The organism is Sinorhizobium americanum (assembly GCF_001651855.1).
Classification (GTDB): Bacteria; Pseudomonadota; Alphaproteobacteria; order Rhizobiales; family Rhizobiaceae; genus Sinorhizobium; species Sinorhizobium americanum.
Window position 1 is genome coordinate 110594 of the sequence record NZ_LNQC01000064.1, and the last position, 56517, is coordinate 167110.

A 56517-nucleotide genomic window follows, 5' to 3' on the forward strand; every position below is an offset into this window, starting at 1 on the left:
GTCGTGGTTGGATATGCCGCAGGCGGCAAGTACAAGGCTTGCGGCAGGAAGGGCGGCGATGAGGGCGTCGCGGGCGGGCATCGCATCGGATCGGCCTAGCGCCAGAACGCCCCTATGCATGTTGAAGCCGGCGATGGCGTCGAAGACCCGGGCATCGGCCATGAAGACTGGCACATCGGCGGGGAATTGTGCAAGTAGCTCTGCGACGCCGGCGAGCCGGTTTTCGAGCAGCAGGATTGCCTCGGCGGTGATGCCGCGCCCGGATCGGTGCGCCGCCGCCAGCATCCGCAGGACGACCGTGCCTTCGGCAATGAAGCGGCCCTGCCGGCCGGTGAGATCCCGCTCCTTGATCGATAGGAAGGCGGCGATGCGCGAGTCCGACGGATCCTCGATGCGGATCGGAGGCGCTGCCGAGATCATCTCGTCACTGGGTCCTGACAGTGACGTCGGCGACGATGCGCCCCGCTTTGATGTCAAAGACGATCGCGCGGGGTTCGGCGCCCGGCAGGCTGCCGTAGAACAGCAGTTGCGAACCGGACAGCGCGACATCGGACACCGAAAAGCCGGCCGGCAACGCCGCAATCGCGGTCAGCGGCGCATCACCCGGCACGCTGACTGCCGACGGCGTCGCCTCCGCGGCCTCGTCGCTCCGCGTCAGCTTGTAGACAATCGTTCCGAGGACGGCCATAAGCATGATCAGCATCACGCCCGCCGAAACCAGCTGCAGGCGCACCATCTTGCGGCGGACATTCTCCATCGCCGGGTCAAGCGGCTTGTCTTCCTGTTCGTCGGGCTCGATCGGGGTCATGGCTGGCTTTCTGTCGGAATTGAAACGGAATGAACGATCCCTTTAAACAAGCGACCGGCAATAGGAAAGTCCTGAGCGCCGACGAGAATGCCGCCGGGCGGCTGGATGCGTTTCTGACGGAGGCGCTTTCGGGCGAATTCTCCCGCAACCGCATCAAGGCGTTGATCGAACAGGGTGCCGTTTCGATCAACGGCATCACGGTGCTCGAACCCAAGCGCAAGGTGCAACCGGGCGACAGCTTCGAGATCGCCCTGCCCGCGCCCGAGGATCCCGAACCCAAGGGCGAGGACATCCCGCTCGATGTTCTCTTTGAGGACGATGATCTGATCGTGCTGGTGAAACCGGCCGGCCTCGTTGTCCATCCGGGTGCCGGCAACTGGACGGGGACGCTCGTCAACGCCCTCATTCACCATTGCGGCGACAGCCTGTCCGGCATCGGCGGCGTCAGGCGGCCCGGCATCGTCCATCGGCTGGACAAGGAAACGAGCGGCGTCATGGTCGTCGCCAAGAACGATGCCGCCCACCGGCATCTCTCCGACCAGTTTGCTGACCACGGCCGCACGGGGCCCCTGGAGCGTGCCTATCAGGCGGTTGTCTGGGGGCGTCCCCGGCAGTTGAAGGGCACGATCAATGCCGCGCTCGGCCGGGCCGGTGACCGCACGAAACGAGCCGTCAAACGCGACGAAAGCGACGACGCGCGTGAGGCGATCACCCATTACGAAGTGGTCGAGCGCTATCACGAGAAGCCCAACGGCACCTGTCTCGCTTCAACCGTCGAATGCCATCTGGAGACCGGCCGGACGCACCAGATCCGCGTCCACATGGCCCATATCGGCCATCCGCTGATCGGCGATCCCGACTATGGCGCCGCCTTCCGGACGAAGGCAAACCTGTTGCCCGAAACCGCCAAGAGCGTGGTCAACCGCTTCTCCCGGCAGGCGCTGCATGCCTTCATGCTGCAGTTCGAGCACCCTGCCAGCGGCGACACGATGCACTTCGAAGCACCGATGCCGGCAGACATGCAGGAACTGGTCGCTGCGCTTCGCGCCGGAGCATGACAGGCTCTTGAAATTGCTGCGAAGAATCCCGATCTTAAGGGCGCTTCAATAGGAAATCTTCCTTCCGCTGGTCTCACGATACCGTGAAACCGGACTCCTTGAATCATGCTTTCGCCGTACTTATCTTCTAGCCTCGTGGGGTCTGGACGAAGACCCACGCCCGGCCTGCCGTCCCGGAGGCCGGAGATGCACAAAGGGGGTGCTTCATGGCCCGCAACACGCTGCCGACCATTGCCGCCGGAGAGGGTGGCCTCAACCGCTACCTCGACGAAATCCGCAAATTTCCAATGCTCGAACCGCAGGAAGAGTACATGCTCGCCAAGCGGTATCAGGAGCATGACGACCGCAGCGCCGCCCACAAGCTGGTGACGAGCCACCTGCGCCTCGTCGCCAAGATCGCAATGGGATATCGCGGCTATGGCCTGCCGATCGGCGAAGTCGTTTCGGAAGGTAATGTCGGCCTGATGCAGGCGGTCAAGAAGTTCGAGCCCGATCGCGGCTTCCGGCTCGCCACCTATGCCATGTGGTGGATCAAGGCGGCCATTCAGGAATACATCCTGCGTTCCTGGTCGCTGGTGAAAATGGGCACGACCGCCAACCAGAAGCGCCTGTTCTTCAATCTGCGGCGGCTGAAGGGCCGCATCCAGGCGCTCGACGAAGGCGATCTCAAGCCGGAGCAGGTGAAGGAAATCGCGACGACCCTGAAGGTCAGCGAGGACGAAGTCGTTTCCATGAACCGGCGCCTCTCCGGCGACGCGTCGCTCAACGCGCCGATCAAGGCCAGCGAGGGTGACTCGGGACAGTGGCAGGACTGGCTCGTCGACGAGCACGACAACCAGGAGGAAATCCTGATCGAGCAGGACGAGCTCGAAAGTCGCCGCGCCCTGCTCGCCAACGCCATGAAGGTCCTGAACGATCGCGAGCGCCGCATCTTCGAGGCGCGTCGCTTGACCGAAGATCCGGTGACGCTGGAAGATCTTTCGACCGAATTCGACATCAGCCGTGAGCGCGTTCGCCAGATCGAGGTCCGCGCCTTCGAGAAGGTCCAGGAAGCGGTCCGCAAGGCGGCACTCGAGCGCGCCAATTCGCTGCGGGTCGTTGAGGGCGCCTGAACGGCCTCTCACATCCTTCAGAACGAAACGAAGCCCCGGCTGGACGCCATCCAGCCGGGGCTCTCTGTTTGTTTCGATCTTTTACTGGCCGCTCGCCGCGGCGGCGCTGCCGAGTGAACTCCAGGCCTGCATCGCCTTGCTGAAGGCCTCCGTGCCGCTTGCGCCTTTCTCGAGGGTCAAGAGGGCGCGGCGGCCGTTGCGGTAGGTGATCGGGATGTCGATCCAGCTACGGCTGCGCAAGAGTTCGGTGTTGCTGCCGACGGCTTCCGCGAAATCGTTGAGCGCGATCATGTGGAAGTCGTCGGTGATCTTCGCCGGGACGGCAATGAGCGGGTCACCGCGATCCTGCTCTGTGCGCTTCATCGATACGCGCTGCACGCCCTCGATGGCGCCGCCCTCGAAGTTCTCGGGCAGCGAAAAGACGAATTCGATCACGTGGCTTGCCGGCAGCGACGGATCGACATTGCGCTTGATCGTCATCAGCGCCGTCATGCCCCGGTCCGGAACGGTGATCTGGGCCTGGATCGCCGGCTCGGGCTTGGCGTCGCCGCCTGGAGACTCCTCCTTGATGGACCAGGCGACAGCGCCCGGAACCGCCGTGGGCGAAGATTGGCCAAGCCGCTCCTCATAGAGGAACATTTTCTCGCCGTCGGCGATGGAAACTTCGGTCTGCGGCGCTCCGCTGTCCTGGTTGGTGGCGGGCTGTTGGGGCTGGGCGGCGGCCTGCTCAGGCCCCGCCGCGGCGCCCTGCGGCTGGCCGGCCTCCGTCTGCGGGGCGACGGACTTGCCCTCCTGCGCTATTTCGCTGCCGTTCGCGCCGGCGGGCCCTTCGTCGCGCTCGGAGCCATCGGCAAGCAAACGCTGGGTAAACTTGCTCGATTTGTCGTCCGGCAATGCCGTACCTTCCTGGGCGCCGGACTGTTCGCCCGGCTGCACGGCAGGCTCGCCCTCACGGCCGGGCGGCGTTTGCGTCTCCGGACCGGCGGGGATGATTTTCGCGAGCATTGCGGAAAGCCAGGCATTGCCCGCTTCCCTGTTCACCCAATAGGCAAAGCCGCCACCGCCAAGGAGAAGCAGGATCACCGCAGCGATTGCCAGGCTTTTCACGTTGAAGCGGGATGGCTTGGGAGCAACGCGGTAGGAGGCAGGCCGCGGCGATACGGCCGCCGGCGCCACGTCGCCGACCTGGTCGTCTTCCTTGGCGGCAGCGTCCGAGCCGTTCGCCCTTCGGCCGGCTTCATCGAGGCCGAGCAGATCATCGATGTGATCCCATGCGGTGCCGGCGCGCTCCTCTTCGTTCGAAGCGGCCGGCGCTTTCTCCACGGGCCAGGCCCATTCAGAGACCTCCGGCTCAGCCGGCTTGTCCTTTCTGGTGTCGGCGGGCGCAGCGAAGGGATCGCTATCGTCGAATGACCAGGCCTGCGCCGTCTCGGCCTCAGCCGGCCGCTGAGGGTGAGCGCTCGTCTCGGGCTCCACCGGATGCATGCCGAGCCGTTCCGGGCCGGCCGCCTCCTCGCGCTGCGCCTTGGCCGCCGGCGGCTCTTCACCGGCGCTTGCGGCGGGCGGAACGTCCTCCCACTCCGGCAGCGCCCATTCGGAAGGTTCCTGTTTCACCGGTGCCGCCTCGGCCGGTGGAGCTTCTTCGCCGACCGGCTCTTCCGGAGCCGTCTCTTCTTCAGGGCCGACCGTTGCCACGGGCTCGGGCTCGGGCTCGCCGCGTTCGAATTCCTCCGCATGCGGCTCGCTTGCCTCGTCGACGTGCGCTTGATGCCAGCTATCGGCTTCCGCCGCCGGCGGGAATTCCTCGGCCGGCCGAGGCTCTTCCGCCGGAACGTGTTCCTCTACCGGTGCGCCCCACTGCGGCTCGGCTGGAACGGCTTCCGGCTCCTCGCTTGCGGCAGGCGGTTCCCGATGGTGCTCGTCCGGGCCGGCCGCAGGGGTGGGCTCCGCTTCCCGCTGCTCCGGTAACTCTTGCTCGGCAGCCGGTACGTCGGCCGGAGCCGGTTCTTCGAAGGCTTGCGTGGCTTCCGGCGCCGCCTCCTCGATGCGTTCCTCGGCGGCCGCCTGCTCAACTTCTGGTGCCTCGTCCGGAACCGGTTCCGGCTCCGGCGAGACCGGAGCGGCAGCCTCCTGTTCGGCTTGCGCTTCGGCTGCATCCGGCTCGAGCAGTTCGGGCTGTTCGAGCGCTTCGGTTTCTTCGATTGCCGGCAGGGCCTCGGCGTGTTCGTTTTCGACCTCGGAGATTGCCAGTTCCAGCTTGTTCAACTGGCGATTGATCATGTCGTCCGATGGCCGCGGAGTCATGTTTTCGAGCTGGCGACGCACCGCACTGCGCGCCTTCTCGTAGACCCTGCCCCGCATTTCGGGATTGTTTTCCGACAGGCCGTCAACGGTCCTGCGAATAACTGCAACAAAATCCGCCATCAGATGCTTTCTCAAATCCTAGTCATGCAGCCGCAGTGCGACGCCACTTCCTTGAGCCGACACTAGTCCTCAAAAGGATCGGTCACAAGTATCGTGTCGTCGCGTTCCGGGCTCGTCGAAAGAAGCGCGACCGGTGCACCGATCAGTTCCTCGACCTGGCGAACATATTTGATCGCCTGTGCCGGAAGATCGGCCCAGCTGCGGGCGCCGACTGTCGATTCCTTCCAGCCTTCGAGCGTAATATAGACTGGCTTTACCGAAGCTTGCTGCGCCTGACTTGCGGGAAGGTGATCGATCTCTTGTCCGTCCAGAGTATAGCCGACGCAGATCTTCAGTTCGTCGAGACCATCGAGCACATCGAGCTTGGTGAGCGCGATGCCGGTGATGCCGTTGGCGGCGACCGACTGGCGCACCAGAGCGGCATCGAACCAGCCGCATCGGCGCTTGCGACCGGTGACCGTTCCGAATTCGTGGCCGCGCTCGCCGAGGAACTGTCCGACCTCGTCATTGAGTTCCGTCGGAAACGGCCCTTCGCCGACGCGCGTCGTATAGGCCTTGGTGATCCCGAGGATATAGCCGAGCGCGCCCGGTCCCATCCCCGAACCGGCGGCCGCCTGGCCGGCGACCGTGTTCGAGGAGGTGACGAAGGGATAGGTGCCGTGGTCGATGTCGAGCAGCGTCCCCTGTGCGCCCTCAAACAGGATGCGCGCGCCCTTGCGGCGCTGCTTGTCGAGCAGCAGCCAGACCGTATCCATGAAGGGAAGCACCCGCGCGGCGACGGAAGAGAGTTCGTCCATGATCGCCTGGTGGCTGACTTCCGCTTCGCCGAGGCCGCGGCGCAGCGCGTTGTGGTGCGTCAGCAGCCGGTCGACCTTGGCCGGCAGCGTATCGAGGTCGGCGAGATCCATGACACGAATGGCGCGGCGGCCGACCTTGTCCTCATAGGCCGGGCCGATGCCGCGGCGCGTTGTGCCGATCTTGGTGCCGCTGTTCGAGGCGGCGTCCTCGCGGAAACCGTCGAGCTCGCGATGCAGCGACAGGATGAGCGTGGCATTGTCGGCAACGCGCAGGTTGTCCGGCGTGATCTTGACGCCCTGGTTGCCGAGCTTGTCGATTTCCGCGATCAGCGCATGCGGATCGATAACCACACCATTGCCGATGACGGCAAGCTTGCCGGGGCGGACGACGCCGGAGGGAAGCAGCGACAGCTTATAGCTGACGCCGTCGATCACCAGGGTATGGCCGGCATTGTGGCCACCCTGGAAGCGGACGACGATGTCGGCGCGCTCCGAGAGCCAATCCACGATCTTGCCTTTGCCTTCGTCACCCCACTGGGATCCGACCACCACGACGTTCGTCATAATTCTCTTCCTGTTTCACGCGCGCATCAGGACGTTGCGCTGTTCTCAAACCCGCGCATCTATACTGTGTTGTCTTTCGGAAAGCGACCCCGTTATGCCCCGTGGCCGGCCCTTTTTGCATGACAAGCGATGGCCTTAGCGCCTATATCTGCGATCTCTCCGCCGCTTCGGCAATCCATTCCCACTGCCCATCAATCCGGATCGCAGCGCCGTGAATTCCAAAGCCTATTTCTATCTCGCCATCACCGCGCTTTTCTGGGGCGGCAATTCTGTTGCCGGCAAGATGGCCGTCGGACACATCAGCCCGATGATGCTGACAACGCTGCGCTGGCTCGTCGCGGTCTCGGTCATTCTTGCTCTGATGACGCCGCAAATCCGCCGGGACTGGGACAAGATCCGCACCCATTGGCTGCAGTTGCTGGCCTATGGTGCCGTCGGCTTCACGATGTTCAACGCCTTCCTCTATTCGGCGGTGAAGTATACCAGCGCCATCAATGCGGTGATCCTGCAGGCTGGCATCCCGATGCTGATCTTCCTCTTCAACTTCGTCTTCTTCCGCACGAAAGCGTCGATCGCGCAGATCGTCGGCTTCACCGTGACGCTGATCGGCGTGCTCACCACTGCCGCCCACGGAGACTTTACGAGCCTGATGCGGCTCAAGTTCAATTTCGGCGACGGGCTGATGATCCTGGCCTGCATCGTCTATGCCGTCTATACGGTCACCTTGCGCTGGAAACCGGCGATGCACTGGCAGAGCTTCATCGCCGCGCCCGCTTTCGGGGCTCTCCTCAGCTCCATTCCGCTGCTCATCTGGGAGGCCGGAAGCGGCGGCGCGATCGTGCCGGACGCGACCGGCTGGGCCATCGTTCTTTATGCGGCGATCTTTCCGTCGCTGATGTCACAGGTTCTCTATGTCCGCGGCGTCGAAATGATCGGCGCCAATCGTGCCGGCCTCTTCATCAACGCCATTCCGGTGTATGGAACGCTGCTTTCCGTCCTGCTCGTCGGCGAGACGTTTCACGCCTATCATCTGGTGGCATTGCTGCTCGTCCTCGGTGGCATCGCGATCGCCGAGCACGGCCGGCCGAGGCCGCCGAAGTGACGCGGCACATCGTGAGCGCTCAAAGAGAAACGCGCCGGGGTCTCCGGCGCGTTTGCGCTGCATCTCCAAGCTCGGAACAGCGTGGCTGTTCAATCGACGTTGAACACCAGGGGCTTTGCCTGGCGGATCGCCGCGTTGGCGCGCAGCTTATCGAGCACCGTCTCGGATACCGGGCCGTCGACATAAAGCAGCGCGATCGCATCACCGCCCTGCTTCTCGCGGCCGAGCTGGAAGTTGGCGATGTTGACGCCGGCATCGCCGAGGGTCGTGCCGATGAAGCCGATCATGCCGGGAACGTCGGTGTTGGTGATATAGACCATGTGATTTCCGACGTCGGCATCGAGGTTGATGCCCTTGATCTGGATGAAGCGCGGCTTGCCGTCGGAGAAGACAGTGCCGGCGACCGAACGGGTCTGGTTCGCCGTCTTCACCGTCAGCTTGATGTAGCCGTCGAAGACACCCGTCTTGTCGCGCTTGACCTCGGAAAGGATGATGCCCTTTTCCTTGATCATGATCGGTGCCGAAACCATGTTGACGTCGGCCACCTGAGGACGGATCAGGCCGGCGAGAACGGCGCTCGTCAGCGCCTTGGTGTTCATCGCTGCGGTCGACCCGTCATAGAGGATCTCGATCTCCTTGATGGCGCTTTCCGTCGCCTGCCCGACAAAGGCTCCAAGCACGTCGGCGAGCCGGATGAAGGGTTTCAGGATCGGCGCTTCCTCGGCGGTGATCGACGGCATGTTGATGGCGTTGGTGACGGCGCCCTTGACGAGATAGTCCGCCATCTGCTCGGCCACCTGCAGTGCCACGTTCTCCTGCGCCTCGGTGGTCGAGGCCCCGAGATGCGGCGTGCAGACGACGTTCGGCAGGCCGAAGAGCGGGCTTTCGGTGGCCGGCTCGACCTCGAAGACGTCGAAGCCCGCGCCGTGAACGTGGCCGGACTTCAGCGCATCGGCGAGCGCCTTCTCGTCGACGAGGCCGCCGCGGGCGCAGTTGATGATGCGGACGCCCGGCTTGGTCTTGGCAATCGCTTCGCCACTCAGGATATTGCGCGTCTTGTCGGTCAGCGGCACGTGCAGGGTGATGAAGTCGGCCTGCGCGAGAAGCTCGTCCAGCTCGACCTTGACGACGCCCATTTCCTCCGCCCGCTCTTTCGACAGGAACGGATCATAGGCAAGCACGTGCATCTTGAGGCCGATCGCACGGGCACAGACGATAGACCCGATATTGCCGGCGCCGATGACGCCGAGCACCTTGCCGGTGATCTCGACGCCCATGAACTTCGATTTTTCCCACTTGCCGGCCTGGGTGGAATTGTCGGCGGCGGGAAGCTGACGGGCGACCGCGAACATCAGCGCGACCGCGTGCTCGGCCGTGGTGATCGAGTTGCCGAAGGGCGTGTTCATGACGATGATGCCGCGGCGCGAGGCGGCCGGAATATCGACATTGTCGACGCCGATGCCGGCGCGGCCGACGACCTTGAGATTGGTCGCCGCGGCGATCAGCTTTTCCGTCACCTTGGTGGCGGAGCGGATGGCGAGACCGTCGTAATTGCCGATGATCTCGGCAAGCTTCTCCTTGTCCTTGCCGAGCTTCGGCTGGAAATCCACTTCGACGCCGCGGTCACGGAAGATCTGGACGGCGGTTTCCGACAGTTCATCGGATACGAGAACGCGAGGTGCCATGAAAGGCCTCCTTGAAACAGGGTCTGAACGGTATTGGAGTGGCTTCGCCCTCAGGGAGAGCGAAGCAAAACGCGTCGGATCAGGCGGCGGCCTGCGAAAGGGTCGCTTTCTGGGTCTCGAATGCCCAGTTCAGCCACGGCATCAGCGCTTCCATATCGGCTGTCTCGATCGTCGCGCCCGCCCAGATACGGAGGCCGGAAGGGGCATCCCGATAGTGACCGATATCGAAGGCGACGCCTTCCTTTTCGAGCAAAGCGACGACGCCCTTCGCGAACGCAGCCTGGCCGGCGGCATCGAGGGCCAACACATCCTTGTCGACGATCTTCAGGCAGACCGAGGTGTTGGAGCGGGTTTCCGCCTTGGTCGCCAGGTTGGCAATCCACGCATTTGCGTCGACGAACCGATGGATCGCGTCGGCATTGGAGTCTGCCCGGGCAATCAAGCCCTTGAGACCGCCGCCCGACTTCGCCCAGAGAAGCGCGTCGATATAATCCTCGACGCAGAGCATCGACGGCGTGTTGATCGTCTCACCGGAAAAGATGCCCTCGATCAGCTTGCCGCCGCTGGTCAGGCGGAAGATCTTCGGCAGCGGCCACGCAGGTGCATAGGTGAGCAGCCGTTCGACTGCACGCGGCGACAGAATGAGGACGCCGTGGGCTCCCTCGCCGCCCAGAACCTTCTGCCAGGAGAAAGTGACGACGTCGAGCTTGGCGAAGTCGAGTTCCTGCGCGAAAGCGGCCGAGGTCGCGTCGCAGATCGTCAGGCCCTTGCGGTTCGCCGGGATGAAATCGGCGTTCGGGACGCGGACGCCAGAGGTCGTGCCATTCCAGGTAAAGACCACGTCGCGGTCAAAATCGATCTTGGAGAGATCCGGCAATTCGCCATAGTCGGCCTCGAAGCGGCGGACATCGGCGAGCTTCAGCTGCTTGACCACATCGGTGACCCAGCCGGCGCCGAAACTTTCCCAGGCCAGCATGTCGACGCCACGGGCGCCAAGCAGCGACCACAGCGCCATCTCAACGGCACCGGTGTCGGAAGCGGGCACGATACCGATGCGGTAGTCAGCCGGCACTCCAAGAATTTCGCGGGTAAGATCGATCGCTTGCTTGAGCTTCGTCTTGCCGATCTTGGCGCGGTGCGAACGACCGAGCGGTGCATCGGAGAGAGCTTCGAGCGTCCATCCGGGACGCTTGGCGCAAGGACCAGAAGAAAAATGGGTATTTGCCGGGCGCACGGCCGGCTTGGCAGGCTTCGTCATATGCTATCCTCTCAGATAGAAGCCCCTCGTTGGGGAGGGGTGTCCCGCCATCCGAAATATTGTGGCTAGGAGAGGATGTCAAGCGGCTTGTGTCGCGTATGACACGATTTTTGGCGCTTCGAGCACATCGTGCGGTGTTGCAGACAGAGCCCTACCAGAGCGCGAACCGCAAGCCTGCGCGGATTTCATGACGGGAAACGCCGTCATCGTGGCCCTTGCTGCCGCTCGCACCGGCAAGCGCCTCGGCGCCAAAGCCGAACATGTCGCCGCCGGCGATGCGGGAATAACGATAGCCGATGTCGAACTTCAACCGGTCGGTAACGTCGTAGGAGACGCCCGCTATCACCGCATAGGTGAAACGCCAGCTGTCGCGACCCTCATAGGAACCTCCGGCCGCCGCCCCGGAACAGGCACCCCCGCCGGCGATGCAGGTCGAGGTTTCCCGAACGGTCTTCCAATCGATATGCGTCGCGCCGACGCCGGCGCCGACATAGGGGGTGAAACCGGCGAGCGTCGCCAGATCGACATAGCCGTTCGCCATCAGCCCGAGAGCGGAGAAATTGCCCCTGTGGGAAAGCGCGCAGGACGTTCCGGCCCCCTCGCCCGCACAAGGGCCTGCGGTAAGCGACGAGCCGTCGAAACGGCCTTCGAAATAGTCGGCTGTCAGATCGGCGCGGAAGACATCGGTGATCCGATAGCCCACGCCGATCGTGCCGGAGACCGGCTCATCGAAACGGGCGTTGTCGAACGGAACATTGCTGTAGCTGCCTGTGCCACCATCGAAATCGCGATAGAATGGATCACCTTCGCCGGTCCAGCCCGCGTAGCCGATGTCGCCGCGCAGATAGAGGCGGCCGCCAGCTTCCTTTTCGGTCGAGATCGTGATCTCCGGCGCGTCGAGCAGATCCTCGTCGTTCGCCGCAGAAACGCCGGGCAAGAGGAGGCCAGCGCTCAGAGCGATACCGAGAATCCCGTTTCGCCAGTCCATGTCGCATGCCCTCGCCAGTCGTCGACGCCACCCGAAAAGCCTCGTGGCGGTTCTCGTTAACTGTTGGCAGGCACAGGTTAACCGGCGGTTAAGCATGTTTGTTAACCGCTTGCATTTCCCTACACAAAGGAAAGGGCCGCAAACGCGGCCCTCAGGAAATGCGCTCCGTCAAATTCCATCATTGCAGCGCGTAGCGCATGCCGAGCTTGAAGTCGTGCGACGTGATGTCCTTGAAGTGCATCGGGCCGTTGACCACAGTCCCGTCGTAGCTGCGGATATTGCCGGTCTTGGCGTCGCCGAGATCGACATAGCTATAGCCGAAATCGATCGCCAGCCGCTCGGTTGCCTGATAGGCGACGCCGGCATGCAGCGCCCAGGCGAAGTTCCAGGTCGGGTCTTCGTCGGCATAGGCGACGCCGGCCATCGGCACGTTGATGTCGCGGAAACCCGAGATCGTGTTGCGCGACGCGCCGATACCGGCGCCGACATAGGGCTTGACGCCGTACCAGTCGCCGATGTCGACATAGGCGTTGGCCATCAACAGCCACTCCGACTTGGCGCCGTCATAATCGTTGGTGTTGTCGAAAACACCGTCACCGTCGCCGTCATAGCGGTCGAGAGCGGAGAAATCGGCCTTGCCGCGGTATTCGACGATACCGTCCATGCGCAGCCAGTCATTGAACTGGTAGCCGATACCGACGCCTGCCAGCGGCGCGCTGTCGAAGCTGCCCTCATCGACGAATTCATGAAGCGCGACTTGGTCGAACAGCTCGTGATCCATGCTGCCGAGCCGCTGGTTGCTCATGCCGAGATGCCCGCGCAGATACAGGCCGCCGACGACGATTGGTGCGGGGTCCACCGGATCTTCAACGTAGAGGTCGGCCGCCAACGCAGGAGTGCCGCCCAACCATGCAGCGACAACCGCAATCAAGGTCTTCTTCATAACATGCTCCGCGAATAGTCTTTCTGCGGCGGTACAGTTCCACCCGGCAGGCCTACAACTTCTGTTGCAACCAAAACTCGCACGGCCCGGTTAATATTGGATTAAGTATAGAAATTTACTTCGTTTATTAAGATTCGAGGCCGTTTAGGTACGCCATGCGGCAAAAGGGCCGGCAATGATGCCGGCCCCTGAAATGCATTGTAGCTGCCCGAAGATTCTACAGCGCCGCGCGTCTTTTCAGACGCGCAAAGGACGCTGCAACACTTTAAATCTACGCATCGTGCTTTCCGAAAATCGATTCTGATTTTCGGGCCGATTCGCTAGGCGGCGTTGCGCACGCTGCCGATCACGTTGACCAGTTCGTCGACGATGCGCTCGACCTTGCCGCGGTCGTCGCCTTCCGCCATCACGCGGATCAGCGGCTCGGTGCCGGAAGGGCGGATCAGAAGCCGGCCGCCCTTCGCGAGCTCCGCTTCGGCGTCGGCGATCGCCTGGCGCACCGCCTCATGCTCGAGCGGCTTGCCCGCCGAAACGCGCACATTCTTCAAGACCTGGGGCACCGGCTCGAAGCGTCGGCAAACCTCGCTCACAGCCCTGCCCTGCCGCTTGACGACGGCGAGGATCTGCAGCGCCGCGACGAGCCCATCTCCCGTCGTGCCGAAGTCGGACAGCACGATGTGGCCGGACTGCTCGCCGCCGACGTTCAGGCCGTCCTGGCGCATCTGCTCGACGACATAGCGGTCGCCGACCTTGGTGCGGTGGAGCTTCAGCCGGCGCGCCTGGAGGTAGCGCTCGAGGCCGAGGTTCGACATGACCGTGGCCGCGATGCCGCCGCCCTGCAACATGCCATCGGCCGCCCAGCTGTCGGCAATGACCGCCATCAGTTGGTCGCCATCGATCACCGTGCCCTTCTCGTCCACGATCAGCACCCGGTCGGCGTCGCCGTCGAGTGCGATGCCGATGTCCGCCCGCACCTCGTGAACCTTTTTCTGCAATGCCTCCGGATGCGTCGAGCCGCATTCGAGATTGATGTTGACGCCGTTCGGCTCGGTGCCGATCGTTACCACTTCGGCGCCGAGTTCCCAAAGCGCCAGGGGAGCGACCTTGTAGGCGGCGCCGTTCGCGCAATCGATGGCGATCCTCAGTCCCTTCAGCGTGACGTCGCGCGGCAGCGTCCGCTTCGCCTGCTCGATATAGCGGTAGATGTCGCCGTCGACGCGCTTGGCGCGGCCGATGTCCTCGGGCTTGGCAAGCTGCCCCGACATGTCCTGGTCGATGAGTTCCTCGATCTTTTCCTCGATGTCGTCGGAGAGCTTGTAGCCGTCCGGCCCGAACAGCTTGATGCCGTTGTCGCGGAACTGATTGTGCGAGGCGGAGATCATCACGCCGATATCGGCCCTCAGCGACCGCGTCAGCATGGCGACGCCGGGAGTCGGGATCGGTCCGAGCAGGAAGACGTCGAGACCGGCGGCGGTGAAGCCCGCCACCATTGCGTTTTCGAGCATATAGCCCGAAAGTCGCGTGTCCTTGCCGATCACCACGCGGTGACGGTGCGCGCCGTTGCGGAAAATGGTTCCGACGGCGACGCCGACGCGCATGGCGAGATCGGCGGTCATCGGGAAAATATTGGATTGGCCGCGAATACCGTCGGTGCCAAAATACTTGCGCTTCATAAGAACTCCATCGTCCTGCTTCGGCAGGATCTCTTTTGCCGGCCGCGTCTGGTTGCGTGTTCCACGACTGGTTTTCATGTCCCCGGGACCTCGACTGCAGGCCATTTCAAGAGGGACTGGAAACGCGGCCGCGCGTCGCCCCTCGCTTCAACTATAGTAAGCCCCTTCCCGTCAAAACGGTAAATGGGGCGGCTTTGGGCCATCTTTGGCACAAATGCACAACAAACGGCAGCAACTCTACCATCAGAAATCATTACAGCCCGTTACCAAGCGCACTTGCTTCACGCCACAAAAAACCGCCGCTCCCTTCGGAAGCGGCGGCTTTGTCTTCAAGCCTGTTGCCACCGGCTGAACTATTGCGGCTGCGGCTCGAAGCCGCCTTCGGGTTCTTCGCCCTTGTTGCCGACTTCCTTCTTCGTGCCGGCCGACGGCACTGCCGAACCGCGATGCGGCGGCGTGTCGTCGCCAAGGTCGCGCGCGGGCTTCTCGCCGCGGATCAGCGCCTTGATCTCGTCGCCGGTCAGCGTCTCGTATTCGAGCAGCCCCTCGGCGAGCGCCACGAACTCGTGGTGCTTTTCCGTCAGGATGCTGCGTGCCGTTTCATAAGCCTCGTCGATCAGGCGGCGGATTTCGTTGTCGATCTTCTGGGCGGTCGCCTCCGAGACGTTCTTCTGCTGCGCCACGGAATGGCCGAGGAAGATCTCCTGCTGGTTCTCGCCATAGGCCACCTGGCCGAGCTGATCGGAGAAGCCCCATTGCGTCACCATCGCCCGGGCGAGTTTCGTCGCCTGCTCGATATCGGAAGAAGCGCCGGAGGTGATGTTCTCCTTGCCGAAGGTCAGTTCTTCGGCAACGCGTCCGCCCATCATGATGGCGAGGCGCGAGATCATCCACTTGTAGCTCATCGAGTAGCGGTCGCCCTCGGGCAACTGCATCACCATGCCGAGCGCGCGTCCGCGCGGGATGATGGTCGCCTTGTGCAGCGGATCGGCGGAAGGAACGCTGAGCGCCAGAATCGCGTGACCGGCCTCGTGATAGGCCGTGAGCTTTTTCTCGGCCTCGGTCATGGCGGAGGAGCGGCGCTCCGCACCCATCATGATCTTGTCCTTGGCGTCCTCGAACTCCTGCATGGTGACGAGGCGCTTGTTGCGCCGCGCCGCCATCAGCGCCGCCTCGTTGACGAGGTTCATCAGGTCGGCGCCGGAGAAGCCCGGCGTACCGCGCGCCAGAACCTTGAGGTCGACATTCGGCGCCAGCGGCACATTGCGGACATGCACCTTGAGGATGCGCTCGCGGCCGTTGATGTCGGGGTTCGGCACGACGACCTGACGGTCGAAGCGGCCCGGGCGCAACAGCGCCGGGTCCAGCACGTCGGGGCGGTTCGTCGCGGCGATCAGGATGATGCCTTCATTGGCCTCGAAGCCGTCCATCTCGACCAGCAACTGGTTCAGCGTCTGCTCACGCTCGTCATTGCCGCCGCCCAGGCCGGCGCCGCGATGGCGGCCGACGGCGTCGATCTCGTCGATGAAGATGATGCAGGGCGCGTTCTTCTTCGCCTGCTCGAACATGTCGCGGACGCGCGATGCACCGACACCGACGAACATTTCGACGAAGTCGGAACCCGAAATGGTGAAGAACGGCACGTTCGCTTCGCCGGCAACCGAGCGGGCAAGCAGCGTCTTGCCGGTACCGGGCGGGCCGACCAGCAGCACGCCGCGCGGGATGCGACCGCCGAGCCGCTGGAACTTCTGCGGATCGCGGAGGAATTCGACGATTTCCTCGAGGTCCTGCTTGGCCTCGTCGACGCCGGCAACGTCGTCAAAGGTCACGCGGCCATGCGCCTCCGTCAGCAGCTTGGCCTTGGACTTGCCAAAGCCCATGGCGCCGCGCGAGCCGCCTTGCATCTGGCGCATGAAAAACAGCCAGACGCCGAGGATCAGAAGCATTGGCAACAGGGTGCCGATGTAGCTCAGGAAACCAGAAGAACCATCGGTTTCCGGACGCACCGTCACCGTTACATCCTTCGCCTCAAGCCGCTCGGTCAAGGCGGTGTCGACGGCGGGGGCATAGGTCTGGAACGTCGCACCGCTTTCGGTGTAGCTGCCGATCACCTTGGAGCCGGTGATCACAACTTCCTTGACGCGGCTGGCATCGACGTCCTTCAGGAATTGCGAGAAGGGAATTTCACGCGAGCCCGTGCGCTCTGTCGGCTGCTGGAACATGCTGAACAGCGCGATCAGGAGAAGCGCTATGATTGCCCAGAGGGCAAAATTTCGAAAATTAGGGTTCATCGAACTCCCCGGAACCTGTGACAGCCCGCGCTTTCGCCGGGCTGCTCTATGCCCTTAACATAGGGTTCCGGCATCGCCTTGCCAAGGAAAACCGCCGGTCACCCTTCCATTTCTGTCAAAACGTCTTCAACCGGCGGCGGGGCGTATCTGTCGCGCCCGAACAACAGCGCGATCGCATCCGCCATGCTCCTGTCGAAACCCGGCAAAAAGGTGTCGTAGGGGCCGATCCGGCATTCAAGCCTCGCCGCTGCGGTCTCGGCGCCGGAGCTGGCGCTGTCCGCTGGCTCGGCGCGAGGTGCCACCAGCGATGCCCGATTGGCAATCCCCTCCGGCAGGCCTGCGGCAATAAGCCTCTGCCGCCACACGCGGGCCCCACGTTCTGCGCTGACCGTCAGGGCCGGGCCGAGGCTCGTGATGTTGAACCGGCCGTCCCAGGTGCCGCTCTCCCTTGCGCCTAACCTCAGGAGCGGCAGACCGCGTTCCTCGCGATAGAGATAAAGGCCGTTGCGCCGCCGGTCGAAGACGACGCGGCCCGCGGTCATCCGTCCCGCCTCGCCCGATCGCAGAAAGCCTGACAGCCGCTCCACCGTTGCGCGGCCCGGCAGATGCTCACGACCGCCGATCACCGCCGCGACGGTTATCAAGGCGCGGCGCCAGTCGGGATCGTCCATCCGTCCGGCCTGCGCCGGCGCGATCTCGGCGACGAGGCCCTCGTGAACGCGCAGATGCTCCAGCAGCAAAGCAGCCGCTCTTGCCGATGAAGCGGCACGCAGCTGGCCGTCCCGTTCAAGGCCCGGCGCATGCTCCTCGGCCGTGAGGCTGGCGCGCAGCCGGGCGCGCTCGAACAGCGGATTTTCATTGCTCGGATCGTCAAGCCAGCCAATGCCGCGGACCTCGAGGAAGGCGCGTATGTCGGCCCGACGTACCCCAAGGAAGGGTCGCAGCACCCAGACGCGGCGCCGGTAAAGCATGGCTGCCGCCATTCCGGCGCTGCCCGGGCCCCGCCCCTCACCGCGCGCGGCGCGCATGGCGATCGTCTCGCCCTGATCATCGCGCGTGTGACCGGTGACGATACAGTCTGCACCGAAAGCGGCCGCTGCTTCGGCCAGCAAGTCGTAGCGCTTCCGACGGGCTGCCGCCTGAATGCCCAAATGTGGCTTGTCGCCCTGCCAATGACCGATCCGGTGGGGAATGCCCAAGGCGGCGCAAAATGCCCCGACGGCCGCGGCCTCGTCGGCGGACTCCGGCCTCAAGGCGTGGTCGACCGTGCAGGCGACGAGCGAGAATCCTTTGAATTTCTGAGTTTCGAGCGCTTTGTGAAGCGCTATGAGCAGCCCCTTGGAATCGCTGCCCCCGGAAATGGCGACGAGAATCCGCCCCGGCTTGATAAAGGATTTGAGAAAACGTCTTGCCGCAGCGATGACGGCCTCTGGCATAGGGATGGCCTCAGCAGCCGAAGCGGCTCTGCTCGCTCGTCACCTTCGCCTTAACCGCAGCCGATGCCTTGGGATAACGCTTGTTCACCTCGCGCAAGGTGGCGCAGGCGGTTTCCTTGTTGTCAAGCGCCCCGAGCGACATGCCGAGCTTGAGCAGCATTTCGGGCGCCTTCGGCGACTTGCCATAGGTCTGATGGGCGTTCAGGAACGTCTTCGCCGACTCGTTGTACTTGCCCTGGGAATATTGTGCTTCGCCCATCCAGAAGCTTGCGTCGGCCGCTTTGTCGCCCTCCGGGAAAGCCGCGAGATAGTCGCGGAACTCCTGCTCCGCCATTCCATAATCGCCGGAGAGAACATGGCCGTAGGCGGATTGATAGAGATCGCCCGGATTGCCGAGGGCAGCAGTCTGCTGCTCGCTTCCGGGATTGGCGTTGAGGCCGCCATTGCCTTGAGTGGCAATCCCGGTGTCTACACCGGGAAGCGTGGCATTGGCGCCGGGCTGGGTGTCCGTCGTCGTCGAGACCGGATTGCCGTTTTCGTCGAAGATGATTGTGCCGAGTGTGCTTGGCGGCGGCGCCGCGTCTGCCGCATTCGGATCGGCGTTCGCCATACCGGTGCCGTCTGCTGGCCCGGTTGCTGGCGGGCTATCCGTCACCTCGGGGGTGACGGACGCCTGATCGCTGGACTTCGGCGTTTCAAGTGCGCCGCTTTTCTTGGAGGAAGACTTGCCGCTTTCCAGATCCTGGAAGCGGAACTCGTTGTCCTCCTGGAACTTCCGGATCTGCTCCTGCATCTGCAGAAGCTGGAAGCTCATTTCCTCGATACGCCCGTTGAGCGAGCGGATCTGTTCCTCGAGTTGGCCGATCCGGCCGACGTCGGTCGATTGCACCTTCACCACCGGCAGGTCGCCCTTGCTGGCGGCATCGGCATGGGTCGCACGGGGCAAGAGCCCCGAGAGCGGCATGGCATTTGCCGTTTGGCCGAGACCCGTAAGGGCCGCAAGACCAATCAGCCCTGCCACGACAAATTTCTTCATCTCATTTGTCCTGTTCGATAGATTGTTCTCACCCGGACCGCGCGCTCCGCAGTACATTCGACGATTCCATAGGGCGAGTGCCGCACAGTTTTCCAATTGCCGTGAAAAAGCAACGGAGTTCGGCCAAAGTGTGGTAAAAAAGAAAGGGCGGCCCGCGGCCGCCCCTTCAAAATCCATTTCAATCGCCCGGCTATCAGCTTCCGGCGCCGCCGAGAACAGTGACGGCGCGGCGGTTCTGCGACCAGCAGGAAATATCGTCGCAGACGGCAACCGGCTTTTCCTTGCCGTAGGAGATCGTCCGCATGCGGTTCGCGGGAACGCCCTGGCCTGCGAGATACTCGCGGGTTGCGGCAGCACGGCGAGCGCCGAGCGCCAGGTTGTATTCGCGCGTGCCGCGCTCGTCGGCATGGCCCTCGATGGTGATGGCATAGTTCGGATACTTCGCCAGCCACTGGGCCTGACGGGCGAGCGTCGCCTGCGCATCGGCGCGGATCGAGCTCGAGTCGGTATCAAAGAAGATGCGGTCGCCGACATTGACGGTGAAGTCCTGCTGCGAGCCCGGCGTCGCAGCGCCAGCACCAAGGCCGAGGCCGGCGGCATCGTTCGGCAGGTTCTTCTTGGAAGCGCAGCCGGCAACGGCAAGTGTCATGACGAGAGCGAGCATGACGGGATTGCGGGCAATGGTCTGCATGCGGCTTGCTGCCGGGGTGTCAATTCGGCTCATGGGCCGGGTCTCCTTGAGAAGTGGCTGAATTCACGGTTGCCAGACTGTAACCGGAAGCGGTTAATTGCTTTTCAACAGGTATGGTTAACAAATCGACAATCTGCGGCGGAGGGCCTGCTACAACAGCACTTTGCGGCGAGAAAGCGGCACGTCGGCCACAATTGCCGCCGCACCTGTGGACGACAGCGCCGCGCGTCCTATCAGACGCGCAAGGGTCGCTGTAGCACTTTGATGTGCGGCAGTCGTTTGAAGGTGCGCGATGCGGGCGGAAAGCCGCCCACATCTCCTTTTGCGCTATTCCATTAGCGGCGACCAGGCCGGATCCGAAGCGAAGCCCTGGGTCTGGATCTGCTGTTCGTTGTAGCCCGTCAAGTCGATGGAGTAGAGCTGCGGCCCGCCGGCGCCGGCATTCTGGCGGAAGAACATCAGCACCCGGCCGTTCGGTGCCCAGGTCGGCCCCTCATTGTGGAAACCGGTGGTGAGAATGCGCTCGCCCGAGCCATCCGGCTTCATCACGCCGATCGAGAACTTGCCTCCCGACTGCTTGGTGAAGGCGATCAGGTCGCCGCGCGGAGACCAGACCGGCGTCGAATAGGAGCCGTCGCCGAAGGAAATGCGCGTCTGGCCGGAGCCGTCCGCACCCATGACATAGAGCTGCTGCTTGCCGCCACGGTCACTTTCGAAAACGACCCGGGCACCATCGGGCGAGTAGGAAGGCGAGGTGTCGATCGCAGCAGTGTTGGTCAGCCGCGTCGTCGTGCGCGAACGCAGGTCCATCGTATAGATGTTGGCGTTGCCTTCCTGCTGCAGGCTCATGATCACCCGCTGCCCGTCCGGTGAGAAGCGCGGCGCAAAGGTCATGCCCGGGAAATTTCCGACCACTTCGCGCTGCCCGGTTTCGAGCTGTAGCAGATAGACGCGCGGCTGCTGGTTCTCGAAGGACATGTAGGTGATTTCCTGACGGTTCGGCGAGAAGCGCGGCGTCAGCACGATGTCGTTCGAATTGGTGAGCGCGCGGGCGTTGAAGCCGTCCTGGTCCATGATCGCGAGCTGCCGCTTGCGGGCATTCTTCGGGCCGCTTTCGGCGACATAGACGATGCGCGTGTCGAAATAACCCTTTTCGCCGGTGATCCGCTCATAGATCGCGTCAGCGATGATATGGGCGACGCGACGCCAGTTTTCCGGCTGGGTATAGAATTGCTGGCCGAGCATCTGCTGACCGGCGAAGGTGTCCCAAAGACGGAATTCCGCCTTCAGCCTGCCGTCACCTTCTTGGGTTACCCGGCCGATGACCAGCGCCTGCGCATTGATGACCTTCCAATCCTCGAAGCGCGGAGCGGCATCGGGGTTGGCGATTTTCTCAATGAAGGCACCCTTGTCGACCGGTGCGAAAAGCCCGGAGCGCTTGAGATCGGCGGCGACCACGTCGGAAATCTTCTGGGCGAGCTCGCCCTGGAGGAAGTCGGTCACCGCGATCGGCAACGGCTCGACATTGCCCTTGTTGATGTCGATCTCCACGACCGCGTTTGCCGGCGCAGCAAAAAGCGCGCCTGCGAACATCAACGTGAAAAGACGGAGAAGATTGCGTCTCAGCATTTCCATAAAGCCTTTCAGCCTTTCATCCTTCTGGGCGGGCGAGGAAAACTGTGCGCGGCCTTCCGCTCACATCACGCCCAACCTGTCTAGAGCATTGAGCTTGGGTCGAAGTTGACGACCACCTCGCTCCACGAATCGTACTTGTCTGGGGGCAGCCCCGTGAAAGGAGCTGATTTAAGAACGGCACGTCGCGCACCGCTGGCAAGCGCCCGGCGTGCCGCTTCCGAGCCGCCGGTGGCTTCGACTTCCGGCTCGCCGATCAACTCACCGTTCTGATCGAGCTGGAAGGTCACCTTGATGCGCACGTCCGCCGCATCGGCCATGCCGGGAATGATCGACCAGTTGTTCTGGATCTGGCCGCGCAGCGCGTCCATTTCGCTCTGCGAAAGCGTGTTGCCGCTCGTCGTCTTCTTGCCGCCGAGCGCCGCTTCCTCCGTCGAGCGCTTGGCGCCGCCGCCGGAGGAGTCCTGCTTGTTGAGCAGCGCCGCAATTTCGTCGGCGTTGAAGTCGCTCTCCTTCTGGGAGGATGCCTTCTTCTGCTCCTTCTTGGTCTCTTCCTTCTTGCGCTCCGGGGTCTTCGCCGTCTGGGCCGGCTTTTCGACCTTCGGCTTGACTTGCGGGGTGGGGACCTTGTCAGGCAACGCCTCGGCCTCCGGATTTTCGGCCGGCTGTTCCTCGGCGGGCGCCGGCTCCGGTTTGGTCTCCGGCTTCACTTCCTGTTTCGGTTCCGGGAGTGCGGCAACTTCGGTCGCCGGCTCCGAAGCCGGCTTGGGCTCCTCGACCTTCTGGATTTCCTCCTTCACCGGATCGGGTGTCGGCGGCGCCTTCTCGGTCTTTTCGGGGGCGGCGGCAGATTCGTTCTCGACGGGCTTGCTTTCAGGTTTCGGCGGCGTCTTCAGGTCGACGTCGTTGTCGCCGATATTCTCGGCGTTCTCGACCGGTGTCGGCTTCTTGGTTGGGACGGGCGAAGCCTTTTCCTTGGCGGGTGCCTTCTTGTCGCCCTGCTGGATCTGGGTCATGTCGGTGATCGGCACGATGTCGACCGGCAGCGCCTCGACATCCGCGACCTCGAATTCGGCCGGGCTGCCAAGCGACACCAGCGCCCAGGTCAGAACCAGAGCGTGGAGGACAGCAGATGTAGCAAGACCGCCCTTCATCTCCGGGGATCACTTTTCCTGTTCTTGAAGCGTTACGAGCCCGAGATTCTTGAAGCCGGCCGCCGAGATGCGCGCCATGACCTTCATCACCGTGCCGTAGTCGGCATTGGTGTCGCCGCGCACATAGATGCGCTCGTTGTAGCCGGTCGTGGCGATCGCCTCGAGCTTCGGAACGACTTCGTCGATGCCGATCGGCGTCTCCTGCAGGAAGATCTCGCCGGCCGGATTGACCGAGACGGTGATCGGCTGGGTGTCGGCGTTCATCGCCTTCGCCTGCGTTTCCGGCAGGTCGATCGGCACGCCCACCGTCATCATCGGTGCCGCCACCATGAAGATGATCAACAGCACGAGCATGACGTCGACGAGCGGCGTCACGTTGATTTCGCTGATCGTGCCGCCCTTGCCTCTGCGCCGGCGGCGTCCGCCGCCCGAGCCCTTGGCTCCGCCTACTGCCATACCCATCAGCGTCGTCTCCGTGCTCGAAGGTCGTTATTGCGCGGCCTGGCGCGAAGGCTGCAGCTTCTCGTCGATCTGCCGCGACAGGATGGCGGAGAACTCGTCGGCGAAGGCTTCCATGCGGGCGCTGAGCTTGCCGGCGTCGGCGGTGAACTTGTTATAGGCGATGACGGCAGGGATAGCGGCGAGCAGGCCGATGGCGGTCGCCAGCAGCGCCTCGGCGATACCCGGTGCAACGACGGCGAGATTGGTCGACTTCGAGCCGGCGATCGCCTGGAACGAGGTCATGATACCGACGACCGTGCCGAAAAGGCCGATGAAGGGCGCCGCCGAACCGATCGTCGCGAGCGAGCCTAGCCGCGCCTCCAGCGATTCGGATTCGCGGGCGAGCGTCACATCCATGGCGCGGTCGATGCGCATCTGCAGGCCGATCGGCGAGCGCGCGCCGCGTTCGAAGCTCTTCTTCCACTCGCGCATCGCCGAGACGAAGATCGCGCCCATACCGGTCGTCTGCCGATCGGAGAGCGTGCGGTAGAGCTCCTCGAGCGACTGGCCGGACCAGAAGACCTGCTCGAAATTGTCGAGCTGCCGGCGCACGCGCCCGTAGTTCAGCGACTTGTCGACGACGATCGCCCAGGTCCAGACCGAAGCTGCGATCAGCCCCAGCATGACCAGCTTGACCACCAAGCCTGCTTGCATGAACAGCGACCAGAGGGTCACATCGCTCGTCGCGGCCAATCCAACCTGTTCCATCGATCTCAGTCCCCGAATCCAAACACCCGGCAAGAGCAACGCATGCTCGTGACCGGGTCGCCCAAACGTCCTGCTGCAAAATGCCCCGGCATCGCCGCCATTCGCGGCAATTGCGATATACTCGCTTCAGCCTGCCTTCTTGCCGTCAATTTTGGTCAAAGGATGACGTGCACTGCACAAATCCTGATACACAGATAAAGACACTATTATCGTTAAGGGAGTGTTACCGAAGCGATGCTTGCCGATGGCACGGCAAGGAACTTCGCCGGCTCTTGCACGTTTCCGACCCGAACCGGAATCGGTTTGGGATCATCCATGGCTGCTCGAAACGAACCGCTCTCCGAGTACAACCGGCGCCGCGACTTCACGAAGACACGCGAGCCCAAGGGCAAGGTCGCGCCCACGAGCGGGGACCGGAAGCGGTTCCTTGTCCAGAAGCACGACGCAACGCGCCTGCACTACGATTTTCGTCTCGAATGGGAGGGCGTACTGAAGAGTTGGGCGGTCACCCGCGGCCCCAGTCTCAACCCGGGAGACAAGCGTCTTGCCGTGCGCACCGAGGACCACCCCCTCGCCTATGGTGACTTCGAGGGCACGATACCGGAAGGCGAATATGGCGGCGGCACGGTGATGCTCTGGGACACAGGCTGGTGGGAGCCGGAAGACGGCCCGGCGATAGCCCTGAGGAAGGGCAAGCTTTCCTTCAAATTGCATGGCAGTCGGATGAAAGGTGGCTGGGCGCTCGTGCGCATCCGGAAGCGCGACGGTGACAAGCGCGAGAACTGGCTGCTCGTCAAAGAGACTGACGAGATCGCGTCCGAGGATGGCGAGAGCCTGATCAAGGAGAACGTCACCAGCGTGGTAACCGGCCGCACGATGGACGAGATCGCTCGAGGCGAGGGTGAAAAACGGGCGCGCGTCTGGCATTCCAACAGGAGCACCGCCGCCAATCTAAAGGCAGGCGCGATTGCCGATAAGGACGAAGCTCTCAAGCGCTGAAGCCGGCTGGTGGCGGAGGTGGATTTCGCCGCATTTGTTCGATGGAGTCTGCGAGGGACACGGAGGTCGAGGCCATGAAACTGGAAGCAGTGAGACCGACAGACGCCGCGCCGAAAACGGGGAAGGGCAAACCCGCTGCCACGAAAAGCAAGGCGTCGTCCAGCAATGGCGACGCCGACGTCCTCGGCGTCCGGATCTCGCACCCCGAGCGCATCCTCTTCGAAGGCCAGGGCATCACCAAGATCGACCTTGCCCGCTACTATGCCGTGATCGCGGAGCGGATGCTGCCCTTCGCAGCCGATCATCCCCTTTCGCTGGTGCGCTGCCCGCAGGGCGGTGAGCGGCACTGCTTCTACCAGAAGCACGCCAGCGACGGTTTCCCGGAGACGATCCGCGAGGTGCCGATCGAAGAATCGTCCGGCGACACCGAGAACTACATGTATGTCCACGACGCCAAGGGCCTTGTCGCGGCCGTGCAGATGGGCACGCTCGAGTTTCACATCTGGGGGGCGACGATCGGCCGCCTGGAAACACCCGATCGCCTGGTCTTCGACCTCGACCCCGATCCGAGCGTCGACTTCGCCACGGTAAAGGCGGCCGCCGCCACGCTGCGCGACGAACTTGCCGGTATCGGCCTCCAGACCGTCGCCATGGTGACCGGCGGCAAGGGCGTCCATGTCATCGTGCCGCTTCGACCGCAAGCAGAATGGGAAGAGGCAAAAGCCTTCGCCAAGCGGGTTGCGCAATCTTTCGCCGAGCGCGACCCGGAGCATTTCGTCGCCACCATGTCGAAGGCGAAGCGCAAGGGTCGGATCTTCATCGACTGGCTGAGGAACGACCGCGGCGCCACCGCGATCGCCCCCTATTCCACGCGTGCCCGCGCCGGTGGGCCCGTCGCTACGCCGGTCGGCTGGGACGAGCTCGAGAGGCTTGACGCCGCCAACGGCTTTCACATTGCCGACATCCTGGAGCGCATCGAGACGGGCACCGATCCCTGGCCGGAGATCGCCAAGACAAAGCAGTCGCTGACGAAGAAGGTACTGGAATCGGCGGTCGGCTAGCCTGGTTGCGCGGGCGCTCTTTGCGCCGCCAGGAACTTCGTCGCCAGCGCCTCCGGCAGACGCCTTGCCCGGCCCTGTCCATTGATCACCGCGATGATCACCTTGGCGGCGATCAACAGCACGCCGGCGCGGCGAATCTCCTGCTGCAGGACCATTTTGGCGCCGCCGGCTTTCTCGGTGCTGGTCTCGATCGTCAGGATGTCGTCCATCCGGGCCGGCGACTTGAAGTCGATCTCCATGCGGTGAACGACGAAAACGAGACCTTCCGCATCGCCTTCGATGGCGAGCGAAGCCTGTTCCACGCCCAGCAGCCGCAGATAGTCGGTTCGCGCGCGCTCCATGAAATGCAGGTAGCGGGCATGGTAGACGACGCCGGAGAAATCGGTGTCCTCGTAATAGACGCGCTGGATCAAACTGTGGCCGGTCTCGGTCAACTCGCCGGCAAGCGAAATCAGTGACATGGCATTCTCCGGGAGGATCTTTCGCTTTTCCTGTGCAGGAACAAAAAGACATTTGCAAGCATTGCAGCTTTGTCACAATCCTATCCTAACAGGTCACCGTGTCCCTTCCCGATCAGGAGAATCGTGCATGAAGATCGCAATCCTCGGCGGCGACGGTTTTGTCGGCTGGCCCACCGCATTGCATTTGTCCGATGCGGGCCACGACATCCACATTCTCGACAACCTCTCCCGCCGCTGGATCGATACCGAGCTCGGTGTGCAATCACTGACTCCGATGGACTCCATCCAGGAGCGCACCCGCATATGGCACGCGGAGACCGGCCGGCGCATCCATTTCAACCTGATCGACCTCGCCCGCGACTACGAGCTCCTGAAGAAGTGGCTTGCCGAACATCGCCCCGACGCGATCGTGCATTTCGCCGAGCAGCGCGCCGCGCCTTATTCGATGAAGACCGACCGCCATAAGAACTACACCGTCAACAACAACGTCAACGCCACCCATAACCTTCTGAATGCGCTGGTCGAGCTCGACCTCGACGCCCATCTCGTGCATCTCGGCACCATGGGCGTCTACGGCTATTCGACGATCGGCGCGGCGATCCCCGAAGGCTATCTGCCGGTCGGGATCGACACCATGGGCGGCGAGACGGTCAGCCAGGAGATCCTCTACCCGTCCAATCCGGGCTCGATCTACCATATGACCAAGTGCCTCGATCAGTTGCTCTTCCAGTTCTATGCGAAGAATGACGGGCTCAGGATCACCGACCTTCACCAGGGCATTGTCTGGGGGACCCATACGGAACAGACGCGTCGGCATCCGCAGCTCATCAACCGCTTCGACTATGACGGCGACTACGGGACGGTGCTCAACCGCTTCCTGATCCAGGCGGCGATCGGTTATCCGCTGACGGTTCACGGCACGGGGGGACAGACCCGCGCCTTCATCCATATCCAGGACTCGGTGCGCTGCATCGAGCTTGCGCTCAACAGCCCGCCAGCGCGCGGCAGCCGAGTGGAAATCTTCAACCAGATGACCGAAACTCACCGGGTCCGCGATCTCGCCGAGATGATTGCCAGGATGACCGGCTCGGAGATCGCCTGGCTGCCCAATCCGCGCAAGGAAGCGGCCGAAAACGATCTCGTCGTGCACAACGAGAAGTTCCTGGCCCTCGGGCTCGACCCGATCCGCCTCCAGGACGGGCTGCTTTCGGAGATCGTCGATGTGGCGAAGAAATTCGCCTATCGCGTCGACCGTACGCGCGTGCCGGCCGTCTCCGCCTGGACGAAAGACATCGCCCCGTTGATCAACCATGATCCCGAAGGCAAGCGGCTGAAATCCGTCTCATGAACCCCGCGACGCCTCATCCGGAGGGAGGCCTCCCCTGTTCCCCGGCCGCCGCCCAGGATGCTTTCGTGACGCTGGTCACCAATGCCGATTATGCGCTCGGCGCGCGGGCCTTGTTGCGGTCGATCCGGCTGACGCGAACGCCGGCGGATATCGTCGTGCTCTATACCGGCGGGGTGGAGCCCGCCGCACTCGAGCCGTTGACGGAATTCGACTGCCGCCTGATCGAAACGGAGCTGCTGCCCCTCTCGGACGAATTCAACGCCCGGCATCAGCGCCGCAACGTCCACGAGCTTGCCCCCTTCACCAAGGGGCGCAAGCCCGACTTCCACTCACCGCTCGACAACTTCTGTAAGCTTCGCCTCTGGCAGCTGGTCGAATATCAGCGCTGCGTCTTCATCGATGCCGACGCGCTCGTGCTGCGCAATATCGACAAGCTCTTCCTCTATCCGGAGTTTTCCGCCGCGCCGAACGTCTATGAGAGCCTTGCCGATTTTCACCGGTTGAATTCAGGCGTTTTCGTCGCAAAGCCGTCGCTCGAGACCTTCGAGAACATGCTGGCGGCACTCGACGCGCCGGGTGCTTTCTGGCCGCGCACCGACCAGACCTTCCTGCAGAGCTTCTTTCCCGACTGGCACGGCCTGCCGGTGACGATGAACATGCTGCAATATCTCTGGTTCAACCTGCCGGACCTGTGGGACTGGCGCTCGATCGGCGTGCTGCACTACCAGTACGAAAAGCCGTGGGAGAAGGACCATCCGCGTGCGGACGCGCTGCGGCCGCTGATCGCGCTCTGGAATGCCTACCTGACGGGCGAGGACATTCCAGACGCGGCGACTCTCGCGAATCCGGCAAGAACTGATACCGCCTCGTCATGACCCGTGTCCTCGTCTCCGGCGGCACAGGCTTCGTCGGCCGTTTCATCGTCGAGCACCTGCTTTTACGCGGCTACAGGGTCTCGGTCGGCGGACGCACGCAACCGGCGGACGGCTTCTTCTCGCGTCCGGTGCCCCATGTGCCGCTTCGGCTCGATCCGGATGCCGACCAGATCGCCGCTTTCGACAGTATCTACTATTTCGTCCACGCCGCCTTCGAGCATGTCGAGGGCAAGTATCGCGGCGGTGAAGGCAATGATCCGGAGGGCTTCCGCCGAGCCAACCTCGACGGCACGGTCCGGCTATTCGAAGAGGCGCGCGCCGCCGGCGTCCGCCGCTGCGTCTTCCTGTCGAGCCGCGCAGTTTATGGGGAGAGAGCGCCGGCCATCGTCCACGAGAGCACGCCGGCCGAACCCGACACGCTCTACGGCTCCATCAAGCTAGCCGCCGAGAACGCGCTCAAATCGATGACCGGCCACGGTTTCGTTACGGCGAGCTTGCGCGTCACCGGCGTCTATGGACGGGCCGGCCTCGGCCGAAAGCACAAGTGGAGCGGGCTTTTCGCCGACTATCTCGCCGGCCGCCCCGTGCCGCCGCGCATCGCCACGGAGGTGCATGGCGATGACGTCGCCGCCGCGGTACGCCTTATCCTGGAAACCGATCCGGCGAAAGTTTCCGGTCAGGTCTTCAACGTCTCGGACGTGCTCACCGGCAACCGCGAGATACTCTCCGTTCTTGAGGCAGAAACCGGCTGCCCGCATCCGTTGCCGCCGGCGGGCGAGTCCGATTTCAAGGTGATGTCGACCGACAAGCTCCGTGCGCTCGGGTGGGCGCCCGGCGGCGCCGACCGGCTGGCGGCGACGATCCGGGACTTGGCAGGATTAGCTAAACATGCTGGCGATAGCCCCTCAGCCTAGCTCTCTCCCCGATTCGGGCAAACCTCACCGCGACTATCCGAGATCCACCACGACAATCTCCGGCGGCACCCCGAAGCGGATCGGCCCAATCGAGCAGCCGAGGCCGCCGGAGATGATCAGGGTGCGATCGTCTTCGATCACGTGGCCATAGGCATAGCGGTCGCCGAAACGCGAGGGGACCATCGGCGAGTGTCCGAGAAACCGCACTTGGCCGCCATGGGTGTGGCCCGAAAGGGTCAGTGCGACGCGAGTCGGTACACGCGGAAAGATATCCGGCTCGTGCGCCAGCAGGATGACCGGGTCGCTGTCGCCGACTTGCGCAAGCGTCCCGTCGAGATCATCGAGCCCCTGGATGTGTTTGCGCTTCCACTTCTTGCCGGCGATCAAGGCACGCTGGTCCTCAAGGCCGGCGAGCCAGAAGCCCCGGCCGTCCTTCTCCAGCCGGATCGCCCGGTTGCTGTAAACATTGATGCCGACGTCGGAAAGCGCCCTGTGGGCGAAGGTTGTACCGCCGCCGTTTCGCTGCGCGGTCTTGTCCTCCCACCAGTCGTGATTACCCATGACAGCGTGGACGCCAAGCGGCGCTTGAAGTATCGCGAGCGCCTTCGACCATTCGCTCGAATGGATATAGCGGGTCACGAAGTTCATGCCGGTCGCATAATCGCCGAGGAGCACGGTGATGTCGCCGCCAAGGTCGTTGGCCTGTCGGCAGATCGACGCGATGCGGCTTGCGGACACCCAGGGCTCGCAGGCATGGATATCGGCGAGCGCAACAACACGCAGCTTCAAGCCCGGCGTCCAGCCCGGCGGCGTCAGCGCATAGCGGGTCACGTTCAGCCGCGCCAGCGGCTCGAAGGCAAAGGCATAGCCGCCAAGCGCCATGGCGCTTGCAAAACCGCCGCCGACGAATTTCATGAAGTCGCGGCGGGTGATCATCTCAATCCTCCTCGAGTGTCAGACGAAATTGGGCCGCCTCGACATCCTTCGGCGGATTGAGCCCCAAATGCTTCCAGGCGTTCGCCGTCAGCACGCGGCCGCGCGGCGTGCGCTGGATGAAACCCTGCTGGATCAGATAGGGTTCGATTATATCCTCGATCGCATCACGCGGCTCCGATAGGCCGGCGCCGATCGTATCGATGCCGACGGGGCCGCCGCCGAAATTATGGGCGATCATAGTCAGGTAGCGGCGGTCGAGCTGATCAAGTCCCATATTGTCGACCAGCAAACGCGTCAGCGCCTCGTCGGCAAGCTCCCGCGTCACGGCCTCGACCCGCGCCACCTCGGCAAAATCGCGCACCCGGCGCAGCAGCCGGCCGGCGATGCGCGGCGTGCCGCGCGCCCGGCGGGCGATTTCGCGCGCGCCCTCATCGGTCATGCCGAGGCCCATCAGCCGCGCGCCGCGACGGACGATCAGTTCCAGTTCCTCGACCGTGTAGAAGTTGAGCCGCACCGGGATGCCGAAGCGGTCGCGCAACGGCGTTGTCAAGAGACCGAGGCGCGTCGTCGCCGCCACCAGCGTGAACTTGGCAAGATCGATCTTCACCGAGCGCGCCGCCGGCCCTTCGCCGATGATCAGGTCGAGCTGGAAATCCTCCATGGCCGGATAGAGGATTTCCTCGACCGCCGGGTTCAGGCGATGGATCTCGTCGATGAACAGCACGTCGCGCTCTTCGAGATTGGTGAGCAGCGCCGCGAGATCGCCGGCCTTGGCGATGACCGGTCCTGACGTCGAGCGAAAATTGACGCCGAGCTCCTTCGCCATGATCTGCGCCAACGTCGTCTTGCCGAGGCCGGGCGGCCCGACGAAGAGCACGTGGTCGAGCGCCTCGCCGCGGTTGCGGGCCGCCTCGATGAAGATCTTGAGGTTGGCGCGTGCCTCTTTCTGGCCGGTGAACTCGTCGAGCGACTGTGGGCGCAGCGTCGCATCGAGGTCCTCGCCCCGCTTTTCCGGCGCAATCAGGCGTGCGGCTTCAGTCATCTCAAACTTCCGTTGCGGGATGGATCGCGCGGCCGCTCGATATCGCGCCCGCGCGTCTCGACCTTAGTGCGCGGGCGTCGGTCAATCCAGTGCGATCGCTCACACCTCACTCCTATTCCATTGTGGCTGCAGAAAGGCTTTCCGCCTCAGCGCGCCAGCTCCTTCAATCCCAGGCGGATCAGCTTGGCGCTGTCACCCCCCTCGCCGCCATTCTTCAAGGCCGCGGCGACCGCGTTCGCCGCCTGGTCGCGTGAATAGCCGAGATTGGTGAGCGCCGACACCGCATCGGCGACCGGAGCAGAGGCAACTCCCTCGCCCAGTTCCTGCTTGAGGCCGATCGTCGGGGCCATGTCGCCGGCAAAGGCCGGAGCCTTGTTCTTCAGCTCGGTGACGATGCGCACCGCCACCTTCGGTCCGACGCCTGGCGCGCGCGCCACCGACGTTTTGTCCTGCAGCGCGATGGCGTTGGCGAGTTCGCCGGGTGTCAGCGTCGAAAGCAGCGCCAGCGCCACCTTCGAGCCCACTCCCTGGACGGTCTGCAGCAGGCGGAACCATTCGCGCTCGAGGACCGACAGAAAGCCGAAAAGCTTCAACTGGTCTTCGCGCACATAGGTCTCGATGAAAAGCACCGCAGCCTCACCGGCCGAGCCGAGCCTGGCGAGCGTGCGGGCCGAACAATAGGCCACATATCCGACCCCCTGAACGTCGAGGACGACATAGTCCTCGCCGATTTCGTCGATGGTGCCTTTGAGCTTGCCTATCATCTGGCTTCCGTCTTTCTGGGTCTCAAAACTCGACCCGTCCTCCATCTTTGGGCCTCGCCGGGCATTTCAACGCAAGCGGCAAGAACCCCTCCCCAACCCCTCCCCACAAGGGGGAGGGGCTACGTTGCCGCGACCTCCTGGCCCCACCTCACCCTTCTAGTTAAGGTGTGGAAGTTGTGAAGATCGCCGCGGGCGCCAAGCCCCTCCCCCTTGTGGGGAGGGGTTGGGGAGGGGTTCTTGTCCTTTGCCGTCACCATTCCGCCCTTCACGATCCATGACTACCCCGCAAGCGCTGCAAGGCGGCTCGTAACCGCCTGCCTGTTGTGCGCATGGCAGATGGCGATCGCAAGCGCGTCGGCGGCGTCGTTGCCCTTGAACTCGGCCTTGGGCATCAGCACCTTCAGCATCATGTGGATCTGCTGCTTCTCCCCATGGCCGACGCCGATCACCGCCTTCTTCACGGCATTCGGCGCATATTCGGCGACCCGCAGGCCGGCGCGCGCCGGAACGAGCATGGCAATGCCGCGCGCCTGGCCGAGCTTCAGCGTCGCCGTCGCGTCCTTGTTGACGAAGGTCTGCTCCACGGCCGCCTCGAGCGGCTGATAGCTATGCACCACCTCAGCAAGCCCGTCGTGCAATTGGCAGAGGCGCGAGGCAAGGTCCATCTCGCCATCCGAGGTCACCGTGCCGGACGCGACGAAGCGCAGCGAATTGCCGAGCGTCTCGATAATTCCCCAGCCGGTGCGCCTCAGGCCCGGATCGATGCCGATGATGCGAATCGTGGTCTGCATGGCTCACCCTATGTCGGTCAACGGGACGCTGCCAGCAAAAAGTGAACAAAACAAAAACATTACACAGAAACGATACTTGCCGGCAGAAAAATACAGGGGCGGTCTTGGCGCAAAGAAACTTAAACCTACATGGAGATCGATCAATTTCTCTTAATTGAAGGCGTTCGCCATGGTGCCCTTTTCCGTTCTCGACCTATCCCCGATTACCGAAGGCGGCAGCGTCGCCCAGTCGCTGGAAAACTCGCGCCGGCTGGCGATCGCAGCGGAGGAGAATGGCTACAGCCGCTTCTGGCTGGCCGAGCATCACGGCATGAAGGGAATTGCCAGCGCCGCGACCTCGATCGTCATCTCGCATGTGGCTTCGGCGACGCAGAGCATCCGCGTCGGCTCCGGCGGCATCATGCTCCCCAACCATTCGCCGCTCGTCATTGCCGAGCAGTTCGGCACGCTTGCGGCTCTTTATCCCGGCCGTATCGATCTCGGCCTCGGCCGTGCTCCTGGCACCGACATGCGGACGGCGCAGGCTCTCCGGCGCAATATGGAAGCCAGTTCCAACAATTTCCCGAACGATGTCGTGGAGCTTCAGGCGTTGCTCGGGCCTGTCGGCGAAGACCAGAAGATCATCGCCGTGCCGGGGGCCGATGCGAACGTGCCGATCTGGCTGCTCGGCTCCAGTCACTTCAGCGCCCATCTTGCCGGCATGCTCGGCCTTCCCTTCGCCTTCGCATCGCATTTCGCGCCGGACATGCTGGTCTCGGCGCTCGAGATCTACCGCGAGCGCTTCGCGCCGTCTCCGCAGCTCGACAGGCCGCAGGTGATGGTCGGAGTCATGGGCGTCGCGGCCGACACGGACGAGGAGGCGAACTATCTCTTCACCTCGATGCAGCAATCCTTCGTGGCGCTTCGCCGCAATGCCCGCGGCCGCTTCCCGCCGCCGGTCCGGTCGATGCAGGGGCTGTGGAGCCCGGACGAAAAAATCTTCGTCGACCATGCGATGCGCTATGCGGTCGTCGGCGGTCCCGAAACCATCCGCCGGAAGATCGAGGAATTCGTCGATCTCACCAGGGCCGACGAGCTGATCGTCTCCATGCCGATCTTCGACATGGAGAAGCGGCTGCACTCGCTGAAGCTGTTCGCACAGGCGCAAGCGGATTTGGCGCGGGCTGCTTGACCGCAAAGGGTGGCACCCCCTCTACCCTGCCGGGCATCTCCCCCACAAGGGGGGGTTCACGGTTCGCGTGACGAGCAATTGATTGAGCGGAACATCGCCGCTTGCCGATCTCTCCCCTTGCGGGGGAGATGCCCGGCAGGGCAGCGGGGGTATTACGCCCGCTTGCCCAGCGCCGAACAGACTTCAGGCGGAAAGCTTCGCCAGCACTTCCTCGGACACCTCGAAGTTCGAATAGACGTTCTGGACGTCGTCGTCGTCTTCGAGGTTGTCGATGAGCTTCATCAGCGACTGCGCCTTTTCCTCATCGACCGGCACAGTGTTCTGCGGCTTCCAGATCGCCTTGACGGTCTCGGCTTCGCCGAACGCGCCTTCGAGCGCCTTCGAGACATCGCCGATATCTTCGAAACCGCAGATGATCGTATGGCCATCCTCGTCCGTCGCCACGTCGTCGGCGCCCGATTCAATCGCCGCTTCCATCACCTTGTCGGCGTCGCCGGCGGAAAGCGGGTAGGTGATTTCGCCGACTCGGTCGAAGGAGAAGGACACCGAACCGGTTTCACCGAGTGCGCCGCCGGCCTTGGTGAAGATCGAGCGGACATTGGAGGCGGTGCGGTTGCGGTTGTCGGTCAGCGCCTCGACGATGACGGCAACGCCGCCCGGGCCATAGCCTTCGTAACGGACTTCCTCGTAGTTCTCCGCGTCGCCGCCGGCCGCCTTCTTGATGGCGCGCTCGATATTGTCCTTCGGCATCGACTGCGCCTTGGCGTTCTGGATGGCGAGCCTGAGGCGCGGGTTCATGCCCGGGTCGGGCAGGCCGGTCTTCGCAGCGACGGTGATTTCGCGTGCGAGCTTGGAAAACATTTTCGAGCGCACCGCATCCTGACGGCCCTTGCGGTGCATGATGTTCTTGAACTGTGAATGGCCAGCCATGACGCCCTCTGCATGCATGAATTTGTTGGGATCGGGCGCCTTATAGTTTCATTGCCGCTTTTCGTCCAGCAGGGCCATCGTTCGGCGCGCGCAATTCGGCGCACCACAAGCGCAACGTCGCCCGGACACGGCAGCATCACACGCCCTGGAGCACATGGATCAGCGGTTTGCTCGGCAAAGTGCGCAGGGAAACCGTGATGCTCGGACCGGTGGCGAAGCTCTTGTCGTACTCGTCGCCGAACATCGCCAGGAAATCGCCGATCGGCGGCCCGCGCCGGTGCATCGGCAGGATCAGCGCGGCGCGCAGCCGCGACGTGACGCGGCTCATGCTTTCCGCCCCCATCGTCAGGCCGCCGTCGACCGGCACCATCAAGACGTCGAGCCGGCCGATCTGCCGGTAATGGCTGTCGTCGAGCTCGTGGTGCAGATGGCCGAGATGGCCGATGCAGAGACCCGCCACCTCGAAGATGAAGATCGAATTGCCGTCCGGCTCCATGCCCTCGAAGCCGGAGCGGATGTCGGTCGTCACGTTGCGGATATAGGTATCGCCGACGACGAGATCGTGGTCGGCCGGCTCGCCGTCCTCGCCCCAACCATGCAGCACGTGACGGATCGCTGGGTCCGGCGCCAGCGTATAGTGGCTCGAATGGGCCTTGTTCATGGTTACGACATCCGGCGGCGTCGCGGTCCGAAACCAACCATTGTAGTCGGTGGCGATCGAAATGCCGCCCGGCGTTTCGATCAGGAAGGTCGAGTGACCGACATAGGTGATGGTGACTTCGCCATCGGCCGCTGCCGCGACGGGTGCAACCTCGGGCTCGGCGAAGGCGACAAAAGTCGCCGCCGGCGTGGCTGCGGCGATTGCCTGGCACTGGCTGATCGGGGCGGAGGTATCCTGCGCATGGGCCGGCCACAGCGTATGGACAAACCAGATGAAGAGCAGGGCGTAGGCAAGATATCGCAGCATCCTCCACCTCTCACGCTGAGTTTCAGCGCCGAGCAGGATCATTCAAGCCCGCGGCATCGTCCACTTACAAAGCCAGCCCTCCGCTCACATTCGCGTCATCGCGGGGCCAACATCACTCCGCCGGCGCCCCTGCCGCCTCCGGCACCGGCGCCCGCTTGCGGCGGAGCGAACGCAGCGTCACGTAGAAGACCGGGGTCAGGAACAGGCCGAGGAAGGTGACGCCGAGCATGCCGGAAAAGACCGCGGTGCCGAGCGACTGGCGCATTTCGGCGCCGGGACCGGTCGCGATCACCAGCGGAACGACGCCGAGGATGAAGGCAAAGGCGGTCATCAGGATCGGCCGCAGCCGGAGCCGGCTTGCCTCGATCGCCGCCTCGATCGGCGATCTGCCCTCCTCCTCGCCCTGGCGCGCGAATTCGACGATCAGGATCGCGTTCTTCGCGGAAAGGCCGATCAGCACGATGAGGCCGATCTGCGTCAGGACGTTGTTGTCCATGCCCCTGAGCGAGACGCCGATGAGGGCGGCGAGAACGGCAAGCGGCACGATCAGGATGATCGCCAGCGGCAGCACCCAGCTCTCATATTGCGCGGCCAGCGCCAGGAACACGAAGATTACCGACAGCGCGAAGATGAATGCGGCGGTGTTGCCGGTCTGGCGCTCCTGCAAGGCAAGTTCGGTCCACTCGAAGGTCGTCCCCTGTGGCAAGATCTGGCCGGCAAGCGCCTCCATCTTGTCGAGCGCCGTGCCGGTCGAAACACCCGGCGCCGGATTGCCCTGGACCGGCACCGAGACATACATGTTGTAGCGCTGCACGAGCGCAGGGCCGCTGGTGTCGCGGATCTCGACGAGCGTGCCGAGCGGCACCAGCGCGCCGGAAGCCGATCTGACTTTGAGTGCAAGGATGTCGTCGCGCTCCACCCGATATTGCTGGTCGGCCTGGGCGCGGACCTGGTAGACACGGCCGAAAGCGTTGAAGTCGTTGACGTAGGACGTGCCCAGATTGATCGATAGGGTCTCGAAAATGTTGGGGATTGGCACGTTCAACGCCCGCGCCTTGTCGCGGTCGATTGCGAGGAAGAATTGCGGGCTCGAGGCCGAGAAAGTGGTGAACACGCCCACCAGTCCTTCGGTCTGATTGGCCGCACCCATCATCTGGAAGGCAAGACCCAGAACACGACGCATGTCAGCGCTCTGGCGGTCCATGATCTGCATCTTGAAGCCGCCCGAATTGCCGATGCCGCGCACCGAGGGCGGCGGCACGGCGATGATGAAGGCCTCCTGAATGCTCTGCATCGCGCCGAAGATCTGGCCAATGATCTGGGTGGCACTCTGGCCGTGTTCGAGCCGCTCCTCGAAACTGTCGAAGGGCGTGAAGATCACCCCCGAGTTCGAGGCGTTGGTGAAGGTCGCGCCGTTGAAGCCGGCAAAGGCGACGGCGTCCCTCACCCCCGGGACTTCCCGGATCATCGCCGACGCACGCTGGACGACGGCATCGGTCCGTTCGAGCGAGGCACCATCGGGGAGCTGGATGACGACGATCGCGTAGCCCTGGTCCATTGTCGGGATAAAGCCGCGCGGCACAACCTGTGCCATGTACCAGGTGGCCCCGAGCAGCGCGACAAAGACAAGCAACGCGGCGGCCAGCGCAATCCGCGTCTGCACGAGACGACGCACAACCCAGCCATAGCCGTCCGCCATCCGGTCGAAACCGGTGTTGAAGCCGTTGGCCAGGGCACGCCCGAAACGGGTCACCGGATTGCGGCTTTCATGTTCGTGATCGTCATGCGGGCGCAGCAGGATCGCCGCAAGCGCCGGCGACAGGGTCAGCGAGTTGATGGCGGAGATCACCGTCGCTACCGCGATCGTCACGGCGAACTGCAGGTAGAACTGCCCTGCAATGCCCGGAATGAAGGCCGTCGGCACGAAGACGGCGGTCAAGACCAACGAGATCGCGATCACCGCCGCGCCGACCTCGTCCATGGTCACATGCGCCGCTTCTCTCGGCGTCATCCCTTGCGCCAGATTGCGCTCGACATTCTCGACGACGACGATCGCATCATCGACGACGATGCCGATCGCCAGCACCAGGCCGAAAAGGGTCAGCATGTTGAGGGAGAAACCGAAGGCGAAGAGCAGCGCGAAGGTGCCGATCAGCGATACCGGAATGGCGACGATCGGGATAATCGCCGTGCGCCAGGACTGGAGGAAGACGATCACCACCAGCGCGACGAGGATCACCGCCTCACCGATCGTCAGGTAGACCTCGTCGATGGACTCCGAAATGAATTCGGTGGGATTGTAGATGATCCGATGTTCGAGCCCCTCTGGAAAGTCCTTGGCAAGATCGGTCATCGTCGCCTGGATGGCGTCCGCCGCCGCGAGCGCGTTGGTGCCGGGACGCGAAAAGATGCCGAGCGCCACGGCCGGGCTGCCGTTCAGGTAGCTGTTCGTGACATATTCGCGCGCTCCGAGCTCGACGCGGGCGACGTCCTGCAGCTGCACGAGCCTGCCATCCTCGGTCGCCTTGACGATCACATAGCGAAACTGTCGCGCGTCGCTGAAGCGGCCGTCGGTGGTGACGGTATATTGAAAGGCACTGTCGCCCGACATTGGCGGACCGCCGATCGAGCCGCCGGAGACCTGGACGTTTTGCTGGCGCAGCGCCTCGACGACGTCGCCGGACGTCATGCCGTAAGCGGAGAGCTTCTGCGGGTCGAGCCAGACACGGAGCGCATATTCGCGCTCGCCGAACAGGATGACGTCGCCGACGCCGTCGAGCCGGACGAGAAGGTCGCGGATGCGCGAGCGAGCATAGTTGGAGACGTAGAGCTGGTCGTAGCGGTCGTTCGGCGAGAGCAGGTGAACGACCATCATCAGGTCCGGCGAGCTCTTGGTGGTGGTGACCCCAATGCGCCGCACGTCCTCGGGCAGGCGCGGCTCGGCGATCGAGACCCGGTTCTGCACCAGCACCTGCGCCTCGTCGAGATCGGTGCCGAGCTTGAAGGTAATGGTCAGCGACATGGAGCCGTCGGCGGTCGAATAGGAGGACATGTAGAGCATGTTCTCGACGCCGTTGATTTCCTGCTCGAGCGGCGTGGCGACCGTATTGGCGACGGTCTCCGCATCCGCGCCCGGATAGGAAGCTCTGACGACGATGGTGGGCGGCGCGATCTCCGGATATTGCGCCACCGGCAGCTGGAAATAAGCGATGCCGCCGATGATCAGCAGAACGATCGACAGCACCGAGGCGAAGATCGGCCGGTCGACAAAGAAATGCGCAAATCTCATTGGGCATTCTCCGCCGCTTGCGCTGCCTCCTGCGGCAGCACGACGAGTTCAGGCTTCACCTTGACGCCTGGCCGCGCACGCATGATCCCGTTGACGATGATCGTCTGATCGCCAGTCAGGCCGCTGCGGATCACCCGGTAGCCATGCAACCGCGGCCCGAGGCGCACCGGTTTGGTCGCAACGCTGCCATCCTCGCCGACCACATAGACGACGCGTTCGTTCTGGTCGGCGGCGATCGCCTCATCGGGAATGAGGATCGCCTGGTAGGTGTTGGAGCCTTCGACCTCGACACGCCCGAAAAGGCCCGGCTGCAGAATGAAGTTGGGGTTCTCGAAGCGTGCGCGCAGGCGCATCGTACCTGTTTGGGTGTCGACCCTGTTCTCGGAGAAATCGAGCTTTCCCTCGAACGGCGGTTCCGTGGCATCGGCGATTGTCACGTGCACGGAGAGCGCGCCCGCGCCCTCCTGCAGCGCGCTGCCGCGGTCGCGGGCGGTGCGCGCATAGGAAAGCAGCCGCCGCTCGTCGACGTCGAAATAGAAATCGATCGGATCGAGGGAGACGATCGTCGTCAACACGGTCTCGTCCGCCTGGACAAGGTTGCCGGGCGATATCCAGCGCCGGTCGACGCGGCCGCTGAGCGGCGCGGTGATCGTCGTGTATTCGAGATCGAGCTTGGCCCGATCGACGGCCGCCTCGGCGCCCCGAATATTCGCCTGTGCGGCAAGCAGCGCGCGGCGGTCGTCGTCGAGCTTGGAAATCGAAAGCGTGCCGGTTCCGGTCAGGGACTCGGTTCGCTTGAACTGCGCCTCGGCGAAGGAGAGCGTCGACTGCGCCGAGGCAAGCGACGCCTCCGCCTGGGAGAGAGCCAGGCGGAAAGGCCGTTGGTCGATGACGAAGAGCTTGTCGCCCTTCTTCACCAGCGCGCCGTCCGTAAAGAACACTTGGTCCAGGTAGCCGCCAACACGCGAACGGACCGAGACCTCGTCCACCGCCTGAAAGCGTCCGATGAACTCATCGGCGTCGATGACGTCCCGTACCACCGGCTTGGCGACGGTCACCGCCGGCAGTTGCGGGTCCTGCGCCGCTGCTGGTGTCGACATGAGAAGGGAGATGGAAACGCCGGCGATCGCCGGCAGACGCCACTTTCGCAACATGCACGTTCTCCAGGCACTTGAATATCAAGATCGCCCGGCGCGGCTTGGGTCCAGTTGCCGTGGCGACAGTCTCGAGCCCCGGGGCATTGCCTCGGGGTAGCGCCAGAGCGGGAAGAGGAAAGAGTGCCCGCGGTTTTCCCGCACGCATTTCGCTCTGGCTTTCTAGATCGACATGGGAACTTGCGATAGCGGCCGCTCAAAACGGCTCTGATTTGCGCGCTAACCTGCCACCATTTTCAAAGCCTGTCACTTGAAAAAAAGCGTTCTCGCGCGGCGTCGAAGGCGGTCGTCGAATCGCACGCCGGCGGACACATCGGCCGAAGCCGCCCGATGCTCAGGACCAGAATTCCGGTATCGTTTCGCCAAGCCGCGGGCCGAGCCGGAGCGGCCCGATCCTTTCGGCAAGTCCCGTGCGGTCGGAAATTTCGACGCCGACGCCGCAGATCGTGGCGGGACCGGAGGCCGCTTCGAAGCGGCCCTTGGGCATCTTGGAGATGAACCGGTTGAGCGGTTCTTCCTTGTCCATGCCGAGCGAGGAATCGTAATCGCCACACATGCCGGCGTCGCTGATATAGCCGGTGCCGCCGTTCAGGATCTGGTGATCGGCCGTCGGCACATGAGTATGCGTGCCGACCACCAGACTTGCGCGCCCGTCGACGAAGTGGCCGAAGCATTGCTTCTCGCTCGTCGCCTCGGCGTGGAAGTCGAAGACGACGGCATCGGCCTGTTCGCCGAGCGGGCAGGCTTCGAGGATCGCCTCGGCGCATTTGAAGGGGTCGTCGAGTTCCGGATGCATAAAGACCCGGCCCATGACATTGGCGACCAGCACGCGGGCACCGTTGCGGGCAAAGAACAGGTTGGAACCGCGACCCGGCGTGCCCGCCGGATAGTTGGCCGGGCGGAGGAACTGGTCGTGCCGCTCGCAGAAGACCACGGCCTCCTTCTGGTCCCATACATGGTTGCCGGTCGTCACCACGTCGGCACCGGCGGCGATCGTCTCCAGGAAAATGTCCTCGGTGATGCCGAAGCCGCCGGCGGCGTTCTCGCCATTGACGACGACGAAGTCGAGCTTGAGATCGCTCACCAGTCCCGGGAGGCGCTCCCAGACCGCCGTGCGGCCCGTCTTGCCAACCATATCTCCCAGAAACAGAAGTCGCATGCCGTTCAATCCCGCTCAAAAATGTCGAAAGCCGCTTTCCGTCAGCACGGCATCCAGTGGCACGTCGTGCGGCTCTGCCGGCACTGATGCCACTTCCTGACAGTCGAATGCAATCCCGATCAGGCGCGGCGCGTGGCCTTTGAGGCGCAGCCGGTCGATCGCCCGGTCATAATAACCGGCACCGTAGCCGATGCGATGGCCGACAGCATCGAAGGCGGACAGCGGCACCAGCATGATATCCGGATCGAGCTCAGGCGCGTCCGGCCCCGGACCTGTCGTGCCGAACCCGGTCTCGACGACCGCCACGCCATCGGCGAGCTCGCGAAACACGATGGTCCGCTTGTCGAGGATCACCGGCAGGCAGAGGCGCGCACCGCGGTCCTTGAGGCGCACCATCAGCGGCCGGATGTCCGCCTCCGAACGGATCGGCCAGAAACCGGAAACGACGTGCCCGGGATCGAGCGCGATGATGTCGCCGGCATGATCCGCCATCGCAAGGCTCGCCTCGATGCGAGCTTCGGCCGGCATGGCGTCACGCATCGCCAGACGCTCCGTCCGCAGCGCGGCTTTCAAGTCCTTCGGCGACATCAAGCATCCTTTCCGACAAACCGTTCGAACCTGCAACGAGGTAGTGCAGTGACAGGCGAACTGAACCCGTATCTCCGTCGCTTGTGCAACATTTCGCGACAGTCCTCCACCCCTCCCATAACGAAACAGCATTAACCGGATCTTCACCCTTTGCCGCGGTTCGGCTTCGCGCGAGGCTTCGCTCGTGCAATTACCTTCACGATTTCAATTGATTGGAAGAGGTGCGACCCGGCGTCTGCCGGTAGCTCTCAAAGAATAGGCCATGTCCATGACGGACAGGATCGACCGGCTCGGCGCTTTGGAACTGCGCTGCCTCTCGCTGGCAGCCCGCGGTCGGACACGGTTGGAGATGATGCGCGAAACCGATATTCCGGTGGAACGGATCGACCGGGCCCTCGAAGAGGCGATGCGCAAGCTCAACGCGAACAATCTCGCCGAAGCCGTCATCCGCGCCGCAAGGCTCGAGCTAATTTCATAGCATCCAGTGTGAATGCCGGACCGGATCCGGCCACCACCCGGCCGGCGAAAATTCAATGTCGGCGAGGCCGCCGTCGCGGATGAGATGCGGGTCGCCACGGTCCAGGACCAGTTTCCAATGGGCCTCGATCGCCCACCGCAGCCGCAAACGCTCGACCGCGGCGGCGAACAGCGACGATTGCCGGGAAATCGGAGAAGCGGGCGCAACCAGTACAGGCATGACAGGGCCTCGCAAAAGAAGAAACAATCCGATCTTCCGGCATTCGTTGACATGAGACAAACGAATTGCGAACATAGCTGGCATCAGAATTTCTTATGGCGCCGCCATGTCCCTTCCGCTCGACAGCGACTTGCTTAGAACCTTTCTCGCGGTTGCCGATACGGGCAATCTGACACGGGCCGCCGATGCCGTCCGACGCACGCAATCGGCCGTCAGCATGCAGATCAAGAAGCTCGAGGACCTGCTCGGCTTCCCACTTTTCGAGCGGCATTCCCGCGGCGTCGTGCTGACGGCTGAGGGCCGGCGCCTCGTCGACAATGCCCGGCGGATCGTTGCGCTGCTCGACGACACAGCGGCAGCGCTTCGCCAGCCGGCCCTCGACGGCTCGGTCCGCATCGGCATATCGGAGGAATACATCAACTCCACCCTGCCGAAAGCGCTCGGCGCCTTCGCCGCCAGTCACCCGAATGTCGAGGTGACGGTGCAGCAGGGGCATTCGATGTCCAATCTGAAATCGCTCGACGCCGGCGAGATCGACATCGCCGTCGTGTTCGAGCCGGGCGGCCGAACGAGGAACGAAGTCCTGATGGTGGATCCGACCGTCTGGGCCGTCTCGGACCAACACGGCACGCATGAGCGGCGACCGGTGCCCATTGCCACCTACACCTATTATGAAGGCGGGTGGTGCGATGATCTGGCCATGCGCAGTCTGAAGAAGCGCGGCATAGACAGCCGCGTCGCCTATGTCAGCCGCACCAGCAGTGGACTGATCGCCGCGGTCGTTTCAGGTCTCGCCATCGCCGCACTGTCGCGCAGCGCCATACCGGAAGGCTGCCGCGAGCTGACCGAAGACGACGGCTTCGGCATCATCGACATGTCGAACGTCGTCTTGCGCACGAGACCGGACCATCGCTCCCCGACGATCGACGCGATGGCCGACGCCATCCGTCGCGCCTTTCGGGGTACCGATTGAAAGGAAGGAGTGCGATCCACGACGACCGGTGGAGAGTTTACGATCCCGGGTGCCTACTAAGTAGGTGGGCGCCGTGTGTCCAGACCCACGGGTCCAAACAGGGACAGCTCCCTTGAGATCGTGTATGGCCCCGGGGATTGTGGTTCCTGTCGGGAAGCGCAGACCGCGTCGCAGATATAGAACGTCTTGACCGTTTTCGCCAGAGCCGCTCCAACGGAAAACGCACCCGCATTGGCAATTGGGAGTTCCGAGCCGGGCGACCTAATTCGCCGGAGCGGCCGGCCGACCGTTGAGCTTGGCGGTGATGTCCTGGATCTGCGCCGTCACTTCCGCCAATGCCGAGGCGAGCGCCTCCTCGCTTCTCGCCTGGTCGGAAAGGTTCGCGTCGCGGCTGTTCTTCAGGTTACCGACCTCCGCCTCGAGGTTCTTCAGCCGCCGGTTGACCTCGCTCAGCTCGTCCATGACCATGATGCCCGCCATCACGGTTAGCCTGAGGTCGCCGATTTCGCCGAACTGCCCCTTGAGATGGCCGACATATTGATCGAACCGGGTGGCGAGGTCGCTCAGGTGATCCTCCTGCCCTTCCTCGCAGGCCATGCGGTAGGCCTTGCCGTCGATCGTCACCGTCACCTGTGCCATGAAGAACCTCAGCGATCCAGCACTGCCCGAATGGTTTCCATCGCCGTCACCAGACGGCGGGACACTTCGCGATTGACCTCTTCCAGTCGATTGGCCCGGAACTGCGACTGATCGAGCTCCTGCGCCAGCCGCGACCGGTCCGTATTGACCCGGCGCACCTCGCCCTCGAACTCGCTCACGTCCTTTTCCTTGTCAAAGCGGCCGTCGATCGCGATTTCAAGGGACTGAATCGCGTTTCGCAATTCCTCGATCGCCACATTGACCGTCTTTGCAGGCATCTCTTTCGAAACCTCCAGAGGGGATGAGCAAGGCCGAACGCTTTCTCATTGCCCGAAACAAGGGGCAGAGCCGATCCCGCGCCTATCGCCTGAACCTCTCTCGCTCCGCGCTCCGAATCGTCCAGCGTTCCAGCCGTTCGGATCACCCTTTTTAAACCCATTCCGTAAGGCTCAACAATGGCGGCTTCGCCAATTGCACAATGCAAGCTGTGGATCGCCGATTTTATCCGCTGATGCTACGCTTGCGACGCCATCCTGCGGCCCAGGCAGGGTCGCAAAAAAGCAAGCCGCCACCGGCGGCGGAAGGCCTGTATTTGTTGACTCGGGCGGCGCACCTGCTATGTGTTCGGCCGCTTCTCATACGGTCTTTGGAGGATAGAGACCGTCCCCTGACCACCGAACGCAAACGGAACAGTCATGATCTCTCGCGAAAAACACGACCGGATGGCGAATGCAATCCGTTTCCTCTCCATGGACGCCGTCGAGAAGGCAAATTCCGGCCACCCGGGTCTCCCGATGGGGGCGGCCGACATAGCAACGGTCCTCTTCACCCGGTACCTGAGCTTCGACCCGAAGAACCCCGCCTGGCCGAACCGCGACCGCTTCGTGCTGTCGGCCGGCCACGGCTCGATGCTGCTTTATTCGCTGCTCTATCTGACGGGCTACGAAGACATCACCATCGACGAGATCAGGAATTTCCGCCAGCTCGGCTCGCGGACCGCCGGCCATCCGGAATACGGCCATGCCGCCGGCATCGAGACGACGACCGGTCCGCTCGGCCAGGGCATTGCCAATGCCGTCGGCATGGCGCTCGCCGAACGCAAGCTGCGCGACGAGTTCGGCAGCGACCTCATCGAGCATTTTACCTATGTGATCGCCGGCGACGGCTGCCTGATGGAAGGCATCAGCCAGGAGGCGATCGCGCTTGCCGGTCATCTGAAGCTCAACAAGCTCATCGTCTTCTGGGACGACAACAACATCTCCATCGACGGCCCGATCTCGATCGCCGATTCGACCGATCAGCACGCCCGCTTCCGTGCCTCCAAGTGGCACACGATCGCCGTCGACGGCCATGATCCGGAAGCGATCGCCGCGGCGATCGAGGAGGCCCAGAAGTCCGACAAGCCGACGATGATCGCTTGCAAGACCGTGATCGGCTTCGGCGCCCCGAACAAGGCCGGCACCCACAAGGTGCACGGCTCGCCGCTCGGCGCCGAGGAAATTGCCGCGACCCGCAAGGCGCTCGGCTGGGAAGCCGAAGCCTTCACTGTCCCCGCCGACGTGCTCGACGCCTGGCGTAGCGCCGGCAAGCGTTCGGCAGAGACCCGCAAGGCATGGGAAGCAAAGCTTGAGGCCGCCGAGAAGAAGGCCGAGTTCGTGCGCCGCTTCTCCGGCGAACTCGAAGCGAGCCTCGCCCCGGCGATTAGCGCCTACAAGCAGAAGCTCGCAGAGACCAAGCCGTCGCCGGCCACCCGCAAGGCCTCCGAGGATGCGCTCGAAGTCATCAACGGCGTGCTCAACGAGACGATCAGCGGTTCGGCCGACCTTACCGGCTCCAACAATACCAAGACGAGCCAGACCCATTCGATCACGCCGGACAATTTCTCCGGCCGCTACGTCCACTACGGCGTGCGCGAGCACGGCATGGCCGCCGCCATGAACGGTATGGCGCTGCATGGCGGCTTGATCCCCTATTCCGGCGGCTTCCTGATCTTCTCGGACTATTGCCGTCCGTCGATCCGTCTTGCCGCGCTGATGGGCATCCGCGTCATCCACGTGCTGACGCACGATTCCATCGGTCTCGGCGAGGACGGCCCGACGCACCAGCCGGTCGAGCATCTGGCCTCGCTGCGCGCCATACCCAACCTTCTGGTATTCCGCCCGGCCGACGCGACCGAAACTGCCGAATGCTGGCAGCTCGCGCTCGAAAGCCGCAAGCGCCCCTCCGCCATCGCGCTGACGCGCCAGAACCTGATGGCGGTGCGCACCGAATACAAGGAAGAAAACCTCTGCGCCCGCGGCGCCTATGACCTGGTCCCCGCGAAGGATGCGAAGGTGACGATCTTCGCCACCGGTTCGGAGGTGGAGATCGCCGTCAAGGCCAGCCAGGCGCTGCAGGAGAAGGGCATTTCGACCCGTGTCGTATCCGTGCCCTGCATCGAGCTTTTCGCCGAGCAGAGCGACGACTATCGGCAGGCGATCATCGGCAATTCGCCGGTCAAGATCGCCATCGAAGCCGGCGTCCGCCAGGGCTGGGATCATATCATCGGCAGCGACGGTATCTTCGTCGGCATGTCGAGCTTCGGCGCCTCCGGCCCCTACAAGGAGCTCTACAAGCACTTCGGCATCACGCCGGAAGCAGTCGTCGCGGCCGCCGAAGCCAAGCTGTCCTGATCAAGCCGGAGGGCGCCCTGGTGGCGCCCTCCATTCGTTTACCCACGCCATCCTGATAGGGAGAGACCCGACATGACAGTCAAAGTCGCCATCAATGGTTTCGGCCGCATCGGCCGCAACGTGCTTCGCGCCATCGTCGAATCCGGCCGCACGGATATCGAAGTCGTCGCGATCAACGACCTCGGCCCTGTCGAGACCAACGCCCACCTGCTGCGCTTCGACTCAATTCACGGCCGCTTCCCGGCCGACGTGAAGGTCGACGGTGACGCGATCATCATCAACAACGGCAAGCCGATCAAGGTCACCGCCATCCGCAATCCGGCCGAACTGCCGCACAAGGACCTCGGCGTCGACATCGCGATGGAATGCACCGGCATCTTCACCGCGCGCGACAAGGCAGCCGCTCATCTCGAAGCCGGCGCCAAGCGCGTCATCGTCTCGGCACCGGCCGACGGCGCCGATCTCACCGTGGTCTATGGCGTCAACCACGACAAGCTGACCAAGGACCACCTAGTCATCTCCAACGCATCCTGCACGACCAACTGCCTCGCACCGGTCGCCAAGGTGCTGAACGACGCCATCGGCATCGACCACGGCATGATGACGACGATCCACTCCTACACGAACGACCAGCCGTCGCTCGACCAGATGCACAAGGACCTCTATCGCGCCCGTGCCGCGGCGCTGTCGATGATCCCGACCTCGACCGGTGCGGCCAAGGCCGTCGGTCTCGTCCTGCCGGAGCTCAAGGGCAAGCTCGACGGCTTCGCCATGCGCGTGCCGACCCCGAACGTCTCGGTCGTCGACCTGAAGTTCGTCGCCAAGCGCGACACGACCAAGGAAGAGATCAACGCGGCGATCAAGGCTGCCGCCGACGGTCCGCTCAAGGGCATTCTCGGCTACACGCTCGCTCCGAACGTCTCGATCGACTTCAACCATGACCCGCATTCCTCGGTCTTCCACATGGACCAGACCAAGGTGATGGAAGGCAAGTTCGTGTCGATCCTCACCTGGTACGACAATGAATGGGGCTTCTCGAACCGCATGTCGGATACGGCGGTCGCCCTGAGCAAGCTCATCTAAGACCATGTTCCGGGCCCTTTCCTCAACGACGGTGCGCTGGCGTCCGCTCGAGGGGGAAGGGCTTGAACATCTGACGTTGTCGCAAACCGAAACAGCTGACGGCGCGGTTATCCGCGCCGTCAGCGTTCTGATCGGCAACCGCGGCGGTGCGTCCTATGGCGTGCGCTACCGGATCGATTGCGATGAGACATGGCTGGTTCGGAAGTTGATGGTCGACACGACAGACGGCCGAAGCTTGCATCTGCGCTCGGATCACCCGGGCCAATGGGCGACGGCGCGAGGCGCTGCCCTCCCCGAGTTCGACGGCTGCATCGACATCGACCTCGCCGGCACGCCCTTCACCAACACGCTTCCGATCCGCCGTCTGAACCTCACGCGGGCGTCCGGCACCGTAAAGCTCAAGATGCTTTACGTGCCATTCGACAGCTTCGAGCCCACAGTCGACGGCCAGCACTACACCTGCATCGAGGACGGCAAGCTCCATCGCTACCAGGCGGAAGACCGCAGCTTCACCGCCGACCTGCCGGTCGACGAGGACGGCCTCGTCATCGACTATCCCACCCTCTTTCAGAGACTATCACTGGAGACGAACTGATGACTTTCAAGACCCTTGACGATCTGACCGACATCGCCGGCAAACGCGTGCTGGTGCGCGTCGATCTCAATGTGCCAGTCAAGGACGGCCAGGTGACCGACACCACCCGCATCGAGCGCGTCGCGCCGACCATTCTCGAACTCTCGGAAAAGGGCGCGAAGGTCATCCTGCTTGCCCATTTCGGCCGGCCAAAGGGCGAGCCGGTCGCCGACATGTCGCTGAAGGCGATTGCCCCTGCCGTGGAGGAAATCCTCGACCAGCGCGTCCACTTCGCCGCCGACTGCATCGGCGACAAGGCCGCCAATGCGATTGCCGACATGAATGACGGCGACGTGCTGCTCCTCGAAAACACCCGCTTCCACGAGGGCGAGGAAAAGAACGATCCGGCCTTGGTCACCGCCCTCGCCGCCAACGGCGACATCTATGTCAACGACGCCTTCTCCGCAGCGCACCGCGCCCATGCCTCGACCGAGGGTCTGGCGCAGCACCTTCCCGCCTATGCCGGCCGCACCATGCAGGCCGAACTCGAGGCACTCGAAAAAGGCCTCGGCAATCCGAAGCGTCCGGTCGTCGCGATCGTCGGCGGCGCCAAGGTCTCGACCAAGATCGACCTGCTGCAGAACCTCGTGAAGAAGGTCGACGCGCTCGTCATCGGCGGCGGTATGGCCAACACCTTCCTCGCCGCTCAAGGCATCGATGTCGGCAAGTCGCTCTGCGAGCACGATCTTGCCGAGACGGCAAAGTCGATCATCGCCGCGGCGGAAGTCGCCGGATGCGCCATCGTGCTGCCGGAGGACGGCGTGATCGCCCGCGAATTCAAGGCCGGTGCCGACAACGAGGTCGTCGACATCAAGGCGATACCTGCCGATGCAATGGTCCTCGACGTCGGGCCGAAATCCGTCGCCGCCATCAATGACTGGATCTCGCGTGCCGAAACGCTCGTCTGGAACGGTCCGCTCGGCGCCTTCGAAATCGCTCCCTTCGACAGGGCGACGGTGGCTGCCGCTAAGCATGCGGCCGCGCGTACGAGGACCGGATCGCTTGTCTCGGTCGCCGGCGGCGGCGATACGGTCGCTGCCCTCAACCACGCCGAAGTCGCCGACGATTTCACCTATGTTTCCACCGCCGGCGGCGCCTTCCTCGAATGGATGGAGGGTAAGCCGCTGCCGGGTGTCGACATCCTCCGCCAGCAGAAGTAGCCGGACGCGCCGACCCGGGCAAATCTCTAAGCCTCGGGTCGGCGCCTCAAAATAATTATGTTTTTTCAAACGATTAAATTTTTTTAAATCGTTTTAGTCGATTTTACTGCCATTTTCCCGCACAGTATCTTCTGTTATCGCGCCCCCCGTGTTCGGCGGCGCGAAAGATGTATTTCGCGCCCTCAGACCGAAACGGTTTCTTGCGCCGCTCCGCTGGGTCCGGCGCTCTGTGTAGGAGAAAAAGATGAGCGAAAGACTGGAAGATATCGCGGTTGCCATGGTCGCCAACGGCCGGGGCCTGCTCGCTGCCGACGAGTCGACCGCAACGATCAAGAAGCGCTTCGACAGCATTGACCTCGAGTCCACCGAGACCTCGCGCCGCGACTATCGCGAGATGCTGCTGCGCTCGGATGAAGCGATGCGCAACTATATCTCCGGCGTCATTCTCTATGAGGAAACCCTGTTCCAGAAGGCCGCCGACGGCACCCCGCTCGTCGACGTCATCAAGAGCGCCGGCTCGATCCCCGGCATCAAGGTCGACACCGGCGCCAAGCCCTTGCCGCATTTCCCCAATGAGACGGTCACCGAGGGCCTAGACGGCCTCGCCGCCCGCCTCGCCAAGTACTACGAAGCCGGTGCCCGCTTCGCGAAATGGCGCGGCGTCATCGCCATCTCCGGCGCCCTGCCGAGCTTCGGCGCCATCAAGGCCAACGCCCATGCGCTGGCCCGTTACGCCACCCTTTGCCAGGAAGCGAAAATCGTCCCGATCGTCGAGCCGGAAGTGCTGATGGACGGCGCCCCCGGAGACCACTCGATCGAACGGTCCGAGGAAGTAACCGAATGGGTACTGCGCACGGTGTTCGAGGAACTTGGCGCCCTGCGGGTTAACCTCGAAGGCATGATCCTGAAGCCGAGCATGGTGATCGACGGCAAGAAGGCCCGCAAGGCTTCGGTCGAAGAGGTGGCCGAGCGCACCGTCAAGGTCTTGAAGCGCACCGTGCCGGCCGCGGTCCCCGGCATCGCTTTCCTGTCCGGCGGCCAATCGACGGAAGAAGCGACCGCGCATCTCTCCGCCATCAACACGGCCCACGACCTGCCCTGGAAGCTGACCTTCTCCTATGGCCGCGCCCTGCAGCAGGAAGCGCTCAACGCCTGGAACGGCAAGCCGGAGAACGTCGCCGCTGGCCAGCGCGCCTTCTCGCATCGCGCCAAGATGTGCAGCCTCGCCGCCAAGGGCAGCTGGAAGAAGGACCTTGAGCAGGCTGCCTGATGGGTGAGCCAGCGCGAACCAAGAGCTAAGAGGGAGAGAGCAGAAGGCCCGGCGGCAGCGATGTCGCCGGGCCTTTGATTTCGAATGTCAATTGTCAGGGAGACAAGTTTGCTGTTTCGGCCGGGCCGATGACGATTTTACATCGGCGCCATTGCCGATTGCCGGGAACTGCAATGAAAACCGTCTCCTACGTCACTGTCGACGTCTTCACCGCTGAACGCTTCACCGGAAACCAGCTTGCCGTCATCCCCGATGCGCGGGGCTTGAGCGGCGAGCAGATGCAGGCGATTGCCGCCGAATTCGGCTATTCCGAAGTCACCTTCGTACTGCCGCCCGACGATCCTGCGAACACCGCCCGTGTGCGCATCTTTACGCCGACTGCCGAAATTCCCTTCGCCGGACATCCGAACGTCGGCACCGCCTTCGTGCTCGGCCGGCAGGGGGAGATCTTCGGCCGGAGGCCCGGCGACAAACTGCGTTTCGAAGAGAGGGCCGGGCTGGTCGACGTCGCCCTTCTCAGAGAAGGCGACAAGATCACCGCCGCGCGCATCGTCGCTCCCCGGCCGCTCAGCGTCGGACCCGTCATCGATCCTGCGACAGTCGCCGCCTGCGCCTCGCTGCAGCCGGAGGATGTGAGCGAACGCACTCATCCGCCCGTGCGCGTCTCGGTCGGTCTTGCTTTTGCCGTCGCCGAGCTTAGCGATATCGGCATCCTGTCGAATGCGCGGCACAATGTCAGCGCCTTCCATGAAGCGAATGCCCGTTACCCATTCGCCGACGACAGCTTCAGCCTGTTTCTCTATGCGCGCACGCCCGAGCGCCCCTGGCAGATCAGGGCGCGCATGTTCGCACCGCTCGACAATGTCATCGAGGATCCGGCGACCGGCAGTGCCTCGGCGGCGCTCGGTGCCTATCTCGTTTCGCTTCTGCCGCAGACGGATGCGGAAATCGAGATTGCCATCGAACAGGGCGTGGAAATGGGCCGCCGTAGCATCATCACAGTCCGCGTCAGCAAGAAGAACGGCACGGTTTGCGAGGTCAGCGTTTCGGGCAATTGCGTGGCGGTGATGCGGGGATCGATCGAGGTCTGAGCGTCTACAGCGCCGCGCGTCTTATCAGACGCGCAAGGGTCGCTGTAGCACTTTGAATTGCTGCATGTCTTTGTCCTTAAACCGAGGTCGATTTTAAGGACACATGCAATTGGCCTGCCGGATCAGCGCGCCCTAGGCGTGCAATCCCTCATCGACTCGAGCAGCGCCCGAAATCGGGGATGGTCGCGAATTGGATCCAGGTCGGAGTCCTGCTTGAACCAAAGGAGGTGATAGCTGGAGCTCTGCGGGACGACGGCTTCCAGCAGATCGAGCGCGCGCTCGCTCTCTCCCAACAAGGAATGGACACAAGCCGCGTTATATTGCGCGACGATATCGTCCGGATCGACCGCCAGCGCTCGCGCCGCCCATTCCTTGGCGCGCTCCCCTTCGCCCAGATGCGCGAGCGCCAAAGCTCCGCGGTGGGCCGGGCTGGCATTTTCCGGATGCCGCTCCAGCGCGGCCTTCGCCCGCTCGATGCCGATCCGCGCCCAGCGCTGGCGCTCGGTTTCCATTCCGAGCGACAGATAGCAGTTCATCAAATGAATCGGTGAAAAATAGTCGTCGCTGCGGATCTCCGCCGCCCGCTTGAAGAACTGCACCGCCTCCTGAAACCGACCCTGCGCAAACAGGAAGCGGCCATAGTAGAGATTGGCCTCGTAGAGCGAAGGGCTCAGCGCCAGAGCCTGGCGGAACTCGCGGCCGGCCTCCTCCGTTTGCCCGTCATGGGTCAATGCCAGCCCGCGTGAGGCATGCGCTTCCGCCAGATTTGGATCCAGCGCCAGCGCCTTGGAACTCATCTCAAAGATACTCTCAAGCGGAAACTCCTTTTCGTGCCAGTCCCTGATCGCACACTCGCATTCGGCGATGCCCGCATAGGCGCGCGCATAATTCGGATCGAGTTCGACGGCCTTCAGAAACATCCGGCGGGCAAGCAGCAGGTAGGACCGGGTCCAGGTATGCGAGAACTGCCGGCCGCGCAAATAATAGGTATAGGCCTCTACGGAGGTGGTCGGATCGCTCTCGATCGCCTTCTTCTCCTCCGGCAAGAGCTTGATCTTCAGCTGGTCGACGATCGCATGGGTGATCTCGTCCTGGATGGCGAAGATATCGGTCAGATCGCGATCATAGCGATCGGCCCACAGATGTCCGCCCGTATGCGCATCGATGAGCTGTCCGGTGATACGGACGCGTTCGCCGACCTTGCGGACGCTACCCTCCAGAATGAAGCGAACGCCGAGCTCCTGAGCGATCTGCTTTACCTTCACCGCCTTGCCCTTGTAGGTGAAGACGGTGTTGCGGGCGACGACGTGCAGGCGCGAGATCTTCGAGAGATCGGTAATGATGTCCTCGGTGATGCCGTCGGAGAAATATTCCTGCTCCGGATCGTGGCTCATATTGGTGAAGGGCAGGACGCCGATCGACAATTCGTAGCCGGCATCAAGGGTCGCGTCGGGGGCCTCGTTTTCCTGCCGGACGGCCGCCTCGCCGAGCGCGACCGTATAGACGCGGATATTCGGCGCGATGTTCTTAAGGCTGTATTCGCCCTTATCGACGAAGCCGAGGTCCAATCGCGAGCCGACCTGGTCGCGCACCGACGACGATACCGCAATGCCGGAGGGATCGGCGAGCCCCTCCAGCCGCGCCGCGACGTTGACGCCGTCGCCGAAGATGTCGCCCTCCTCGACGATCACGTCGCCGAGGTGGATGCCGATCCTGAGCTCGATGCGCCGGCTCCTCGGCAGGCCTTCGTTGCGAACGAGCATGCCGCGCTGGATCTCTGCCGCGCAGGCAACCGCATTCACGACGCTCGAAAATTCGATCAGCATGCCGTCGCCGGACAGCTTGACGATGCGCCCCTTGTGCTCGGCGATCTTCGGCTCCAGGCACTCGCGGCGATGCCGCTTCAGCGCGGCCAGCGTCCCCGCCTCGTCGGTTCCCATCAGGCGGCTGTAGCCCACGACATCGGCAGCGAGAATGGCGGTCAGGCGGCGTTCCAACAGTGCCTCGATTTTCATCTGGTGGCCGAGCACGGTAATTTAACCTTTTCTTGACTACATGTCGTGCGCAGACTTCGGGCATTTCAGGTACCAAGTGTAGCCCTATCGCGGAATGTTAGCTGTTTCTAAGGGAACGTCGGGCGGTCGCGCATTCCCTGGCATGTGCTATCCGCGGCAGGTGAGTGCGACGGCGGCTACGGCCGGACGAACACCGTGACCATCATCACGGCGATGGCGAAGACGGCGATCTTCCAGAAATCCCGGCGGTGCCTGAGACCGGGATATCCGAGCGGCTTGATGATCTGCACACACATGGCGATGAAGAGGAGAAGCGTCAGTGCCTTCGGCATTCATTTATTCCGGAGAATTCCGCGGCCACGGTTGCAACGTCATACGGCCGTCACTTTTCGACGCATAGAGGGCTATTGTTTTCGCCGCCGATTTGCAATGACCGGCGGCAGCGATTCCAGTTGGGCCGGCACGACATGCCGCCACGACTTGCCGGTTGCAGAACGATTTCGGATGGAACGATGAGAAACAACCTGCTCCCCGTCGCCGCGCTGTTGCTCGGCACTCTGTTCCTCTTTCTCGGAAATGGTCTGCTCGGTCTGCTCCTGCCGGTGCGCGGCACGGCGGAAGGATACCCGACGACGATCCTCGGCCTCATCGGCACGTCCTGGGCTTCCGGCTTCGTGCTCGGCTGCTTCTTCGCCCCCAATGTCGTCAAGCGCATTGGCCACGTGCGGGCCTTCAGTGTCTTTACGGCGCTGATTGCGATCGTTTCTCTCTTGACCGGCATGATGATCGACCCCACCTGGTGGCTAGTCCTGCGCGCGCTGACGGGCTTCTCAACGGCCGGCACGTCGATGATCATCGAAAGCTGGCTGAACGAGCGCGCCACCAATGAAAGCCGCGGCGTAATCTTCTCCCTCTATATCGCCATCACCCTCTTTGGCGTCGTCGGCGGGCAGATGATGATTCCCTTCGGCGAGACGACGACCACATTCTTCTTCATGATCTGCGGCATCCTCTACTGTGTTGCGATGTTGCCGACGCTTTTGTCCAAGGCCGCCTCGCCGACGCCGCTCAAGCAGGTGCGGCTCGACCTTCGCGGCCTTTACCGCAATTCGCCGGTTTCCTTTCTCGGCATCCTCTTGATCGGCATCGCCAACGGGGCCTTCGGCACACTCGGCGCCGTCTTCGGCCGCCAGGCGGGTCTTTCCGACAGCACCGTCGCGGCGATGATGAGCGTCGCGATCTTCTCCGGGGCGGTCATGCAATTGCCGGCCGGCCGCATTTCCGACCGCATCGACCGCCGCTATGTGCTCGCGGTGCTTGCCGGCGTCGGTGCCCTGGCGGGTCTTCTCCTCTTCCTCGTGGAGCCGGGGCAGGTCTGGATCGTGCTGACACTGATCGCCGTCTACGGCGCCGCGGCAAACGCGCTCTATCCGATCGCCGTCTCGCACGCCAACGACTTCGCCATGCCCGAGGATTTCGTCAAGGTCTCCGGCGGCCTGCTGCTGCTCTACGGCATCGGCACGATCATCGGGCCGACGATCGGAGGACCGGTGATGACGGCGACAGGCCCCTATGGCCTCTTCATGATCACCGCCTGTGCGCATATGCTGATCACGGCCTATGCGATCGTCCGCAGCCGCCGGCGCGCGCCGGTGCCCGTTGCCGAGCGAGAGACCTTCTCGCCGGTCAATGCAGGTGCGCCGACGACGCCGGAAAGCCTGCAGCTCTCGCCGCGTGCGGCACCATTTGAAGAGACGCGGGGAGACACCGTCGACGATCCCGAAGCGGAGGAAAGAACCGATGAGCCTGTTTGACGACGATCAACCGAAGAAAAAGACCGCGCATGAGATCGGCAGCGACCTCTCGCAGCTCTCCGTCGACGAACTCACCGCGCGCATTGCGCTGCTGTCGGAGGAAATCGACCGGCTGGAGGCGGAGCGCACCCGAAAATCGGCGAGCCGGTCGGCGGCGGA

General features: G+C 63.4%; 50 protein-coding genes, 1 other RNA gene and 1 pseudogene (2 of these 52 only partly in view). 18 read left to right on the forward strand and 34 right to left on the reverse strand.

All coding sequences use genetic code 11. From position 1 onward, the window contains the following. Together ATC00_RS19435 and ATC00_RS19440 are read right to left on the reverse strand one after the other, a co-directional pair. On the reverse strand, positions 1 to 420 hold the 5' portion of the coding sequence (locus ATC00_RS19435) for a TrmH family RNA methyltransferase (RefSeq protein ID WP_064254011.1). The gene continues 414 nt to the left of window position 1, outside the view; the window shows 420 of its 834 coding nt (coding positions 1-420); its start codon is at positions 418 to 420; its stop codon lies off the left edge, out of view. A gap of 4 nt (positions 421 to 424) precedes the next feature. Further along, positions 425 to 808: a hypothetical protein gene (locus ATC00_RS19440; RefSeq protein ID WP_064254012.1), complete on the reverse strand. Its 384-nt coding sequence runs from the start codon at positions 806 to 808 to the stop codon at positions 425 to 427. A gap of 29 nt (positions 809 to 837) precedes the next feature. Here ATC00_RS19440 and ATC00_RS19445 point away from each other — a divergent pair, with 29 nt between their 5' ends. Together ATC00_RS19445 and rpoH are read left to right on the forward strand one after the other, a co-directional pair. Continuing rightward, positions 838 to 1866: an RluA family pseudouridine synthase gene (locus ATC00_RS19445; RefSeq protein WP_064254013.1), complete on the forward strand. Its 1029-nt coding sequence runs from the start codon at positions 838 to 840 to the stop codon at positions 1864 to 1866. Positions 1867 to 2072: 206 nt separating this feature from the next. After that, entirely contained in the window at positions 2073 to 2978 is a 906-nt protein-coding gene (rpoH, locus tag ATC00_RS19450; RefSeq protein ID WP_037388791.1) for an RNA polymerase sigma factor RpoH, read from the forward strand. A gap of 81 nt (positions 2979 to 3059) precedes the next feature. Here rpoH and ATC00_RS19455 read toward each other — a convergent pair whose 3' ends face one another. After that, positions 3060 to 5402 (reverse strand): hypothetical protein, encoded by a 2343-nt coding sequence (locus ATC00_RS19455; RefSeq protein WP_064254014.1) that lies wholly within the window; start codon positions 5400 to 5402, stop codon positions 3060 to 3062. 62 nt (positions 5403 to 5464) lie between these two features. Then, a complete protein-coding gene (locus ATC00_RS19460; protein WP_037388799.1) occupies positions 5465 to 6763 on the reverse strand; it encodes an adenylosuccinate synthase in 1299 nt (432 codons plus the stop codon). A gap of 211 nt (positions 6764 to 6974) precedes the next feature. Between ATC00_RS19460 and ATC00_RS19465 the strand changes: the two genes are divergently transcribed. Beyond that, entirely contained in the window at positions 6975 to 7865 is an 891-nt protein-coding gene (locus tag ATC00_RS19465) for a DMT family transporter (RefSeq protein WP_064254015.1), read from the forward strand. A gap of 89 nt (positions 7866 to 7954) precedes the next feature. Here the strand turns inward: ATC00_RS19465 and serA are convergent, their stop codons facing one another. The 13 genes from serA to tolQ all read right to left on the reverse strand — a co-directional run bounded on the left by serA (position 7955) and on the right by tolQ (position 23861). Beyond that, positions 7955 to 9550, reverse strand: coding sequence for a phosphoglycerate dehydrogenase (gene serA / locus ATC00_RS19470; protein WP_064254016.1), 1596 nt, complete (start codon positions 9548 to 9550; stop codon positions 7955 to 7957). A gap of 79 nt (positions 9551 to 9629) precedes the next feature. After that, a complete protein-coding gene (locus ATC00_RS19475) occupies positions 9630 to 10808 on the reverse strand; it encodes a phosphoserine transaminase (RefSeq protein ID WP_064254017.1) in 1179 nt (392 codons plus the stop codon). Positions 10809 to 10959: 151 nt separating this feature from the next. Continuing rightward, positions 10960 to 11796, reverse strand: a complete 837-nt coding sequence (locus tag ATC00_RS19480; protein WP_082912432.1) for an outer membrane protein — start codon at positions 11794 to 11796, stop codon at positions 10960 to 10962. 178 nt (positions 11797 to 11974) lie between these two features. Then, positions 11975 to 12739, reverse strand: coding sequence for an outer membrane protein (locus ATC00_RS19485; RefSeq protein WP_037388812.1), 765 nt, complete (start codon positions 12737 to 12739; stop codon positions 11975 to 11977). Positions 12740 to 13059: 320 nt separating this feature from the next. Continuing rightward, the gene (gene glmM / locus ATC00_RS19490; RefSeq protein WP_037388959.1) at positions 13060 to 14412 is read right to left on the reverse strand and encodes a phosphoglucosamine mutase; all 1353 of its coding nucleotides are present in this window, start codon (positions 14410 to 14412) and stop codon (positions 13060 to 13062) included. A 353-nt stretch (positions 14413 to 14765) separates the two neighbouring features. Further along, entirely contained in the window at positions 14766 to 16703 is a 1938-nt protein-coding gene (gene ftsH, locus ATC00_RS19495; RefSeq protein WP_064254018.1) for an ATP-dependent zinc metalloprotease FtsH, read from the reverse strand. A 98-nt stretch (positions 16704 to 16801) separates the two neighbouring features. Next, positions 16802 to 18139, reverse strand: a complete 1338-nt coding sequence (tilS, locus tag ATC00_RS19500) for a tRNA lysidine(34) synthetase TilS (RefSeq protein ID WP_064254019.1) — start codon at positions 18137 to 18139, stop codon at positions 16802 to 16804. 10 nt (positions 18140 to 18149) lie between these two features. Next, complete coding sequence (gene ybgF / locus ATC00_RS19505; RefSeq protein WP_037388818.1) at positions 18150 to 19175, reverse strand: tol-pal system protein YbgF; 1026 nt, start codon at positions 19173 to 19175, stop codon at positions 18150 to 18152. Positions 19176 to 19368: 193 nt separating this feature from the next. Beyond that, on the reverse strand, positions 19369 to 19899 hold the full coding sequence (pal, locus tag ATC00_RS19510; RefSeq protein ID WP_012709282.1) for a peptidoglycan-associated lipoprotein Pal: 531 nt from the start codon (positions 19897 to 19899) through the stop codon (positions 19369 to 19371). A 294-nt stretch (positions 19900 to 20193) separates the two neighbouring features. Further along, entirely contained in the window at positions 20194 to 21501 is a 1308-nt protein-coding gene (tolB, locus tag ATC00_RS19515) for a Tol-Pal system beta propeller repeat protein TolB (protein ID WP_132077915.1), read from the reverse strand. 80 nt (positions 21502 to 21581) lie between these two features. Next, positions 21582 to 22652 (reverse strand): hypothetical protein, encoded by a 1071-nt coding sequence (locus ATC00_RS19520; protein WP_037388820.1) that lies wholly within the window; start codon positions 22650 to 22652, stop codon positions 21582 to 21584. Between the two features lie 9 nt (positions 22653 to 22661). Beyond that, complete coding sequence (gene tolR / locus ATC00_RS19525; protein WP_012709285.1) at positions 22662 to 23114, reverse strand: protein TolR; 453 nt, start codon at positions 23112 to 23114, stop codon at positions 22662 to 22664. A gap of 27 nt (positions 23115 to 23141) precedes the next feature. Further along, complete coding sequence (gene tolQ, locus ATC00_RS19530) at positions 23142 to 23861, reverse strand: protein TolQ (RefSeq protein WP_037388822.1); 720 nt, start codon at positions 23859 to 23861, stop codon at positions 23142 to 23144. Between the two features lie 315 nt (positions 23862 to 24176). Between tolQ and ligD the strand changes: the two are divergent. Beyond that, positions 24177 to 25921 (forward strand): annotated as a pseudogene (gene ligD / locus ATC00_RS19535) (non-homologous end-joining DNA ligase). Here ligD and ybgC read toward each other — a convergent pair. Next, entirely contained in the window at positions 25918 to 26382 is a 465-nt protein-coding gene (gene ybgC, locus ATC00_RS19540; protein WP_037388825.1) for a tol-pal system-associated acyl-CoA thioesterase, read from the reverse strand. The pseudogene ligD and the gene ybgC overlap by 4 nt on opposite strands. Positions 26383 to 26509: 127 nt before the next feature. Between ybgC and ATC00_RS19545 the strand changes: the two genes are divergently transcribed. From ATC00_RS19545 to ATC00_RS19555, 3 genes are read left to right on the forward strand one after another with little or no spacing between them, the layout of a single operon-like run. Further along, on the forward strand, positions 26510 to 27730 hold the full coding sequence (locus ATC00_RS19545; RefSeq protein WP_064254020.1) for an NAD-dependent epimerase/dehydratase family protein: 1221 nt from the start codon (positions 26510 to 26512) through the stop codon (positions 27728 to 27730). Then, the gene (locus ATC00_RS19550; protein ID WP_064254021.1) at positions 27727 to 28605 is read left to right on the forward strand and encodes a glycosyltransferase; all 879 of its coding nucleotides are present in this window, start codon (positions 27727 to 27729) and stop codon (positions 28603 to 28605) included. The genes ATC00_RS19545 and ATC00_RS19550 overlap by 4 nt, the downstream gene beginning before the upstream one ends. Continuing rightward, on the forward strand, positions 28602 to 29519 hold the full coding sequence (locus ATC00_RS19555) for an NAD-dependent epimerase/dehydratase family protein (RefSeq protein ID WP_037388831.1): 918 nt from the start codon (positions 28602 to 28604) through the stop codon (positions 29517 to 29519). Before ATC00_RS19550 ends, ATC00_RS19555 begins: the two co-directional genes overlap by 4 nt. 33 nt (positions 29520 to 29552) lie before the next feature. Here ATC00_RS19555 and ATC00_RS19560 read toward each other — a convergent pair whose 3' ends face one another. From ATC00_RS19560 to ruvC, 4 genes are all read right to left on the reverse strand, one after another. Continuing rightward, a complete protein-coding gene (locus ATC00_RS19560) occupies positions 29553 to 30455 on the reverse strand; it encodes a metallophosphoesterase (protein ID WP_064254022.1) in 903 nt (300 codons plus the stop codon). Position 30456: 1 nt separating this feature from the next. Next, positions 30457 to 31497: a Holliday junction branch migration DNA helicase RuvB gene (gene ruvB, locus ATC00_RS19565; protein WP_064254023.1), complete on the reverse strand. Its 1041-nt coding sequence runs from the start codon at positions 31495 to 31497 to the stop codon at positions 30457 to 30459. A gap of 146 nt (positions 31498 to 31643) precedes the next feature. Continuing rightward, positions 31644 to 32261 (reverse strand): Holliday junction branch migration protein RuvA, encoded by a 618-nt coding sequence (gene ruvA, locus ATC00_RS19570; RefSeq protein ID WP_037389033.1) that lies wholly within the window; start codon positions 32259 to 32261, stop codon positions 31644 to 31646. 278 nt (positions 32262 to 32539) lie between these two features. After that, positions 32540 to 33052: a crossover junction endodeoxyribonuclease RuvC gene (gene ruvC, locus ATC00_RS19575; protein ID WP_064254024.1), complete on the reverse strand. Its 513-nt coding sequence runs from the start codon at positions 33050 to 33052 to the stop codon at positions 32540 to 32542. A gap of 169 nt (positions 33053 to 33221) precedes the next feature. On the opposite strand from ruvC, the gene ATC00_RS19580 reads away from it, so the two are divergent. Next, entirely contained in the window at positions 33222 to 34223 is a 1002-nt protein-coding gene (locus tag ATC00_RS19580) for an LLM class flavin-dependent oxidoreductase (RefSeq protein ID WP_064254025.1), read from the forward strand. A gap of 183 nt (positions 34224 to 34406) precedes the next feature. Here the strand turns inward: ATC00_RS19580 and ATC00_RS19585 are convergent, their stop codons facing one another. The 6 genes from ATC00_RS19585 to ATC00_RS19610 all read right to left on the reverse strand — a co-directional run bounded on the left by ATC00_RS19585 (position 34407) and on the right by ATC00_RS19610 (position 42310). After that, positions 34407 to 35153 (reverse strand): YebC/PmpR family DNA-binding transcriptional regulator, encoded by a 747-nt coding sequence (locus ATC00_RS19585; protein ID WP_064254043.1) that lies wholly within the window; start codon positions 35151 to 35153, stop codon positions 34407 to 34409. Between the two features lie 136 nt (positions 35154 to 35289). Next, positions 35290 to 36120: an MBL fold metallo-hydrolase gene (locus tag ATC00_RS19590; protein ID WP_064254026.1), complete on the reverse strand. Its 831-nt coding sequence runs from the start codon at positions 36118 to 36120 to the stop codon at positions 35290 to 35292. 112 nt (positions 36121 to 36232) lie between these two features. After that, a complete protein-coding gene (locus ATC00_RS19595) occupies positions 36233 to 39409 on the reverse strand; it encodes an efflux RND transporter permease subunit (RefSeq protein WP_037388994.1) in 3177 nt (1058 codons plus the stop codon). After that, the gene (locus ATC00_RS19600; RefSeq protein ID WP_037388998.1) at positions 39406 to 40563 is read right to left on the reverse strand and encodes an efflux RND transporter periplasmic adaptor subunit; all 1158 of its coding nucleotides are present in this window, start codon (positions 40561 to 40563) and stop codon (positions 39406 to 39408) included. The genes ATC00_RS19595 and ATC00_RS19600 overlap by 4 nt, the downstream gene beginning before the upstream one ends. 334 nt (positions 40564 to 40897) lie before the next feature. Next, the gene (locus tag ATC00_RS19605; protein ID WP_037389037.1) at positions 40898 to 41722 is read right to left on the reverse strand and encodes a TIGR00282 family metallophosphoesterase; all 825 of its coding nucleotides are present in this window, start codon (positions 41720 to 41722) and stop codon (positions 40898 to 40900) included. 15 nt (positions 41723 to 41737) lie between these two features. After that, positions 41738 to 42310, reverse strand: coding sequence for a 5-formyltetrahydrofolate cyclo-ligase (locus ATC00_RS19610; RefSeq protein WP_037388999.1), 573 nt, complete (start codon positions 42308 to 42310; stop codon positions 41738 to 41740). A 262-nt stretch (positions 42311 to 42572) separates the two neighbouring features. Here ATC00_RS19610 and ATC00_RS19615 point away from each other — a divergent pair, with 262 nt between their 5' ends. After that, a complete protein-coding gene (locus ATC00_RS19615) occupies positions 42573 to 42788 on the forward strand; it encodes a helix-turn-helix domain-containing protein (protein ID WP_082912434.1) in 216 nt (71 codons plus the stop codon). Here ATC00_RS19615 and ATC00_RS19620 read toward each other — a convergent pair. Continuing rightward, entirely contained in the window at positions 42783 to 43091 is a 309-nt protein-coding gene (locus ATC00_RS19620) for a hypothetical protein (RefSeq protein WP_153045247.1), read from the reverse strand. The two genes, ATC00_RS19615 and ATC00_RS19620, sit on opposite strands and share 6 nt — an antisense overlap. A 22-nt stretch (positions 43092 to 43113) precedes the next feature. On the opposite strand from ATC00_RS19620, the gene ATC00_RS19625 reads away from it, so the two are divergent. Beyond that, positions 43114 to 43980, forward strand: coding sequence for a LysR family transcriptional regulator (locus ATC00_RS19625; RefSeq protein ID WP_064254028.1), 867 nt, complete (start codon positions 43114 to 43116; stop codon positions 43978 to 43980). Between the two features lie 9 nt (positions 43981 to 43989). On the opposite strand, the gene ssrS is transcribed toward ATC00_RS19625, so the two are convergent. The 3 genes from ssrS to ATC00_RS19640 all read right to left on the reverse strand — a co-directional run bounded on the left by ssrS (position 43990) and on the right by ATC00_RS19640 (position 44897). After that, positions 43990 to 44148: non-coding RNA, 6S RNA (gene ssrS / locus ATC00_RS19630), on the reverse strand. A gap of 93 nt (positions 44149 to 44241) precedes the next feature. Continuing rightward, the gene (locus tag ATC00_RS19635; RefSeq protein ID WP_064254029.1) at positions 44242 to 44619 is read right to left on the reverse strand and encodes a cell division protein ZapA; all 378 of its coding nucleotides are present in this window, start codon (positions 44617 to 44619) and stop codon (positions 44242 to 44244) included. Positions 44620 to 44627: 8 nt separating this feature from the next. Next, on the reverse strand, positions 44628 to 44897 hold the full coding sequence (locus ATC00_RS19640) for a DUF4164 domain-containing protein (protein ID WP_064254030.1): 270 nt from the start codon (positions 44895 to 44897) through the stop codon (positions 44628 to 44630). A gap of 417 nt (positions 44898 to 45314) precedes the next feature. On the opposite strand from ATC00_RS19640, the gene tkt reads away from it, so the two are divergent. From tkt to ATC00_RS19670, 6 genes are all read left to right on the forward strand, one after another. After that, a complete protein-coding gene (tkt, locus tag ATC00_RS19645) occupies positions 45315 to 47291 on the forward strand; it encodes a transketolase (RefSeq protein ID WP_064254031.1) in 1977 nt (658 codons plus the stop codon). Between the two features lie 72 nt (positions 47292 to 47363). After that, positions 47364 to 48374: a type I glyceraldehyde-3-phosphate dehydrogenase gene (gene gap / locus ATC00_RS19650; RefSeq protein WP_037389011.1), complete on the forward strand. Its 1011-nt coding sequence runs from the start codon at positions 47364 to 47366 to the stop codon at positions 48372 to 48374. A 4-nt stretch (positions 48375 to 48378) separates the two neighbouring features. Continuing rightward, positions 48379 to 48969 (forward strand): putative glycolipid-binding domain-containing protein, encoded by a 591-nt coding sequence (locus ATC00_RS19655; RefSeq protein ID WP_064254032.1) that lies wholly within the window; start codon positions 48379 to 48381, stop codon positions 48967 to 48969. Beyond that, positions 48969 to 50168, forward strand: coding sequence for a phosphoglycerate kinase (locus tag ATC00_RS19660; protein WP_064254033.1), 1200 nt, complete (start codon positions 48969 to 48971; stop codon positions 50166 to 50168). Before ATC00_RS19655 ends, ATC00_RS19660 begins: the two co-directional genes overlap by 1 nt. A gap of 244 nt (positions 50169 to 50412) precedes the next feature. Further along, entirely contained in the window at positions 50413 to 51438 is a 1026-nt protein-coding gene (locus ATC00_RS19665; protein ID WP_064254034.1) for a class I fructose-bisphosphate aldolase, read from the forward strand. A gap of 173 nt (positions 51439 to 51611) precedes the next feature. After that, on the forward strand, positions 51612 to 52529 hold the full coding sequence (locus ATC00_RS19670; protein ID WP_064254035.1) for a PhzF family phenazine biosynthesis protein: 918 nt from the start codon (positions 51612 to 51614) through the stop codon (positions 52527 to 52529). A gap of 122 nt (positions 52530 to 52651) precedes the next feature. On the opposite strand, the gene ATC00_RS19675 is transcribed toward ATC00_RS19670, so the two are convergent. Together ATC00_RS19675 and ATC00_RS32990 are read right to left on the reverse strand one after the other, a co-directional pair. Next, on the reverse strand, positions 52652 to 54544 hold the full coding sequence (locus tag ATC00_RS19675; RefSeq protein ID WP_234782358.1) for an adenylate/guanylate cyclase domain-containing protein: 1893 nt from the start codon (positions 54542 to 54544) through the stop codon (positions 52652 to 52654). A gap of 176 nt (positions 54545 to 54720) precedes the next feature. Further along, positions 54721 to 54876, reverse strand: coding sequence for a hypothetical protein (locus ATC00_RS32990; RefSeq protein ID WP_082912436.1), 156 nt, complete (start codon positions 54874 to 54876; stop codon positions 54721 to 54723). A 180-nt stretch (positions 54877 to 55056) separates the two neighbouring features. Between ATC00_RS32990 and ATC00_RS19680 the strand changes: the two genes are divergently transcribed. Beyond that, entirely contained in the window at positions 55057 to 56358 is a 1302-nt protein-coding gene (locus ATC00_RS19680) for an MFS transporter (protein WP_037389024.1), read from the forward strand. After that, positions 56345 to 56517 carry the 5' portion of a DUF1192 domain-containing protein gene (locus ATC00_RS19685; RefSeq protein ID WP_037389026.1) on the forward strand. It continues 16 nt past the right edge of the window, so 173 of the gene's 189 nt are visible here — the first part of the coding sequence; it begins with the start codon at positions 56345 to 56347; the stop codon falls past the right edge of the window. Before ATC00_RS19680 ends, ATC00_RS19685 begins: the two co-directional genes overlap by 14 nt.

Excerpts from the sequence above, each read along its gene's own strand:
- ATC00_RS19480 (WP_082912432.1), bottom strand. The coding sequence starts at position 11,796 with ATGGACTGGCGAAACGGGATTCTCGGTATCGCTCTGAGCGCTGGCCTC.
- ATC00_RS19665 (WP_064254034.1), top strand. The coding sequence starts at position 50,413 with ATGAGCGAAAGACTGGAAGATATCGCGGTTGCCATGGTCGCCAACGGC.
- gap (WP_037389011.1), top strand. The coding sequence starts at position 47,364 with ATGACAGTCAAAGTCGCCATCAATGGTTTCGGCCGCATCGGCCGCAAC.
- ATC00_RS19485 (WP_037388812.1), bottom strand. The coding sequence starts at position 12,739 with ATGAAGAAGACCTTGATTGCGGTTGTCGCTGCATGGTTGGGCGGCACT.
- tolQ (WP_037388822.1), bottom strand. The coding sequence starts at position 23,861 with ATGGAACAGGTTGGATTGGCCGCGACGAGCGATGTGACCCTCTGGTCG.
- ATC00_RS19585 (WP_064254043.1), bottom strand. The coding sequence starts at position 35,153 with ATGGCTGGCCATTCACAGTTCAAGAACATCATGCACCGCAAGGGCCGT.
- ybgF (WP_037388818.1), bottom strand. The coding sequence starts at position 19,175 with ATGAAGAAATTTGTCGTGGCAGGGCTGATTGGTCTTGCGGCCCTTACG.
- rpoH (WP_037388791.1), top strand. The coding sequence starts at position 2,073 with ATGGCCCGCAACACGCTGCCGACCATTGCCGCCGGAGAGGGTGGCCTC.
- ATC00_RS19560 (WP_064254022.1), bottom strand. The coding sequence starts at position 30,455 with ATGATCACCCGCCGCGACTTCATGAAATTCGTCGGCGGCGGTTTTGCA.
- ATC00_RS19580 (WP_064254025.1), top strand. The coding sequence starts at position 33,222 with ATGGTGCCCTTTTCCGTTCTCGACCTATCCCCGATTACCGAAGGCGGC.
- ATC00_RS19550 (WP_064254021.1), top strand. The coding sequence starts at position 27,727 with ATGAACCCCGCGACGCCTCATCCGGAGGGAGGCCTCCCCTGTTCCCCG.
- tolB (WP_132077915.1), bottom strand. The coding sequence starts at position 21,501 with ATGGAAATGCTGAGACGCAATCTTCTCCGTCTTTTCACGTTGATGTTC.
- ATC00_RS32990 (WP_082912436.1), bottom strand. The coding sequence starts at position 54,876 with ATGCCGAAGGCACTGACGCTTCTCCTCTTCATCGCCATGTGTGTGCAG.
- ruvB (WP_064254023.1), bottom strand. The coding sequence starts at position 31,497 with ATGACTGAAGCCGCACGCCTGATTGCGCCGGAAAAGCGGGGCGAGGAC.
- glmM (WP_037388959.1), bottom strand. The coding sequence starts at position 14,412 with ATGAAGCGCAAGTATTTTGGCACCGACGGTATTCGCGGCCAATCCAAT.
- ATC00_RS19605 (WP_037389037.1), bottom strand. The coding sequence starts at position 41,722 with ATGCGACTTCTGTTTCTGGGAGATATGGTTGGCAAGACGGGCCGCACG.
- ATC00_RS19445 (WP_064254013.1), top strand. The coding sequence starts at position 838 with ATGAACGATCCCTTTAAACAAGCGACCGGCAATAGGAAAGTCCTGAGC.
- ATC00_RS19520 (WP_037388820.1), bottom strand. The coding sequence starts at position 22,652 with ATGAAGGGCGGTCTTGCTACATCTGCTGTCCTCCACGCTCTGGTTCTG.
- ATC00_RS19655 (WP_064254032.1), top strand. The coding sequence starts at position 48,379 with ATGTTCCGGGCCCTTTCCTCAACGACGGTGCGCTGGCGTCCGCTCGAG.
- tkt (WP_064254031.1), top strand. The coding sequence starts at position 45,315 with ATGATCTCTCGCGAAAAACACGACCGGATGGCGAATGCAATCCGTTTC.
- tilS (WP_064254019.1), bottom strand. The coding sequence starts at position 18,139 with ATGCCAGAGGCCGTCATCGCTGCGGCAAGACGTTTTCTCAAATCCTTT.
- ATC00_RS19660 (WP_064254033.1), top strand. The coding sequence starts at position 48,969 with ATGACTTTCAAGACCCTTGACGATCTGACCGACATCGCCGGCAAACGC.
- ATC00_RS19460 (WP_037388799.1), bottom strand. The coding sequence starts at position 6,763 with ATGACGAACGTCGTGGTGGTCGGATCCCAGTGGGGTGACGAAGGCAAA.
- ATC00_RS19455 (WP_064254014.1), bottom strand. The coding sequence starts at position 5,402 with ATGGCGGATTTTGTTGCAGTTATTCGCAGGACCGTTGACGGCCTGTCG.
- ATC00_RS19590 (WP_064254026.1), bottom strand. The coding sequence starts at position 36,120 with ATGCTGCGATATCTTGCCTACGCCCTGCTCTTCATCTGGTTTGTCCAT.
- ATC00_RS19620 (WP_153045247.1), bottom strand. The coding sequence starts at position 43,091 with ATGCCAGCTATGTTCGCAATTCGTTTGTCTCATGTCAACGAATGCCGG.
- ATC00_RS19680 (WP_037389024.1), top strand. The coding sequence starts at position 55,057 with ATGAGAAACAACCTGCTCCCCGTCGCCGCGCTGTTGCTCGGCACTCTG.
- ATC00_RS19555 (WP_037388831.1), top strand. The coding sequence starts at position 28,602 with ATGACCCGTGTCCTCGTCTCCGGCGGCACAGGCTTCGTCGGCCGTTTC.
- pal (WP_012709282.1), bottom strand. The coding sequence starts at position 19,899 with ATGAGCCGAATTGACACCCCGGCAGCAAGCCGCATGCAGACCATTGCC.
- ATC00_RS19595 (WP_037388994.1), bottom strand. The coding sequence starts at position 39,409 with ATGAGATTTGCGCATTTCTTTGTCGACCGGCCGATCTTCGCCTCGGTG.
- ftsH (WP_064254018.1), bottom strand. The coding sequence starts at position 16,703 with ATGAACCCTAATTTTCGAAATTTTGCCCTCTGGGCAATCATAGCGCTT.
- ATC00_RS19640 (WP_064254030.1), bottom strand. The coding sequence starts at position 44,897 with ATGCCTGCAAAGACGGTCAATGTGGCGATCGAGGAATTGCGAAACGCG.
- ATC00_RS19670 (WP_064254035.1), top strand. The coding sequence starts at position 51,612 with ATGAAAACCGTCTCCTACGTCACTGTCGACGTCTTCACCGCTGAACGC.
- ATC00_RS19615 (WP_082912434.1), top strand. The coding sequence starts at position 42,573 with ATGTCCATGACGGACAGGATCGACCGGCTCGGCGCTTTGGAACTGCGC.
- ATC00_RS19475 (WP_064254017.1), bottom strand. The coding sequence starts at position 10,808 with ATGACGAAGCCTGCCAAGCCGGCCGTGCGCCCGGCAAATACCCATTTT.
- ATC00_RS19440 (WP_064254012.1), bottom strand. The coding sequence starts at position 808 with ATGACCCCGATCGAGCCCGACGAACAGGAAGACAAGCCGCTTGACCCG.
- ATC00_RS19545 (WP_064254020.1), top strand. The coding sequence starts at position 26,510 with ATGAAGATCGCAATCCTCGGCGGCGACGGTTTTGTCGGCTGGCCCACC.
- ATC00_RS19625 (WP_064254028.1), top strand. The coding sequence starts at position 43,114 with ATGTCCCTTCCGCTCGACAGCGACTTGCTTAGAACCTTTCTCGCGGTT.
- ruvC (WP_064254024.1), bottom strand. The coding sequence starts at position 33,052 with ATGCAGACCACGATTCGCATCATCGGCATCGATCCGGGCCTGAGGCGC.
- ATC00_RS19610 (WP_037388999.1), bottom strand. The coding sequence starts at position 42,310 with ATGTCGCCGAAGGACTTGAAAGCCGCGCTGCGGACGGAGCGTCTGGCG.
- tolR (WP_012709285.1), bottom strand. The coding sequence starts at position 23,114 with ATGGGTATGGCAGTAGGCGGAGCCAAGGGCTCGGGCGGCGGACGCCGC.
- serA (WP_064254016.1), bottom strand. The coding sequence starts at position 9,550 with ATGGCACCTCGCGTTCTCGTATCCGATGAACTGTCGGAAACCGCCGTC.
- ATC00_RS19600 (WP_037388998.1), bottom strand. The coding sequence starts at position 40,563 with ATGTTGCGAAAGTGGCGTCTGCCGGCGATCGCCGGCGTTTCCATCTCC.
- ybgC (WP_037388825.1), bottom strand. The coding sequence starts at position 26,382 with ATGTCACTGATTTCGCTTGCCGGCGAGTTGACCGAGACCGGCCACAGT.
- ruvA (WP_037389033.1), bottom strand. The coding sequence starts at position 32,261 with ATGATAGGCAAGCTCAAAGGCACCATCGACGAAATCGGCGAGGACTAT.
- ATC00_RS19635 (WP_064254029.1), bottom strand. The coding sequence starts at position 44,619 with ATGGCACAGGTGACGGTGACGATCGACGGCAAGGCCTACCGCATGGCC.
- ATC00_RS19675 (WP_234782358.1), bottom strand. The coding sequence starts at position 54,544 with ATGAAAATCGAGGCACTGTTGGAACGCCGCCTGACCGCCATTCTCGCT.